This window comes from Amycolatopsis sp. NPDC021455 (genome assembly GCF_040640995.1).
Taxonomy (GTDB): domain Bacteria; phylum Actinomycetota; class Actinomycetes; order Mycobacteriales; family Pseudonocardiaceae; genus Amycolatopsis.
Genome location: NZ_JBFACT010000015.1, coordinates 115,344 through 166,995 on the forward strand (window position 1 = coordinate 115,344; position 51,652 = coordinate 166,995).

62 protein-coding genes and 1 pseudogene (1 of these 63 running past the window's edge) are annotated in these 51,652 nt (G+C 71.7%); 28 read left to right on the forward strand and 35 right to left on the reverse strand.

The window, feature by feature from the left end:
- The 3 genes in view from lnt to AB0G28_RS20060 are tightly spaced (at most 30 nt apart) and all read left to right on the forward strand, a layout consistent with a single transcriptional unit that may run on beyond the window.
- Positions 1-1,583, forward strand: the 3' portion of a protein-coding gene (lnt, locus tag AB0G28_RS20050; protein WP_361090602.1) for an apolipoprotein N-acyltransferase. It extends 31 nt beyond the left edge of the window; 1,583 of the gene's 1,614 nt are visible here — the last part of the coding sequence; its start codon lies beyond the left edge, outside the window; it ends in the stop codon at positions 1,581-1,583.
- A gap of 26 nt (positions 1,584-1,609) precedes the next feature.
- The gene (locus AB0G28_RS20055) at positions 1,610-2,377 is read left to right on the forward strand and encodes a polyprenol monophosphomannose synthase (RefSeq protein ID WP_361090605.1); all 768 of its coding nucleotides are present in this window, start codon (positions 1,610-1,612) and stop codon (positions 2,375-2,377) included.
- A 30-nt stretch (positions 2,378-2,407) separates the two neighbouring features.
- The gene (locus AB0G28_RS20060; protein ID WP_361090608.1) at positions 2,408-3,148 is read left to right on the forward strand and encodes a PIG-L family deacetylase; all 741 of its coding nucleotides are present in this window, start codon (positions 2,408-2,410) and stop codon (positions 3,146-3,148) included.
- On the opposite strand, the gene AB0G28_RS20065 is transcribed toward AB0G28_RS20060, so the two are convergent.
- Positions 3,135-3,890: a DeoR/GlpR family DNA-binding transcription regulator gene (locus AB0G28_RS20065; RefSeq protein ID WP_361090611.1), complete on the reverse strand. Its 756-nt coding sequence runs from the start codon at positions 3,888-3,890 to the stop codon at positions 3,135-3,137. The genes AB0G28_RS20060 and AB0G28_RS20065 overlap by 14 nt on opposite strands.
- Positions 3,891-3,938: 48 nt before the next feature.
- Between AB0G28_RS20065 and AB0G28_RS20070 the strand changes: the two genes are divergently transcribed.
- Positions 3,939-4,565, forward strand: a complete 627-nt coding sequence (locus AB0G28_RS20070) for an NUDIX domain-containing protein (protein ID WP_361090614.1) — start codon at positions 3,939-3,941, stop codon at positions 4,563-4,565.
- 146 nt (positions 4,566-4,711) lie between these two features.
- On the opposite strand, the gene AB0G28_RS20075 is transcribed toward AB0G28_RS20070, so the two are convergent.
- The 3 genes from AB0G28_RS20075 to AB0G28_RS20085 form a co-directional block, all read right to left on the reverse strand.
- Positions 4,712-5,059 carry an RNA polymerase-binding protein RbpA gene (locus tag AB0G28_RS20075; protein WP_003081521.1) on the reverse strand — a complete coding sequence of 116 codons (348 nt, stop codon included), beginning with the start codon at positions 5,057-5,059 and terminating at the stop codon, positions 4,712-4,714.
- Positions 5,060-5,285: 226 nt separating this feature from the next.
- Positions 5,286-6,050, reverse strand: a complete 765-nt coding sequence (locus AB0G28_RS20080) for a thymidine kinase (protein ID WP_361090617.1) — start codon at positions 6,048-6,050, stop codon at positions 5,286-5,288.
- A 22-nt stretch (positions 6,051-6,072) separates the two neighbouring features.
- Complete coding sequence (locus AB0G28_RS20085; RefSeq protein WP_361090620.1) at positions 6,073-7,473, reverse strand: MFS transporter; 1,401 nt, start codon at positions 7,471-7,473, stop codon at positions 6,073-6,075.
- Positions 7,474-7,706: 233 nt separating this feature from the next.
- Between AB0G28_RS20085 and AB0G28_RS20090 the strand changes: the two genes are divergently transcribed.
- Entirely contained in the window at positions 7,707-8,375 is a 669-nt protein-coding gene (locus tag AB0G28_RS20090; protein WP_361090623.1) for a transglycosylase family protein, read from the forward strand.
- Between the two features lie 6 nt (positions 8,376-8,381).
- Here AB0G28_RS20090 and AB0G28_RS20095 read toward each other — a convergent pair whose 3' ends face one another.
- On the reverse strand, positions 8,382-9,173 hold the full coding sequence (locus AB0G28_RS20095; RefSeq protein ID WP_361090626.1) for a glycerophosphodiester phosphodiesterase: 792 nt from the start codon (positions 9,171-9,173) through the stop codon (positions 8,382-8,384).
- Between the two features lie 66 nt (positions 9,174-9,239).
- Between AB0G28_RS20095 and AB0G28_RS20100 the strand changes: the two genes are divergently transcribed.
- Positions 9,240-9,620, forward strand: a complete 381-nt coding sequence (locus AB0G28_RS20100) for a hypothetical protein (RefSeq protein WP_361090629.1) — start codon at positions 9,240-9,242, stop codon at positions 9,618-9,620.
- A 15-nt stretch (positions 9,621-9,635) separates the two neighbouring features.
- Here the strand turns inward: AB0G28_RS20100 and AB0G28_RS20105 are convergent, their stop codons facing one another.
- The 5 genes from AB0G28_RS20105 to AB0G28_RS20125 form a co-directional block, all read right to left on the reverse strand.
- Positions 9,636-10,616 (reverse strand): tyrosine-type recombinase/integrase, encoded by a 981-nt coding sequence (locus tag AB0G28_RS20105; protein ID WP_361090632.1) that lies wholly within the window; start codon positions 10,614-10,616, stop codon positions 9,636-9,638.
- 542 nt (positions 10,617-11,158) lie between these two features.
- Positions 11,159-11,599, reverse strand: coding sequence for an SRPBCC domain-containing protein (locus AB0G28_RS20110; RefSeq protein WP_361090635.1), 441 nt, complete (start codon positions 11,597-11,599; stop codon positions 11,159-11,161).
- 2 nt (positions 11,600-11,601) lie between these two features.
- Positions 11,602-11,934 (reverse strand): metalloregulator ArsR/SmtB family transcription factor, encoded by a 333-nt coding sequence (locus AB0G28_RS20115; protein WP_361090638.1) that lies wholly within the window; start codon positions 11,932-11,934, stop codon positions 11,602-11,604.
- Positions 11,931-12,380, reverse strand: coding sequence for an SRPBCC domain-containing protein (locus AB0G28_RS20120; RefSeq protein ID WP_361090641.1), 450 nt, complete (start codon positions 12,378-12,380; stop codon positions 11,931-11,933). The genes AB0G28_RS20115 and AB0G28_RS20120 overlap by 4 nt, the downstream gene beginning before the upstream one ends.
- A 32-nt stretch (positions 12,381-12,412) precedes the next feature.
- On the reverse strand, positions 12,413-12,928 hold the full coding sequence (locus AB0G28_RS20125; protein WP_361090644.1) for an N-acetyltransferase family protein: 516 nt from the start codon (positions 12,926-12,928) through the stop codon (positions 12,413-12,415).
- Positions 12,929-12,970: 42 nt separating this feature from the next.
- Between AB0G28_RS20125 and AB0G28_RS20130 the strand changes: the two genes are divergently transcribed.
- Positions 12,971-13,534: a helix-turn-helix domain-containing protein gene (locus AB0G28_RS20130; protein WP_361090646.1), complete on the forward strand. Its 564-nt coding sequence runs from the start codon at positions 12,971-12,973 to the stop codon at positions 13,532-13,534.
- Here AB0G28_RS20130 and AB0G28_RS20135 read toward each other — a convergent pair.
- Positions 13,527-14,153 (reverse strand): TetR/AcrR family transcriptional regulator, encoded by a 627-nt coding sequence (locus AB0G28_RS20135; protein WP_361090649.1) that lies wholly within the window; start codon positions 14,151-14,153, stop codon positions 13,527-13,529. The two genes, AB0G28_RS20130 and AB0G28_RS20135, sit on opposite strands and share 8 nt — an antisense overlap.
- A 22-nt stretch (positions 14,154-14,175) precedes the next feature.
- Between AB0G28_RS20135 and AB0G28_RS20140 the strand changes: the two genes are divergently transcribed.
- The 3 genes from AB0G28_RS20140 to AB0G28_RS20150 are packed head-to-tail and all read left to right on the forward strand — an operon-like array spanning position 14,176 to position 16,876.
- Entirely contained in the window at positions 14,176-14,631 is a 456-nt protein-coding gene (locus AB0G28_RS20140) for an SRPBCC family protein (RefSeq protein WP_361090652.1), read from the forward strand.
- Between the two features lie 33 nt (positions 14,632-14,664).
- Complete coding sequence (locus AB0G28_RS20145; protein WP_361090655.1) at positions 14,665-15,270, forward strand: TetR/AcrR family transcriptional regulator; 606 nt, start codon at positions 14,665-14,667, stop codon at positions 15,268-15,270.
- Positions 15,254-16,876: an acyl-CoA dehydrogenase family protein gene (locus AB0G28_RS20150; protein WP_361090658.1), complete on the forward strand. Its 1,623-nt coding sequence runs from the start codon at positions 15,254-15,256 to the stop codon at positions 16,874-16,876. Before AB0G28_RS20145 ends, AB0G28_RS20150 begins: the two co-directional genes overlap by 17 nt.
- Here the strand turns inward: AB0G28_RS20150 and AB0G28_RS20155 are convergent.
- Both AB0G28_RS20155 and AB0G28_RS20160 read right to left on the reverse strand, forming a co-directional pair.
- Positions 16,873-17,364 (reverse strand): pyridoxamine 5'-phosphate oxidase family protein, encoded by a 492-nt coding sequence (locus AB0G28_RS20155; RefSeq protein ID WP_361090660.1) that lies wholly within the window; start codon positions 17,362-17,364, stop codon positions 16,873-16,875. The genes AB0G28_RS20150 and AB0G28_RS20155 overlap by 4 nt on opposite strands.
- Positions 17,365-17,447: 83 nt before the next feature.
- Entirely contained in the window at positions 17,448-17,981 is a 534-nt protein-coding gene (locus AB0G28_RS20160) for a helix-turn-helix domain-containing protein (RefSeq protein ID WP_361090662.1), read from the reverse strand.
- A 77-nt stretch (positions 17,982-18,058) separates the two neighbouring features.
- Here AB0G28_RS20160 and AB0G28_RS20165 point away from each other — a divergent pair, with 77 nt between their 5' ends.
- Positions 18,059-19,270, forward strand: coding sequence for an FAD-dependent monooxygenase (locus AB0G28_RS20165; protein ID WP_361090665.1), 1,212 nt, complete (start codon positions 18,059-18,061; stop codon positions 19,268-19,270).
- On the opposite strand, the gene AB0G28_RS20170 is transcribed toward AB0G28_RS20165, so the two are convergent.
- From AB0G28_RS20170 to AB0G28_RS20190, 5 genes are all read right to left on the reverse strand, one after another.
- Positions 19,254-19,841, reverse strand: a complete 588-nt coding sequence (locus tag AB0G28_RS20170; protein WP_361090668.1) for a DinB family protein — start codon at positions 19,839-19,841, stop codon at positions 19,254-19,256. The genes AB0G28_RS20165 and AB0G28_RS20170 overlap by 17 nt on opposite strands.
- 236 nt (positions 19,842-20,077) lie before the next feature.
- On the reverse strand, positions 20,078-21,175 hold the full coding sequence (locus tag AB0G28_RS20175) for an SWIM zinc finger family protein (RefSeq protein ID WP_361090670.1): 1,098 nt from the start codon (positions 21,173-21,175) through the stop codon (positions 20,078-20,080).
- Entirely contained in the window at positions 21,172-23,646 is a 2,475-nt protein-coding gene (locus tag AB0G28_RS20180) for a DEAD/DEAH box helicase (RefSeq protein WP_361090673.1), read from the reverse strand. Before AB0G28_RS20180 ends, AB0G28_RS20175 begins: the two co-directional genes overlap by 4 nt.
- Positions 23,647-23,717: 71 nt before the next feature.
- Positions 23,718-24,500, reverse strand: a complete 783-nt coding sequence (locus AB0G28_RS20185; protein WP_361090675.1) for an ABC transporter permease — start codon at positions 24,498-24,500, stop codon at positions 23,718-23,720.
- On the reverse strand, positions 24,497-25,426 hold the full coding sequence (locus AB0G28_RS20190) for an ATP-binding cassette domain-containing protein (protein WP_361090677.1): 930 nt from the start codon (positions 25,424-25,426) through the stop codon (positions 24,497-24,499). The genes AB0G28_RS20185 and AB0G28_RS20190 overlap by 4 nt, the downstream gene beginning before the upstream one ends.
- 79 nt (positions 25,427-25,505) lie before the next feature.
- On the opposite strand from AB0G28_RS20190, the gene AB0G28_RS20195 reads away from it, so the two are divergent.
- A complete protein-coding gene (locus AB0G28_RS20195; RefSeq protein ID WP_361090679.1) occupies positions 25,506-26,282 on the forward strand; it encodes a TetR/AcrR family transcriptional regulator in 777 nt (258 codons plus the stop codon).
- Here AB0G28_RS20195 and AB0G28_RS20200 read toward each other — a convergent pair.
- Positions 26,265-27,440: a cytochrome P450 gene (locus AB0G28_RS20200; RefSeq protein WP_361090682.1), complete on the reverse strand. Its 1,176-nt coding sequence runs from the start codon at positions 27,438-27,440 to the stop codon at positions 26,265-26,267. The genes AB0G28_RS20195 and AB0G28_RS20200 overlap by 18 nt on opposite strands.
- 86 nt (positions 27,441-27,526) lie before the next feature.
- Here AB0G28_RS20200 and AB0G28_RS20205 point away from each other — a divergent pair, with 86 nt between their 5' ends.
- Genes AB0G28_RS20205 through AB0G28_RS20220 form a run of 4 tightly spaced genes read left to right on the forward strand, consistent with a single transcriptional unit; the run spans position 27,527 to position 30,667 of the window.
- Positions 27,527-28,597: a TetR/AcrR family transcriptional regulator gene (locus AB0G28_RS20205; protein ID WP_361090684.1), complete on the forward strand. Its 1,071-nt coding sequence runs from the start codon at positions 27,527-27,529 to the stop codon at positions 28,595-28,597.
- A 19-nt stretch (positions 28,598-28,616) separates the two neighbouring features.
- Positions 28,617-29,843 carry an RNA polymerase sigma factor gene (locus tag AB0G28_RS20210; RefSeq protein ID WP_361090687.1) on the forward strand — a complete coding sequence of 409 codons (1,227 nt, stop codon included), beginning with the start codon at positions 28,617-28,619 and terminating at the stop codon, positions 29,841-29,843.
- 3 nt (positions 29,844-29,846) lie between these two features.
- The gene (locus tag AB0G28_RS20215; RefSeq protein ID WP_361090690.1) at positions 29,847-30,182 is read left to right on the forward strand and encodes a YciI family protein; all 336 of its coding nucleotides are present in this window, start codon (positions 29,847-29,849) and stop codon (positions 30,180-30,182) included.
- Entirely contained in the window at positions 30,182-30,667 is a 486-nt protein-coding gene (locus AB0G28_RS20220; RefSeq protein WP_361090693.1) for a GyrI-like domain-containing protein, read from the forward strand. The genes AB0G28_RS20215 and AB0G28_RS20220 overlap by 1 nt, the downstream gene beginning before the upstream one ends.
- Before the next feature lie 3 nt (positions 30,668-30,670).
- On the opposite strand, the gene AB0G28_RS20225 is transcribed toward AB0G28_RS20220, so the two are convergent.
- Together AB0G28_RS20225 and AB0G28_RS20230 are read right to left on the reverse strand one after the other, a co-directional pair.
- Positions 30,671-31,123 (reverse strand): anthrone oxygenase family protein, encoded by a 453-nt coding sequence (locus AB0G28_RS20225; protein WP_361090695.1) that lies wholly within the window; start codon positions 31,121-31,123, stop codon positions 30,671-30,673.
- Positions 31,124-31,140: 17 nt separating this feature from the next.
- Positions 31,141-31,263, reverse strand: coding sequence for a hypothetical protein (locus tag AB0G28_RS20230; RefSeq protein WP_361090698.1), 123 nt, complete (start codon positions 31,261-31,263; stop codon positions 31,141-31,143).
- Between the two features lie 82 nt (positions 31,264-31,345).
- Here AB0G28_RS20230 and AB0G28_RS20235 point away from each other — a divergent pair, with 82 nt between their 5' ends.
- The 4 genes from AB0G28_RS20235 (at position 31,346) to AB0G28_RS20250 (ending at position 34,295) form a co-directional block, all read left to right on the forward strand.
- Positions 31,346-32,278, forward strand: coding sequence for an AraC family transcriptional regulator (locus AB0G28_RS20235; RefSeq protein ID WP_361090701.1), 933 nt, complete (start codon positions 31,346-31,348; stop codon positions 32,276-32,278).
- 63 nt (positions 32,279-32,341) lie between these two features.
- On the forward strand, positions 32,342-32,935 hold the full coding sequence (locus AB0G28_RS20240) for a TetR/AcrR family transcriptional regulator (RefSeq protein WP_361090704.1): 594 nt from the start codon (positions 32,342-32,344) through the stop codon (positions 32,933-32,935).
- A complete protein-coding gene (locus AB0G28_RS20245) occupies positions 32,932-33,570 on the forward strand; it encodes a VC0807 family protein (RefSeq protein WP_361090707.1) in 639 nt (212 codons plus the stop codon). The genes AB0G28_RS20240 and AB0G28_RS20245 overlap by 4 nt, the downstream gene beginning before the upstream one ends.
- Positions 33,567-34,295, forward strand: coding sequence for an SDR family oxidoreductase (locus tag AB0G28_RS20250; protein ID WP_361090710.1), 729 nt, complete (start codon positions 33,567-33,569; stop codon positions 34,293-34,295). The genes AB0G28_RS20245 and AB0G28_RS20250 overlap by 4 nt, the downstream gene beginning before the upstream one ends.
- Positions 34,296-34,299: 4 nt before the next feature.
- Here the strand turns inward: AB0G28_RS20250 and AB0G28_RS20255 are convergent, their stop codons facing one another.
- Genes AB0G28_RS20255 through AB0G28_RS20265 form a run of 3 tightly spaced genes read right to left on the reverse strand, consistent with a single transcriptional unit; the run spans position 34,300 to position 36,210 of the window.
- On the reverse strand, positions 34,300-34,734 hold the full coding sequence (locus AB0G28_RS20255; RefSeq protein ID WP_361090713.1) for an SRPBCC domain-containing protein: 435 nt from the start codon (positions 34,732-34,734) through the stop codon (positions 34,300-34,302).
- Complete coding sequence (locus AB0G28_RS20260; protein ID WP_361090716.1) at positions 34,731-35,078, reverse strand: metalloregulator ArsR/SmtB family transcription factor; 348 nt, start codon at positions 35,076-35,078, stop codon at positions 34,731-34,733. Before AB0G28_RS20260 ends, AB0G28_RS20255 begins: the two co-directional genes overlap by 4 nt.
- 40 nt (positions 35,079-35,118) lie before the next feature.
- A complete protein-coding gene (locus AB0G28_RS20265; RefSeq protein ID WP_361090719.1) occupies positions 35,119-36,210 on the reverse strand; it encodes a hypothetical protein in 1,092 nt (363 codons plus the stop codon).
- A 197-nt stretch (positions 36,211-36,407) separates the two neighbouring features.
- Here AB0G28_RS20265 and AB0G28_RS20270 point away from each other — a divergent pair, with 197 nt between their 5' ends.
- Entirely contained in the window at positions 36,408-37,199 is a 792-nt protein-coding gene (locus AB0G28_RS20270) for an alpha/beta fold hydrolase (RefSeq protein WP_361090721.1), read from the forward strand.
- Positions 37,200-37,209: 10 nt separating this feature from the next.
- Positions 37,210-38,253, forward strand: coding sequence for a tyrosine-type recombinase/integrase (locus AB0G28_RS20275; protein ID WP_361090724.1), 1,044 nt, complete (start codon positions 37,210-37,212; stop codon positions 38,251-38,253).
- Position 38,254: 1 nt separating this feature from the next.
- Here the strand turns inward: AB0G28_RS20275 and AB0G28_RS20280 are convergent, their stop codons facing one another.
- Positions 38,255-38,416, reverse strand: a complete 162-nt coding sequence (locus AB0G28_RS20280) for a hypothetical protein (RefSeq protein ID WP_361090727.1) — start codon at positions 38,414-38,416, stop codon at positions 38,255-38,257.
- A 25-nt stretch (positions 38,417-38,441) separates the two neighbouring features.
- Between AB0G28_RS20280 and AB0G28_RS20285 the strand changes: the two genes are divergently transcribed.
- Complete coding sequence (locus AB0G28_RS20285) at positions 38,442-38,951, forward strand: CGNR zinc finger domain-containing protein (RefSeq protein WP_361090729.1); 510 nt, start codon at positions 38,442-38,444, stop codon at positions 38,949-38,951.
- On the opposite strand, the gene AB0G28_RS20290 is transcribed toward AB0G28_RS20285, so the two are convergent.
- Positions 38,948-39,652 carry an SRPBCC domain-containing protein gene (locus AB0G28_RS20290; protein ID WP_361090732.1) on the reverse strand — a complete coding sequence of 235 codons (705 nt, stop codon included), beginning with the start codon at positions 39,650-39,652 and terminating at the stop codon, positions 38,948-38,950. The genes AB0G28_RS20285 and AB0G28_RS20290 overlap by 4 nt on opposite strands.
- A gap of 331 nt (positions 39,653-39,983) precedes the next feature.
- Positions 39,984-40,310 (reverse strand): annotated as a pseudogene (locus AB0G28_RS20295) (methyltransferase domain-containing protein); the annotation flags it as partial.
- A 221-nt stretch (positions 40,311-40,531) separates the two neighbouring features.
- On the opposite strand from AB0G28_RS20295, the gene vanH reads away from it, so the two are divergent.
- The 4 genes from vanH to AB0G28_RS20315 all read left to right on the forward strand — a co-directional run bounded on the left by vanH (position 40,532) and on the right by AB0G28_RS20315 (position 44,089).
- Positions 40,532-41,572, forward strand: a complete 1,041-nt coding sequence (gene vanH, locus AB0G28_RS20300) for a D-lactate dehydrogenase VanH (RefSeq protein ID WP_361090735.1) — start codon at positions 40,532-40,534, stop codon at positions 41,570-41,572.
- Positions 41,565-42,608 (forward strand): D-alanine--(R)-lactate ligase, encoded by a 1,044-nt coding sequence (vanA, locus tag AB0G28_RS20305; protein WP_361090738.1) that lies wholly within the window; start codon positions 41,565-41,567, stop codon positions 42,606-42,608. Before vanH ends, vanA begins: the two co-directional genes overlap by 8 nt.
- Positions 42,608-43,216: a D-Ala-D-Ala dipeptidase VanX gene (vanX, locus tag AB0G28_RS20310; protein WP_361090770.1), complete on the forward strand. Its 609-nt coding sequence runs from the start codon at positions 42,608-42,610 to the stop codon at positions 43,214-43,216. The genes vanA and vanX overlap by 1 nt, the downstream gene beginning before the upstream one ends.
- 93 nt (positions 43,217-43,309) lie before the next feature.
- Positions 43,310-44,089 carry an SGNH/GDSL hydrolase family protein gene (locus AB0G28_RS20315; protein WP_361090741.1) on the forward strand — a complete coding sequence of 260 codons (780 nt, stop codon included), beginning with the start codon at positions 43,310-43,312 and terminating at the stop codon, positions 44,087-44,089.
- Here AB0G28_RS20315 and AB0G28_RS20320 read toward each other — a convergent pair.
- The 8 genes from AB0G28_RS20320 to AB0G28_RS20355 all read right to left on the reverse strand — a co-directional run bounded on the left by AB0G28_RS20320 (position 44,069) and on the right by AB0G28_RS20355 (position 50,037).
- The gene (locus AB0G28_RS20320) at positions 44,069-44,680 is read right to left on the reverse strand and encodes a helix-turn-helix domain-containing protein (RefSeq protein ID WP_361090743.1); all 612 of its coding nucleotides are present in this window, start codon (positions 44,678-44,680) and stop codon (positions 44,069-44,071) included. The genes AB0G28_RS20315 and AB0G28_RS20320 overlap by 21 nt on opposite strands.
- A gap of 9 nt (positions 44,681-44,689) precedes the next feature.
- A complete protein-coding gene (locus AB0G28_RS20325) occupies positions 44,690-45,127 on the reverse strand; it encodes an SRPBCC domain-containing protein (protein ID WP_361090746.1) in 438 nt (145 codons plus the stop codon).
- Entirely contained in the window at positions 45,124-45,444 is a 321-nt protein-coding gene (locus tag AB0G28_RS20330; RefSeq protein ID WP_361090749.1) for a metalloregulator ArsR/SmtB family transcription factor, read from the reverse strand. Before AB0G28_RS20330 ends, AB0G28_RS20325 begins: the two co-directional genes overlap by 4 nt.
- Positions 45,444-45,830, reverse strand: coding sequence for a VOC family protein (locus tag AB0G28_RS20335; RefSeq protein WP_361090752.1), 387 nt, complete (start codon positions 45,828-45,830; stop codon positions 45,444-45,446). Before AB0G28_RS20335 ends, AB0G28_RS20330 begins: the two co-directional genes overlap by 1 nt.
- Before the next feature lie 26 nt (positions 45,831-45,856).
- A complete protein-coding gene (locus AB0G28_RS20340) occupies positions 45,857-47,377 on the reverse strand; it encodes an FAD-dependent monooxygenase (protein ID WP_361090755.1) in 1,521 nt (506 codons plus the stop codon).
- Between the two features lie 85 nt (positions 47,378-47,462).
- A complete protein-coding gene (locus tag AB0G28_RS20345; RefSeq protein WP_361090758.1) occupies positions 47,463-48,086 on the reverse strand; it encodes a TetR family transcriptional regulator in 624 nt (207 codons plus the stop codon).
- Between the two features lie 59 nt (positions 48,087-48,145).
- A complete protein-coding gene (locus AB0G28_RS20350; protein ID WP_361090761.1) occupies positions 48,146-48,922 on the reverse strand; it encodes a MerR family transcriptional regulator in 777 nt (258 codons plus the stop codon).
- On the reverse strand, positions 48,919-50,037 hold the full coding sequence (locus AB0G28_RS20355; protein ID WP_361090764.1) for a serine hydrolase domain-containing protein: 1,119 nt from the start codon (positions 50,035-50,037) through the stop codon (positions 48,919-48,921). Before AB0G28_RS20355 ends, AB0G28_RS20350 begins: the two co-directional genes overlap by 4 nt.
- Positions 50,038-50,224: 187 nt before the next feature.
- Here AB0G28_RS20355 and AB0G28_RS20360 point away from each other — a divergent pair, with 187 nt between their 5' ends.
- A complete protein-coding gene (locus AB0G28_RS20360; protein ID WP_361090767.1) occupies positions 50,225-51,583 on the forward strand; it encodes an MFS transporter in 1,359 nt (452 codons plus the stop codon).
- Positions 51,584-51,652 lie beyond the last annotated feature (69 nt).

A 51,652-nucleotide genomic window follows, 5' to 3' on the forward strand; every position in this document is an offset into this window, starting at 1 on the left:
GCGCCCCGCAGCTCCCCGCGCGCACCAGGCGCTTCCCCCGTGCCTGGCTGCTGCGCCTGGCCGTGGCACTGGCGTCCGGGTTCGCGTACTACCTGAGCTTCGCGCCGCGCCCGCTGTGGTGGCTCGCGCCCCTGGCGTTCGCGGGGTTCGCCCTCGTGCTCCGCGGACGGCGCTTCCGCGGCGGGTTCGGCTACGGCTTCGCGTTCGGCTTCGTGTTCTTCCTGCCGCTGCTGACGTGGCTGCTGGACTTCCTGGGCCCCGACTTCGGCCCGTGGCCGTGGCTGGGCCTGTCGTTCGCGCTGGCGCTGTACTACGGCCTGGCGGGCGGCCTCATCACGCTCGTGTGGCGCCTGCCCGCCGGGCCGCTGTGGGCGGCGCTGGTGTTCATCGCGCTGGAGACGCCGCGCGCGTGGTTCCCCTTCGGCGGCTTCCCCTGGGGCCGGGTCGCGTTCAGCCAGCCCGAGGGCGCGTTCCTGCCGCTCGCCTCGATCGGTGGCGCCCCGCTGGTCGGCCTCGCCGTCGTCCTCACCGGGTTCTGCCTGGCCGCGTTCGCCGGCCGCCTCTGGGACGCGCGCAGGTTCACCCGGCCCACTGTCCTCGCCGCCGTCGGCACGCTCGTGCCGGTCGTGGCCGGCCTGGCGCTGTGGCCGACGATCGGGACCGGCGCGCAGGACGGCGAACTCACCGTCGCGACCGTGCAGGGCAACGCCCCCGACATCGGGCTCGCCCTGCAGGGCGAGCGTGCCCTGCTGCGCCGCAACACCATCGCCGAGAGCCAGCGGCTGCTGGACGCCGTCCACGCCGGGAAGGTCGCGAAGCCCGACCTGCTGGTCTGGCCGGAGAGCGCCACGACCGTGAACGGCCCGGACCCGCAGGTCGACCAGCTCGTCGCGAGCTTCGGCGTGCCCGCGCTGATCGGGGCCCTCTACGAGCTGCCGGACGGGCACATCCAGAACTCCGTGATCGCCTGGGACCCGCGCACCGGGCCGGGGCAGCGCTACGCGAAGCAACAGTTGGTGCCCTTCGGCGAGTACGTGCCCGCCCGCAAGGTCGCCGAGCTGGTCACGCCGTTCCTCGACCAGGAGACGGTCGACATGCTCCCCGGCGACGGCTCGAACTCCGCGCTGGCCGTCGCGGGCACGAAGGTCGGCGTGTTCGTCTGCTACGAGACGGCGTTCGACTACCCGGCCCGCGACGCCGCCCGTGCGGGCGCCGAGCTGCTGGTCGTCCCGACCAACAACGCCTGGTACGGGCCGGGCGAGATGAGCCGGCAGCAGCTGGCGATGTCGCGGCTGCGCGCGGTCGAGCACGGCCGGGCCGTCGTCGTCTCCGCGGTGTCCGGGGTGAGCGCGATCGTCGCGCCCGACGGGTCCGTGACCAGCTCAACCGGCCTTTTCACGGCGGAGTCCCTGGTCGGGCGCGTCCCGTTGCGGACGCAGACTACGCTGTCGGATCAACTAGGTGCGTGGACGGAGTACGGGCTGCTGGCACTGGCGATCGCCGGGGTGGCCGGCGGGCTCGTACTCCGTTTTCGCACCCGGCGCGGCAGCGCCGGCACGGCAGCAGGGGAAGCGGCGGACTGAGACGCCGCGGATTCGGAGGAAGACGGATGTCGCAGGCGCCGCGGGGGGCCCGGGAAATCGAGCCGGTCCTGGTGGTGATCCCGACCTACAACGAGCGGGAGAACCTCGGCCCGATCCTGGACCGCCTGCACAAGGCACTCCCGGACGTGCACGTGCTGGTGGTGGACGACGGCAGCCCGGACGGCACCGGTGAGCTCGCCGACGAGCGGGCCGCCGCGAACGAGCGCGTCCACGTGCTGCACCGGACCGAGAAGGCCGGCCTGGGCGCCGCCTACATCGCCGGGTTCCGCTGGGGCCTGGCGCGGGAGTACAACACGATCGTCGAGATGGACGCCGACGGCTCGCACGCGCCCGAGGACCTGCCCCGCCTGCTGGACGCGGTCGGCGACGCCGACCTGGCGATCGGGTCGCGCTACGTGCCCGGCGGCAGCGTGGTGAACTGGCCGGTGAAGCGCCAGGTCCTCTCCCGCGGCGCGAACCTCTACTCGCAGCTCGCGCTGGGCATGCGGACCCGGGACATCACGGCGGGCTTCCGCGCCTACCGCCGTCCGGTGCTGGAGAAGCTCGCCCTGGACGAGGTCAACTCCCACGGCTACTGCTTCCAGATCGACCTGACCATCCGCACCGCCGACGCCGGGTTCGAGATCGTCGAGGTGCCGATCACCTTCACCGAGCGCGAGATCGGCGAGTCGAAGATGAACGGCTCGATCATCCGCGAGGCGTTCCTGCGGGTGGCGAAGTGGGGCGCCGAGCGCCGCTGGAACCAGCTCCGGGGTCTTTTCGGCTCCCGCTGACTATGGTGCTGATCGGGCATCATGGGGCCGATGAGCACCATCGTCGCCTTCCACGCCCACGCTGACGACCCCGTGCTGCTCAGCGGCGGCACCCTGGCGCGCGCCACGGCCGACGGGCACCGGGTGGTGGTCGTCGTGGCCACCGACGGCATGGACGCCGAGTGCCCGACACCGCGGTGGGCCGAGCTGCGCGCCGCGGCCGCCATCCTCGGGGTGCACCGCGTCGTGCACCTGGGGTACGCCGAGAGCGGGCACGGGCCCGTGCTCTACGCCGACCCGCCGGGGCGGCAGCGGTTCGTCCGGGCGGACACCGAGGAGGCCGCGCACCGGCTGGCGGCCGTGCTGCACGAGGAACGCGCCGACCTGCTGCTCGGTTACGACTCCAACGGCGGCTACGGCCATCCCGACCACGTGAAGGTGCACGAGGTGGCCCGCCGGGCGGCGCGGCTGACCGGGACGCGGCTGCTGGAGGCCACGATGCCCCGCGACGTCGTCGTGCGGCTCACCCGGATCGTCCGGGCGTTGCGGATCCCGTTCCGGTACGACACCGACGCCCTGGGCCGCGGCTACAGCCCGGCCTCGGCCATCACCCACCGCTTCGACGTCCGGCGCTTCGCCGCGCGCAAGCAGGCGGCGCTCGCCGCGCACGTGTCGGACGTGCGCGGCACCGGACGGCTGGCGCCCGTCCTGCGGGTGCTGGTGTGGCTGCCGGCGCCGGTGTTCGCGCTGGTGGCCGGCCGCGAGTGGTACGTCGACGTCACGCGGCAGTAACCGCGACACCCATCGCTGCAAGTTTCTGCACGTTCTGGTCGTCCTCGCCGGCGTCGGTGATGACGCCCGCGATGTCGGCGAAGGGCAGGACGGTGAACCGTGACGCCGCGCCGAGCTTCTCGGCGCTCGCCAGGACGTAGGTGTCCGCCGCGCGGCGGGCCAGGGTCCGTTTCATCGCGGCTTCGTCGGCGTCGCCGGTGGTCAGCCCGGCTTCGGGGTGGACTCCGGTGACACCGAGCAGGAAGACGTCGGCGCTGATCGCCTGAGCGGCTTCGGCGGCGGCCGCGCCGCAGGTGACCGCGGAGTGCCGGAACAGCCGGCCGCCGAGCAGGAAGACCTCGATGCCGTGGTGGTCCAGCAGCGCGGCGGCCACGGTCGGGCTGTGGGTCACGACGGTCGCCGCCAGGTCACGGGGCAGGGCCCGGGTGACGGCCAGCGTGGTGGTGCCGCCGTCGAGGATGACCGTGGAGCCGGGCCGGACCAGGCCGGCGGCGGCCGCGGCGACCCGGTCCTTGCCGTCGACGGCGATGGACCCGCGGCGGGCGTAGTCGGCGACGGCGGGGGAGGCGGGCAGCGCCCCGCCGTAGACGCGCTGGCAGAGCCCGGCCGCCGCCAGGTCGCGCAGGTCCCGGCGGATGCTGTCCTCGGAGACCCCCAACTCGGCTGCGACGTCCTTCGCCAGCACCTTGCCGTCGGCCGCGAGCCGGGCGAGCAGGAGTTCGCGGCGTTCCCCGACCAGCATGCACGGTCCTCCTTGTTTCTTCCGAGTCATGCACATTATGGTCGGGGCATGACCTCTTCGACAAGCGTCCCCGGTCTGGACCGCAACCCGCGTGTCCGGATCACGAACGTCGAGCTGCTGGCGTCGGCCTGGCACGTCCTGCGCCGCACGACGTTCGACTACCGGCACGGCGACGGTCACTGGACGACCGAGCAGCGCGAGACCTACGACCGCGGCAACGGGGCCACCGTGCTGCTCTACGACCCCGTGGGCGGCACGGTGCTGCTGACCCGCCAGTTCCGCTACCCGGTCTACGTCAACGGCCACCCGGACGGCATGCTGCTGGAGACGGCGGCCGGCCAGCTGGACGAAGACGACGCGGAGACGGCGATCCGCCGTGAAGCCGAGGAGGAAGCCGGCGTCCGCATCGGCGAGCTGCAGCACGTGTTCGACGCCTTCACGAGCCCGGGCTCGGTGACCGAGCGCGTGCACTGCTACGCGGCACCCTACGACCCGGCCGACCGCGGCGAGGGCGGCGGCCTCGCCGAGGAAGGCGAGGACATCGAGGTGGTCGAGCTCCCGTTCCCGGCGGCGCTGAAGATGATCGAAACGGGCGAGATCGCGGACGCCAAGACGATCATGCTGCTCCAGTGGGCCGCACTTCGGGGCCCGTTCCGCACCGCACCAGACGCCTAGCACGTACCTGGACGGTCGGCTCGCGTACCTGGAGGGTCGGTTCGCTGGCCGACCCTCCAGGTACGCGAAAGGCCCCCGCGGGGGGAGGTCGCGGGGGCCTTTCCGTTGTGGAGGGAGCTCGGGCTACAAGGCCGAGGCTCGCGGGGTCACGCGGACCGGGAGGTCCGGCGGCCCTTCAGCTCGGCGAGACGTTCGTTGAGCAGGTCCTCGAGCTCGGGGATGGTGCGCCGTTCGAGCAGCATGTCCCAGTGCGTGCGCGGCGGCTTGACCTTCTTCTGCTCGGGCTGCCCGCCATCGACGATCTCCGATTCGCTCCCGTGCAGGCGGCACTCCCAGACCGTCGGGATCTCGGCGTCGTCGGAGAACGGCACCTCGAACTCGTGGTTCTTCGGGCAGGCGTAGCGCACGGTGCGGCGTGGGGCGAGGTCGTGGTTGCGGTCGGTCTCGTAGCTGACCGCTCCCAGCCGGCTTCCACGAAGAACACGGTCGGCCATGATGGGGTCCTTTCAGTCAGCTCCGGGGTGGAGCCAGGGTGGTGCTCACCCTATGCAACGACTCGGCGGCCCCGAGGATTCCCGGGATGCCATGTCGTTGCTCACGATGAGCTGTGTCACCCGCCGGCATCAGCTTCCACTAGTAGGAGGCATTTCGCGCTCCGGCGTGACGTCAATACGGCCTTCTTAGTGCGGATATCCCCCGGATGGGCTACTCGCGTCTCGCTCAGGTCAACCGTAACTGACCGTGATGAGCGGTAACCGGCCCCAAGTCACCCGATCGAAAGTGGCGACGGCACAATACCTGATAACGCACCGTAGCGAAATCGGCCTCAAAACGTGCTGAAGCTGAAGTTTCAACTACGGATTGTTCGGTATCTGCCACCACGACGGTGTCGCCCTCGCGCACCACCTCGCCGTCGACCACCCGCGCGTTGAACCGCCCGGGCAGCCCGCACCAGCACAGCACCTCCACCTGAACCGGCTGCAGCTCGTCCGCCAGCTCGAACAGACGAGCGGCCCCCGGGAAGAGCATGCTCCGGAAGTCCGTCGCGATCCCGAAGCAGTAGACGTCGATCTCGACCTCGTCGGCCAGCTCCGCCAGCTGATCGACCTGCGCGGGGGAGAGGAACTGCGCCTCGTCCACCACGATGTAGTCCACGTGCTGCCCGCGCGCCCACTCCTGCCGCACCAGCTCCCGCACGTCGGTGTCCTCACCGACCTCCACCGCCTGCCGGGTCAGCCCGATCCGGCTGGAGATCTGCGGCGCGCCCGAGCGGTCGTGACGCACCAGCACCAGGCCCCGGCGGCCCTGCCGCGCGTGGTTGTGGTCGATCTGCAACGCCAGGGTCGACTTCCCGCAGTCCATCGGCCCGTAGCAGAACTTCAGCCTGCCCACCGGCGGCGTCCCGCGGCGGGAACCGGCCGCGGGGACCGACGACAGGGCGTCCGTGGGATCGAGGCCGTCGGCTTGGTCGTTGAGCAAGGTCACGACGCGCGACCCTATCGGGTGCTCACAGCACGCTCGGCGGGGTGTTGCCCGCCGCCACGATCGCGCGCCGCACCGGCACCAGCCAGACCAGCACCAGCCCCGCCGCGAAGAAGACCACCAGCGCCACGATGGCCAGCCGGAACGAGCCCGTCGCCTGCCCGACACCGGCGAACACCAGCGGCCCCAGCCACGACGTCCCGCGCTCGCCCACGACGTAGAGCGAGTAGTACTGGGCGTCCTTGCCCGCCGGGATCATCTGGCTGAACAGCGACCGCGACAACGCGTTCGTCCCGCCCAGCACCAGCCCGATCCCGACCGCCACCGCCAGGAACTGCACCAGCTGCTTCGGCTGCACGAAGTACGCCCCGCCCAGCACGACGATCCACACCACCAGGCTGCCCAGGATCGTCCGCTTCGCCCCGATCCGCCGCGCCACCAGCCCGTGCAGCGTGCCACCCAGGTACGCCACGAACTGGATCACCAGGATCGTCATGATCAGCACGTTGTTGCCGAACCCCAGCTCGTCCTTGCCGTACTGCGCCGACACCGTCACCACCGTGTTGATGCCGTCGGTGAAGACCAGGTAGCTGCCCAGGAACGCCAGCGTCAGCGGGAACGCCTTCGCCGCCACGAGCGTCTGCCGCAGCTCCGTGAACCCCGCCCGCAGCACCGAACGCCCGGGCGCGACGTCGACCGGCACATGGCGGCGGGGGAGCGCCCGCACCGCCGGGAAGGTGAACGCCGCCCACCACAGCCCCGAGGTCAGGAAGCAGATCTGCACGGCCAGGCCCTCGCTCACCCCGAACGCGTCACGCCCGAGGAAGAAGCCCAGCTGCAACGCCAGCGCCAGCCCGCCGCCCAGGTACCCGAACGCCCAGCCCTTCGCCGAGATGCCGTCCCGCTCGTCCGGCCCGCCGATGTCGACCAGGAACGAGTAGTACACGACCAGCGAACCGCCGTAGCCGATGTTGGCCACGATGAACAGCGCCGCACCCAGCTGCCAGTCCGAACCCGCCAGGAAGAACATCGCCGCCGCGGCCGCCGCCCCCAGGAACGCGAACCCGCCCAGGATCCGCCGCTTGTTGTGGCTGCGGTCGGCCACCGCGCCGGCGATCGGCAGCACCAGCACCTGCACCACCGTCGCCACCGACAGCAGGTAGCCCCACACCGAGCCGGCGGGGAAGTGCAGCCCGAACAACGTCACGTCGCAGTGCTGCAACGTGTCCGCGTGACCGGCCGCATCGACACACGGACGGTCACCGTTGAGGGTGAAGTTCCGCTTCGCGTCCTCAGCCGCGATCGAGCTCATCGACAGCGCGCCGAACACCGTCGTCGTCGACGAATAGAACGGCGAATTCGCCCAGTCGTAGAAGTACCAGCCCCAGCGCTCGCGCTTGGTCGAGCGCGTCCCGGCCAGCGTCATCCACGGCTCCTTCACCTCGGGAACTTCCAGGTCAGCGCGGAGACTACGGGCACACGGCGCGCCCGGTGACCACACCGCCGAAACCGTGTCCGGTTTGTCGCTTGGTGATCATCCGCACCCCCGCGCGAGACCGTGCCCGCGTGTCGCTGACAAACGTGAACCCTGTTCCATGTGAGACTGGAGAGCACAGTGTGTCTGTTGTGGTCACCGGGACACGCTCTTACTGTGCTCCCATGATCCAGAACCGCCGACGCACCGTGGCGAGACTCCTGCTCCTCGCCATCGCCGCCACGGGTCTGCCGCTCACCCTCCCCGCCGTCGCCTCCGCCGACCCCGCGGCGACGGCCTGGGCCAAGCTCCGCATGTGCGAATCGAGCGGCCGCTACGCCACCAACACCGGCAACGGCTACTACGGCGCCTACCAGTTCGACCTCACCACCTGGCGCAGCGTCGGCGGCCAAGGCCGCCCCGACCAGGCCGCCCCCGCCGAACAGGACTACCGCGCCCTCTACCTCTACCGCATGCGCGGCTGGCAACCCTGGCAGTGCGCCGGCATGCTCAAACTCGCCGGCGACGCCGACGCCCGCAGCAAACGCGTCCCCACCTACGCCGAAGCCGCCTACATCGGCGGCGAAGGCCTGCCCACCCCGCCCCCGAGCCCCGGCGGCCCCAAACCCGCCTGGCCCGGCGTCGTCTACTCTTACGGCGACTGCGCCGCCCCGCTCAAGACGTTCCAGCTCCGCATGAACGCCTTCGGCTACGGCTTCACCGGCACCGGCTGCTACCTCGAAAAGACCCGCACCGCCGTCCTCGACCTCCAACGCGCCAACGGCATCAAGGACAGCGGCCTCCTCGGCCCCAAAACCTGGGAAGCCGCCTGGACCGGCAAACCACCCCGCTGACGATGCTCACGACTCCTGCGACTGCCGCCACGCACCCCGCTCGATCAGCACCTCACGCAGGAGGTCCGGCCGGTCCGTCACGATCCCGTGCACCCCCAGGTCCAGCAGCATCCGCATCTCCGCCGGATCGTCGATCGTCCACGTGTGCACCTCGATCCCGCAGCGGCCCGCCATCTTCAGGAACGCCTTGTCCACCACCCGCAGCGCCCCCTGCCGCACCGGCACCTGCGCCATCGCGCCCGGCACCAGCCGCCGCAACGGCAGCAACGGAAACCGGCCGCAGCTCCACAACACGAACGCCGACCGCGGCCCCATCGCCGTCGCCAGCTTCGGCCCCGCCAGCCTCCGCAACCGCACCAGCCGTGCGTCGGAGAACGCGGCCGCCGCCACCCGGTCGTGAGCCTTCGCCCGCTCCAGGACCTCGACGAACGGCTCGACCGCCTGATCGGCCTTCACATCGACGTTGAACCGCGCGTCCGGCAGCTCCTCCAGCACGTCCTCAAGCCGAGACAGCGGAGCCTTCCCCCCGATCTTGACCTTCTTCAGCTGCGCCCACGTCTGCGTCGCGATCGGCCCCGACCCGTCCGTCGTCCGGTCGAGGTTCGCGTCGTGATGCACCACCACCACACCGTCCGCCGTCGCGTGCACATCCGTCTCCAGGTACCGGTACCCCTCGGCACACGCCCGCTTGAACGCCGGCAGCGAATTCTCCAAACCGTCCAGTTCGTCGAGGTGCCAGCCCCGGTGCGCGAACGCGCGGGGAACCGGATCGGCAAGATACGGAAACAACGGTCGCATCCCTCAAGTGTGCACTTCCGCCATGACCCCGGCATGAGCAAACCATGGCCAGCTAGGGTCTCCCGGGTGAGGGAAACCGCCGAACTGCCCCAGCCCGCCCCCGCCGAACTCGTCCCGGGCCGCCGCGGCGCGCCCCGGCACTGCGGCTGGTGCGGACGGCGCCTCCCCGAAGGCGGCAACGTCGGCCGCCGCCGCCGCTACTGCGGCCAGTCCTGCCGCCAGCGCGCCTACGAACGCCGCACCGCCCTCCAGCGCAGCGGACTCCCCGAAGACGCCGTCGTGCTCTCCGACACCGAAGTCGCCGCCCTCCAGGACCGCCTCTTCCAGCTCCGCTGCGCCGCCGAAGACATCGTCACCGCCGCCGAAGACGGCGCCGACGCCCGCGAACTGCACGCCCTCGCCCTCGAAGTCGCCCGAGCCGCCAAAGACCTCGAACAACTCCGCTGAACCCGGGGGAGAGCCTCACCCCAAACCCTCCAGGGCCCGGTACGTCCGGTTGCTCGCCGCCGCCGCTCGCTGCTCCCGGCCCGTCGCCTCGATGTAGTTCTGGCTCGTCGCCAAGCTCGCGTGTCCCAGCAACGCCATGATCTCCGACGCCGTCGCCCCGTCCTCCGCCAGCCGCGTCGCGAACGTGTGCCGCAACGCGTGCAGATTCGCCCCCGCCGGCACCCGGTCGTGCAACCCCGCACCCCGGTAACACGACTTCACCAGGTACTCCAGCGCACCCCGCCCGATCGGCTCACCCACCCGATCCAGCAACAACGGCGAACCAGGGGAGAAGCGCACGTTCGGGAACCGCACCCGGCACGACTCCCGGTACCGCTCGATCAGCTCCGCCAGCACCGGCTGCACCGGGATCGACCGGTCCCGGCTGCCCTTCCCCTTCACGTGCAACCGCAGCTCACCGGCGCGCCCCACCAGCGACCGCGACGTCAGCGCCCGCATCTCCGCCGCCCGCAACCCCGCCACCAGCCCCAGCGCGATCACCAGCACGTCCCGCTCCGGCCACGGGTCCCGCGCGCGCCGCGAACCCGCGGCCGCCGCCGACAGCAGCTGCTCCGGGGTTTCCTCACCCCGCAACGGTTTCGGCGTCAACGCCGGCGTCCGCGGCCGCGCCACGGCACCCATCGGGTTGCCCGCCAGCAGCCCGTCGGCCACGCAGAACGTGAGGAACTGGTTCCACGTCGACCACGCCCGCAGCACCGAGCTCTTCGCGTGGCCGTCCGCGAACGCCCCGAACGCCGACCGCAGCGCGGGCCCGGTGAGGTCGGCGACCTCGAGGTCCTCGGCCGGGCGGCCGAGTTCCGAAACCAGGAGAGTGGTGATCCCGGCCAGGTCCCGGCGGTAGGCGTCGGTGGTGTGCGGGGAGTCCTTGCGGGGGCGGCGGGCGGCGAAGAAGGCTTGCTGCGCCTCGGAAACCTTCATGTGGATCTTGTACCGCACACCACCGACAGTTTCCGCGACCGGCCCCGAACCCGGCATTTCATGCATAATGGCAATTATGCATGAAATGCCGGGTTCACCGAGGATCTTCCCTCCGGGGGACACGGATCTCCCCGAAGATCGTTCTCAGGCCTTCCGGCACGCCTTGCGTCCCACTGCGGGGCATGCGCACACATGTTCGACGCCGACTCGCGTGCGCGCGGCGGCCTCTGGTGGTCCGGCGAAGCTGATCGAGTGTCGTCAACCGCGCCACGCAGCCGTCTTGGCCGACCCGAAACACTCAATCATTTCGTCACCGTGACGTTTTGAGGTCGGGTGACCGGACCTCGAGTCCGCGGCTCCCAGGGGATGCTCTCGAGCCTCTACAGGCCTTCGCGTGGCCAGTAGTCCTGGTTGGGCTCCCGTCAAACCCTCAGAGGATCCGCCCTGGCGAACTGAGCCCGCTCGCAAACCAGGCGGTCCGGATCAGGCTCTTCCGCCCCTCCCGGCCTTCCGGGCAGCATGTCGGCAAGTGCCGATAATGTACATTATGTCAAGTAACGTCAGTGCCAGTCGCTGATCTGCACGTCCCGTGGGCTCGGGGCACCTTCCCCGGTCTCGACGAGCTGCTTGAGGCTCATCAGGTAGATCGCCCACTTCGTGCTGCAGTGGTGCATGAACTCACCCGCCTCGCGCCAGTCTTCGTGCTTGAACAGGACGATCGTGTAGTCCTCGCGCTGCTCGAGGTCCCACCGGATCGTCGTGCCGATCCACTCCGGCGGTCCGTCGACGACTTCCCAGCGCACGAGCTTGCCGGGGTCGAGTTCGAGCACCTTCATGTCGAAGCCGCCCGGGATGAAGCGGAACGCGATGACGCCGCCGAGGCCGGTCTCCCCTTCGGTCTTCTCGGTCCACCAGCCGGCCAGGCCGTCGATGGTGGTGATCGCGTCGTAGACCTTCTCCGGCGTGGTGTTCCGGATGCCGATGCGGTGCAGGATGTCCATGGCTAACGGTTCCTTTCGATGGTTTCGGCGATCTGCTTGATGCGGCGGAGCCGGGCGTCCCAGGCGTTGCCGACGTCGGTGAGCTGGGCGACGGCGCGGGCGAGCTGGGCTTCGTCGACGCGGTAGTGCTTTTCGCGTCCGGCGCTGCGCGCGTGGACGAGGCCGGCGCGGTCGAGGACGGCGAGGTGTTTGGCGACGGCCTGCCTGGTGACGGGGAGGTGGTCGCTGAGGCTGGTCGCGGTTCCGCTCCCCTCGTTCAGGAGCAGGTCGAGCATGCGGCGGCGGGTCGGGTCGCCGATGGCCGACCAGAGGTCGTCGTCGACGGCGGTGCTCACGGGGTGGCTCCGGCGACCTTGGCGGCGTAGGCGGGCAGCCTGGACAGGAAGTGGTCCCAGCCGCTGGCGTGGTCGTCGTACTCGGCGATGAGCTTGGCTTCTTCCCAGCCGCGTTCGCGGAAGCCGGTTTCGGTCATCCGCAGGCGGGTTCCGGTGCCGGCGGGTTCGAGTTCGAAGACGACGAGGAACGAGTTGCCGCGTGCGGCGGTCTCCCCCTCGGCGTGGGCCCAGCGGAAGGAGAAGCGTTTCGGGGGGACGGCGTCGACGACGGTGAACTGGACCCAGCTGCTGCCGAAGCGGATGCGTCCCGCTCCCCCGGGTTCTGCCGGGTACTGCGCTTCGTCGGGCCACCATTCGCGGACGTGTTCGGGGTTGCTCACGACGTCGAAGACGACTTCGGGTGCGGCGTCGATGTGGATTTCGCGGTCGAGTGTTCCGTGGTCCATGCCGGCTCCTTCGTGCAACGTTTGGTTGCGTATTACGTTAGCTCGCCCGGCGGACATGTGCAACCTTCAGTTGCGCATAGGTCCTTCTGGAACCAGGCGACGTCGCGCCAGGCGCCGTGCTTCCAGCCGACGCGGCGGTACACCCCTGCCGGTTCGAAGCCGAGTGCGTGGTGCAGCCCGGTGCTGGCGTCGTTCGGCAGTGTCACGCCGGCGAAGGCGCGGTGGTAGCCGCGTTGGCGCACGTCTTCCAGCAACGTTTCGTACAGCGTGCGTCCCGCGCCGGTGCGGCGGCGGCCTTGTTCGAGGTAGATGGTCGTTTCGCAGGACCACCGGTAGGCGGCGCGTTCGGCGAAGCGGTGGGCGTAGGCGAAGCCGGCGATGCGCCCTTGGTCTTCGAGGACGAGCCAGGTGTGGGCGTCGGCGATGCGGCGGGCCATTTCGGTGGCGCCGGGTGGTTCGGCTTCGAAGGAGATGACGGTGTCGGTGACGTAGGGCGCGTAGACGGCGAGGCAGGCGTCGGCGTCGTTCGGGGTGGCTTCTCGGATCATGGCTCATATGGTAGCCAGATTGAGTCAGATAGTATCCAGGTTATGACCGACCCTTTGAGTGCTCGCTTGGCCGTCACCGTGCATGCGGCGCGGACGTCGCAAGGTCTTTCGGTGGCTCTGCTCGCGGAGCGGTCGGGGGTTTCGCGGGCGATGATCGGCAAGATCGAGCGGGGTGACGTGCAGCCGACGGCGGCGTTGCTGGCGAAGCTGTCGGCCGCGCTGGGCATGACGCTGTCGGAGCTGATCGCGCGCGCGGAGGGTGACGAGCGGCGGCTGGTGCGTGCGGCGGAGCAGCCGGTGTGGGTGGATCCGGAGACGGGGTACCGGCGGCGGTCGGTCTCCCCCGCGGCCGGTCATCCGCTGGAGCTGGTGGAGGTCGAGTTGCCGGCCGGGGCGGAGGTGGCGCTGGCGTCGGGGACGTATGCGTTCCTGCACCAGCAGATCTGGGTGCTGGCGGGGCGGCTGCGGTTCCACGAAGGGGCGCAGGTGCACGAGCTGGACGACGGGGACTGCCTGCAGCTGGGACCGGCGGCGGACTGCGTGTTCGCGAACCCGGGGTCGGAGCCGTGCCGGTACCTGGTGGCGCTGGTGAAGCGGGCTACCTGATCGGTCCTCGGTCACGCAGGTCCAGGGCCGCCACGGAGGAGTCGAGCCAGGCGGCGAGGAAGCGGTCCGGGGCGAGGTCGCCGGGGGTGTGTCCGATGAGGACGTCGAGGATCGGGTAGTAGGTCAGTGACGCGACGAGCACCGCGGCGGTGGCTTCCGGGTCGGTCACCGGGGTTCTCCCCTGGTCCCGCAGCGTGGTGATCCATTCGGTCCCGCGGCGGTAGACGGTGGCGACGACGCCTTGCCACATCCGCTCGAAGAGTTCGGGGAAGCCGGTGAATTCGCGGATCATCAGGCGGATGAGGTCGCGGTCGGCGGCCATGAAGGTCCAGACGACGTCGGCGAGGACGCGCAGGGCTTCGCGGGGGTCGTCCGGGAGGTGGGGGTCGGCGGTTTCGGCTGTGTGGGTGGTCAGGCGCGTGAGGTTGTCGTGCACGGCCGCTTCGAGGAGGGCGGCTTTGGACGGGAAGTGCTTGTAGAGCGCGCCGCTGCCGGGGTTGAGGCCGCAGGCGGCCTGGATGTCGGCGACGGAGGTGGCGTCGTAGCCGCGGGTGGCGAAGAGGTGGACGGCTTCGTCGAGGATGCGGCGGCGGGTGACGCCGGGGGTGGTTCTAGCCATAGTGAGAAACTACTCTCTTTCTATGGTGGAAGTGACCGTGGAAGAGACCGTGTCGTGCTCACCGGAGGCCTTTCTGGGCCTGGTCATGGATCCCCGGCGGTACGCGGAGATCGATCGCAAGCTGGGCCGCATCGACTGGGTGCGCCGGGACGGCGATGTCACGGAGTTTCGGTTCCGCTCGGCGCTGCCCGGGCTGGGGCCGGGGCCGAAGGTGGTGTCGCGGATGACGCTGACGCCGGGTGAGCGGGTCGACGTTCGGCTCCCCGAGCGGCCGGAGAATCGCCTGGCCCGCCGGTTTTCGACGTTCGAAGCGCACTTCGAGTGTGTGCCGGTGGACGGCGGGATCCGGGTGCGGCGGCGGATCGTGTTCGGGTTCGCCGCTCCCCTGCGCTGGCTCGTCGAGCCGGTCCTGCGGCGGAAGCTGCGGGCTGACGTCGAGCGGGAGGTGCGGGGCGCGAAGCGGCTGCTGGAGCGTTGACTGAAGCAATGAATCGGTGCTTCACTTCTTGACGTGCCCTACCGCCGTACCCCGAAGGTGCAGGAACGCCTGGACGCCCAGCGCGACACGATCGTCGCCGCCGCGACGCGGCAGCTGGCCGAGCACGGCTACGGCGGGTGTTCCGTCGCCGCGGTCGCCGAACGCGCCGGCGTGGCCGTGGGCAGCGTCTACCGCCACTTCCCCACCAAGGCCGACCTGGTGGTGCACGTGTTCCGGCAGGTCGTGACGCGGGAGGTCGAGGCGGTCCGGGCGGCCTCCGCGGCGCCGGGTGACCCCGCCGAGCGCGTGCTGGCCGTGTTCGAGACGTTCGCCCAGCGCGCGTTGAAGGCTCCGAAGCAGGCCTATGCGCTGCTCGCCGAGCCGGTCGACGCGCTGATCGACGCCGAGCGGCTGAAGTTCCGCCGGGCGTTCACCGAGGTCATCGCCGAGCACGTCGTCACGGGTGTGCAGCAGGGCACGCTGCCGGCGCAGGACGGCCGGCTCACCGCCGCGGCGCTGGTCGGGGCCGCCGCCGAGGTGCTGATCGGCCCGTTGACCAGCGGCAACGCCACCGACGTCGCCGAGCTTCGCACGTTCGTCATCCGCGCTTTGGGAGGTTCCGATGCCCGCTACGCATGAGGTCACCAACCAGGTCCCGCCGCTGGCGGGCCACGACGTCGCGGACGACCCGGCGTTGCTGGCCGGGCTGGAGCGGGCGGGCGCCGGCTGGGCCACCGGCGAACTGCACGAGCTGGGCCGGCTGGCCGGGAGCGAGCAGGTGCAGGAGTGGGCGCGGCTGGTCAACGAGAACGAGCCGGTGCTGCGCACGCACGACCGGTACGGGCACCGGATCGACGAGGTCGAGTTCCACCCGTACTGGCACGAGCTGATGACGGTCGCGGTGTCGCACGGGATGCACGGCACACCGTGGCGGGATTCGCGCGACGGCGCGCACGCGGCGCGGGCGGCGAAGTTCTACGTGTGGAGCCAGGCCGAAGCCGGGCACAGCTGCCCGATTTCGATGACGTACGCGGCGATTCCGGCGTTGCGGGCGAACCCGGAGCTGGCGGCGCGGTACGAGCCGTTGCTGGCGGCGACCGAGTACGACTTCGGCCTGCGCGAGCCGGGCGGCAAGCGCGGCCTGATCGCGGGCATGTCGATGACCGAGAAGCAGGGCGGCTCCGACGTCCGCACGAACACGACCACGGCGACGCCGTCCTCCGATGGCAGCTACACCCTCGTCGGGCACAAGTGGTTCACCTCGGCGCCGATGTCGGACATGTTCCTGACGCTGGCCCAGGCGCCAGGCGGCTTGTCGTGCTTCCTGCTCCCCCGCGTCCTGCCGGACGGCTCGCGCAACCCGATCCGGCTGCAGCGGCTGAAGGACAAGCTGGGCAACTGCTCGAACGCGTCGTCGGAGATCGAGTACGACAACGCGGTGGGCTGGCTGGTCGGCGAGGAGGGCCGCGGGGTCCGCACGATCATCGAGATGGTCAACAACACCCGCCTGGACTGCGCGCTGGGCAGTGCGTCCGGGATGCGGCTGGGCGCGGTGCGGGCGGTGCACCACGCGACCCACCGGCACGCGTTCGGCAAGGCGCTGGTGGACCAGCCGCTGATGGCCAACGTCCTGGCCGACCTGGTGATCGAGTCCGAAGCGGCGACGACGGTGGCGATGCGGCTGGCCGCGGCGGGCGACCGGCGGGACGACGCGCAGGAGCAGGCGTTCCGGCGGCTGGGGCTGGCGGTGACGAAGTACTGGGTGTGCAAGCGGGCGCCGGCGCACGCGGCGGAGGCGCTGGAGTGCTTCGGCGGCAACGGGTACGTCGAGGAGTCGGGCATGCCGCGGCTCTACCGCGAGGCGCCGCTGTCGTCGATCTGGGAAGGCTCGGGCAACGTGGCCGCGCTGGACGCGTTGCGCGCGATGGGCCGGCAGCCGGAGTCGGTGGCGGCGTTCTTCGCCGAGGTCGAGCAGGCGACCGGCGGCGACGCCCGGCTGGACGACGCCGTCGACCGCGTCCGCAAGGAGCTGACCGACCTCGGCGGGATCGAGTACCGGGCGCGGCGGCTGGTCGAGGCGATGGCGCTGGTGCTGCAGGGATCGCTGCTGGTGCGCCACGGCCATCCGGCGGTCGCCGACGCCTTCTGCGCGTCCCGCTTCGGCGGCGACTGGGGCATCGCGTTCGGCACGCTCCCGGCCGGGGTCGACACGGGAGCGATCATCGAGCGTGCCACGGTCCGCTAGCCGCGTGCGGCCCGCTGCTTGGCCAGCTCTTCGACGGCACTGGGCAGGGTCGTTTCGAAGTCGATGAGCTTCGCCCAGGTCGGGGTGACGACGATCCGGACCATGCCGTCGTAGAGCGAGCGCACTTCGCGTTCCCACTCGACCCGCTGTTCGGCGGTCATCTCGTAGGAGCCGTTCATCCGCAGGTACTCCTCGGGGATGCCGTCGACGACGTCGAGCTCGGCGCGGCCGCGGATGAGCAGGATCTTGGGCGGGTGCACCTCGGTGTCGATGGTCAGGGCGACCGCCGGGTTGGCGCGCAGGGACGGCAGCTTCGGGGAGTTCTTCGTCGTGCACAGGACGATCTCCGTGCCGTTCCAGGTGAACGCGATCGGGATGCCGCGCGGGGTGCCGTCCTTGGCGACGTAGGCGAGCCGGGCGATGTCCCGGCCCAGCAGCTCCTGGCTGAGCGGCTTGGCGAGCACCTCGGTGATCTCGTTCTGCTGCACGGTCGTCTCCTTCACCGGAAGTGGTCTTGCTGTCCCGGGGACGGAGCCGGTGACGCGTTCTCGACACGCGCCGCCGAAAAGTTTCAGCGGCCGAGCGCGTCGAGGGCCGCGGCTACCGCGGCGGCCCTGAGCTCCTCGACCGGGGCGTCGGGGAACTGCATGCAGACGTCCTGCAGACCGCCCAGGGCGAGGACCGCGCGGGCGGACTGCTCCAGCGTCGGCTCCGGGCCGCAGATCAGCTCGGTCAGCCGGGCGCGCCAGCCCAGGACCCGGTCGATGAGCCCGAGGTCGGCCAGCGTCGGCATCTCGGCCAGCAGCATGATGACCGGCGCGCGGTGGCGGTGGTTGAAGTCGAAGAAGCCCTCGATCAGCTCCCGCGCCGAAGCGTCACCGCGGGCCTCCTGGGCGAGGAGGAACTCTTCGCCGTCGTCGAGCAGCGGCTGGAGGATGCTGCGCACCAGCTCCTCCCGCGACGGGAAGTGGTAGTAGAGCGCGGGTTTGGTGATGCCCAGCCGGTCGGCGATGTCCTGGAGGCTGGTGCGCTGCACTCCCTGCGTCGTGAACAGCTCGCGGGCGACGTCGAGGATGCGCTGCTTGGTGTCGGAGGGTTTCGGCACGGCCCCAGCATAACTGACTTAACGATAGGTAAGGAGTTGTGGTACAACTTACCTACCGTTAAGTCAGGGAGGTACTCATGCGGATTCTCGTCTCCGGCGCCAGCATCGCGGGTCCGGTGCTGGCGTACTGGCTCACCCGGTACGGCTTCGACGTCACCGTCGTCGAGCGCGCCCCGGCGCTGCGCAAGACCGGCGGGCACGCCGTCGACCTGTTCCGGCCGGCCATGGAGATCACCGAGCGGATGGGCGTGCTGCCGCGCGTCGAAGCCCTCGCCACCGGCACGACCCGGATGACGCTGTACCGGGAGGGTGCCCGCCGTCCCGTGCGGGTGGACCTGGCGAAGATCTTCCAGGCCACCTCCGACCGGCACGTCGAGGTCATGCGCGACGACCTCAGCGAGATCTACTACGACGCCGGCCGCGACGACGTCGAGTACCTCTTCGGCGACTCCGTCACCGCCATCTCCCCCGACGGCGAGGTCACCTTCGAACACGCGCCGCCACGCCGGTTCGACGTCGTCGTCGGCGCCGACGGGCTGCACTCGAACGTGCGGCGGCTGGTGTTCGGGGAAGAGGCGGGGCTGACGAAGTTCATCGGCGCGTACCTGGCCGTGCTGTCCCTGCCCGACCCCCTCGGCCTCGACGGCGAGACCGTCATGCACCTCGGGCCCGGGCGCACCACGGGCATCTACAGCGCCCGGCACCTGGACGAGGCCCGGGCGGTGTTCCTGTTCCGCCGCGACCAGGAGCTCGACTACCACCACCGGGACGTCCCGCGGCAGAAGCAGCTGCTCCGGGCAGCTTTTGCCGGCCTGCACCCGCAGGTCGACGGCTGGCTGGCCGAGCTGGACGGGCCGGGCCCGTTCTACTTCGACTCGATCACCCAGCTGCGGCTCGACACCTGGTCACGCGGCCGCGTCACGCTCGTCGGCGACGCGGGCTACTGCCCCGGCCCGGCGGTCGGCGGGAGCACGAGCCTCGCCGTGCTCGGCGCGTACGTCCTGGCCGGCGAGCTGGCCGCGGCGGGCGGGGATCACGAGCGCGCCTTCGCCGCCTACGAACGGGAAATGGGCGAGCTGGTGCGGCAGAGCCGCGCCTTCGCCGCCGGCGCGGCCCGGAGCCTGATCCCCGCCTCCCGGATGGGGGTGTGGGCACTGGCCCGCGGCGGCCAGCTCGTCACCGCGCTACCGGCGGGGGTGAGCCGGGCGCTCGCGAAGCTGAACACCGGCGGCGTCCGGATGCACGACTCCATGCGGGTCAAGGACTACGCGGTCACGCCCGTGGGCTGACTCGGCGATGCTGCTCGGCGGCTCCCCGGATGCGCTCCACGTACGCCTCCCACCACGCGGCGTCGCCGATGTCGTCGTGGTCGGCGCCCGCGCGGCCGTCGATCAGCTCTCGGACGATGTCGGCGTGGCCGGCGTGGTGTGCCGTCTCGGTGGTCACCCGTACCAGCAGCGAGCCGAACGTGGTGGTCCGCCGCTGCGCCGGCCACCACGCCACCGACGCCGGCGCGTCCAGCGGCAGCTGCTCGATCGACTCGTCCGAGTGCTTCCACGCCGTCCGGTACAGCTCGATCAGCTCTTCGCGGGTCTGCTCCGCCGTGGCCCACATGTCCGCGCTGTCCCAGACCGAACCGTCCTCGAACCACGGCAGCTTCACCGGAGCCGGGCGGCCCACGCAGTCGCCGAGGTAGCCGAACTCGCCCCCGGCGACGTGCTTGATCAGGCCCAGCAGGTTCGTCCCGGTCGGGGTCATCGGGCGCCGGATGTCGTATTCGCTCAGCCCGGAGAGGCTGTTCACCAGGGTCTCGCGCGACTCCTGGAGGTACCGGCGCAGGTCGGTGGCAAGGGTGTCCATGGGCGCACGCTAGCGGCGGGCACCGACAAAACCGCGTCCGAAGCTGGAGGGGACCGCCGCGCGGGAGCCCCTCCAGCCCGACAGCGGAGGTCCGCGGAAATCCGGTCACCGGCGGAAACCGGGCGGGCGCGCGGAGGAACCCCCGCGCGCCCGCACCCCCAGTGGCCCGACGGAACCCGCCGTCGGGGAACAGGAGACAACGAGGAGCGCACGGGATACCGGGATCTCCGGCGGATTCAGCCCAGCAGCAGGCCCGGATCGCTCTCCGGCGCGCCCGACGGCCACCACGAGCCGCCGTCGAACCGGTACGGGTGCCAGCGGCCCGCGCGGTCCAGCCGCAGCTGTACCTCGCCGACCGTGCAGTGGTTGCGGTCGAAGACCGGTTCGGCGTCCGTGACGTCGGCGAGCGCCGCCCGCGCGGCCGCCAGTGCCGCTTTCGGCGGTGTCCACGGCGTGTCGAGGACGTCCAGGCCGGCACGGCCGCCGTGGGTCCAGGCCACGACCGCCCGCGCGAAGTCCGCGCCTGAACCGAGCCGGCCGGCCGCCGCCGGGAACTCCGCGGCCAGGCGGACCGTGTCGGGCCGCCGTCCCGGCCACGGCTCCCCCGCCAGCAACGCCTTCGCCCGCCCCGCGGCGTTGGCGGCCAGCAGCGCGAAGGTCTCGGCGGGCACCCCGGGCGCGGCGGGGATCGACGGCGCGCCCGCGGGCCGGAACTCCGCGAGATCCGGCAGCTCTCCCGGCGTCCGGTCCACGTCGAGGGGGTCCGCCCGCGGTGCGGTGCGGGTTTCCAGGGCCTCGCGGATCTCGCGCTCGCCCTTGCCCCGCATCAGCAGCAGCACGAACGGGTCGACGTCCAGCAGCCACGACGCCTGGAACGACAACGCGGCCGCGTGCCGGCACGGCAGCTCCCAGCCCGGGCAGTCGCACTCGGGATCGAGGTCGCCGATGCCGGGCAGCAGGTGGACGCCGGCGTCGTCGGCCGCCTCGACCAGGTCGTGCGGCATGTCCCGGTCCAGCAGCGCCGCCAGGTGCCCGGCCCGCGAGGCGACCCGGTCCAGGAACCGCGTCCAATCCGCGTCGGACAGCTCCGCCAGCCGCAGCTCGGTCCGGTACGGGCCGCCGTCGACGTCGTCGACCACCGCCGCGATCCGGCCCGGGCTGACCGTGATCGGCCCGACCAGCCCGGCCGCGGCGTACTTGCGGCCGGCCTTGAGCTGCCGCAGGTCCAGCGCGGTGTCCTCCATCGCGCGCACCCACGCCCGGCCCCACCACGAGCGGGCGAGCCGCCCGGCCGCGCCGAACGCCGGGAAGCCGCGTACCCGGTCGTCACTCATCCGCGGCTCCTCAGTTCCACGAGCTCCGCCAGCTCCGTGTCGGACAGTTCCGTCAGGGCCGCTTCGCCGCCGGCCAGGACGGCGTCGGCCAGCGCCCGTTTCTCCCGCAGCATCGTCGCGATCCGGTCCTCGACCGTGCCTTCGGCGACGAGCCGGTGCACCTGCACCGGCCGGGTCTGCCCGATCCGGTACGCCCGGTCGGTCGCCTGGTCCTCCACCGCCGGGTTCCACCAGCGGTCGAAGTGCACGACGTGGTCGGCGCGGGTCAGGTTCAGCCCGGTGCCCGCCGCTTTCAGCGACAGCAGGAACACCGGGACCGCACCGGCCTGGAACCGCGCCACGAGGTCTTCCCGGCGGGCCACCGGCGTGCCGCCGTGCAGCAGCTGCGTGGGAATCCCGCGCGCGGCCAGGTGCTTCTCCAGCAGCCGCGCCATGGCGACGTACTGGGTGAACACCAGCACCGCGCCGCCCTCGGCGAGGATCGTGTCCAGCAGTTCGTCGAGCAGCTCGAGCTTGCCCGAACGGCCGCCGGGCTCTTTGAGGTACTGGGCCGGGTGGTTGCAGATCTGCTTGAGCGCGGTGAGCAGCTTGACGATCCGGCCGCGGCGGGCCATGCCGTCACTGGCGGCGATCTCGGCCATCATCTCCCGCACGACCGCCTCGTACAGCGCCACCTGGTCGGAGCTGAGCGCCACCGGCCGGTCGGTCTCGGTCTTCGCCGGCAGCTCCGGCGCGATCCCGGGATCGGACTTGCGGCGCCGCAGCAGGAACGGCCGCAGCAACCGGCTCAAGCGCTCGGCCGCGCCCGCGTCCCCGGCCTCGATCGGTTTCGCCCAGCGCGTCCGGAACTCGCTCAGCGACCCGAGCAGCCCGGGCGCGGTCCAGTCAAGAATCGCCCACAGCTCGGACAGCGTGTTCTCCACCGGCGTGCCGGTCAGCGCCACCCGCGCGGCCGCCGGCACCAGCCGCAGCGCCTTCGCCGTGCCCGAACGGTGGTTCTTGACGTGCTGGGCCTCGTCGGCGACCACCAAATCCCAGCGGACCCCGGCCAGCGGCGCGGGATCGGTGCGCAGGGTGCCGTAGGTGGTGAGGACGAACCCGTCGAGATCGTCGAGCGAACGCGCGCTGCCGTGGAAGCGCCGCACCGGCACGCCGGGAGCGAACCGGCGGATCTCGCGTTCCCAGTTGCCCAGCAACGACGCCGGGCACACCACCAGGGTCGCCCCCGAAGCCCGGTGCAGGTGCAGTGCGATCAGCGTGACCGTCTTGCCCAGGCCCATGTCGTCGGCCAGGCAGCCGCCGAGCCCGAGCCCGGTGACCGTGGCCAGCCACTGCAGCCCGCGCAGCTGGTAGTCCCGCAACGTCGCGGCCAGCCCGGCCGGCGGGGCTTGGGGTTGCGGTGGCTCGGACAGCCGTTCCCGCAGCCGCGCCAGCCAGCCGTCGGTCACGACCTCGACGACCTCGCCGTCGACCTCGGCCGTGCCGGACAGCACCGCGCCGAGCGCGTCGACCGGGTTCAGCGGCTTCAGCGTCCGCTCCCGCGCCTTCGCCGCCAGCGCCGGATCGACCAGCACCCACTTCTCCCGCAGCCGCACGACCGGACGGCGGGCCTCGGCGAGGGCGTCCAGCTCCGCCTCGGTCAGCACCTCACCACCCAGGGCGAGCTGCCAGTCGAACGCCAGGGCCCGCCCGCCGCCGAAGAACGACGGCAGGTCACCCGGGGTGTCGCCGGCGCGGACGACCGCACGGGCGGACAGCGACCCGGCCAGCTCGGCCGGCCAGTGCACGTCGATCCCGGCCGCCGCCAGCCGCGGCGCCGCTGACGCGAGCAGCTCGGTCACGTCGTCCTCACCGAGTGCCAGTTCGTGCGGGACCGCCGAAGTCAGCAGCGGGCCCAGCGCCGGCCACACCTGCGCGGCCCGGCGCAAGGCCAGCACGACGTCGATGCGGGCGCGCGGCCCGAACCGCCCGGTCTCCCACAGCTCGGCGGCGTCGGCGACCTGCCCGGGGCCGGCGAGGCTGTGCACCTGCACCACGGCGTGGAAGCGCCCGGTGTCGAACCCGTCCGGCGCCTCCACCCGCAGCGACACCCGGATGCCCGAATCCAGGCCGGCGGCCAGCTCGTCCGCCCAGTCACGCAGCGAATCCGCACGCTGCGGCGCCACCGCGGCGAACAACCGCGTCCCGGCCGCCCTCGCCGCGGCGGGCGTGCGCGGCAGCGTGTCGGCGACGGCGTCGAGGAACGCCCGCAGCAGCGGCCCCGGCGCGCGGTCGCCCGGGGGCATCGCCGCGGCGAGGTCCCGCAGCCACGCGGCCTCCGCCGGTTCGAGCGGACCGACGCGCCAGGCGTCGTGCCCGGCCTCGGTGACCCCCGGCAGCAGCCGTCCCGCCGCCCCCAGCCGCAACGCGGCCTTCGCGGCGGTCGCCCAGAACGCGTCGGCGCCGCTCAGCAGCTCCGGCAGACCGTCCACAAGGGAGAGATCACGGCCGTCGACGACCAGCCGTCCCGCCCGCGGTGGTTCCCCCGGTTCGAAGTGGACGTTCAGTTCCCCAGCCTCCCGTATCGGCGTACGGACAACGGCACGAACACCGCGAGCAGCACCAGCGGCCAGACCACCGCCATGAGCACCGGGTGCGCGCTCACCCAGGACGTCCCCGCCGCACCCGGGTTGCCGAACAGCACCCGCGCCGCCGTCACCGTGGAGGACAACGGGTTCCACTCCGCCACGGTTCCCAGCCACGCCGGCATCGTCGAGGTCGCCACGAAGGCGCTGGAGAGGAACCCGAACGGGAACTCCAGCGTCTGCGCGAGCGTCACCATCGACGGATCCGACGTCAGCAGGCCCAGGTAGATCCCGGCCCACACCAGCGCCGTCCGCAGCAGGAGCAGCAGTCCCAGCGCCGCGAGGGTTTCGCCGAGGCTGCCGTGGGGACGCCACCCGACGACGTATCCGCAGCCCACCAGCACCGCCAAGGCGAGCACCGCGTTCAGCAGATCCGCGGCGACCCGCCCGGTCAGCACCGCCGACGGCGCCATCGGCAGCGACCGGAACCGGTCGGTGACGCCCTTGGCCGCGTCGTCCAGCACCGCGATCATCGTCCCCGACAGCCCGAACGCCATCGTCATCGCGAACATCCCCGGCATCAGGAACTCGCGGTAGGACCCGCCGCCGGGCACGCTCATCCCGCCGCCGAGCAGGTAGGCGAAGATCAGCACCATCAGGATCGGGAACGCCACCACGGTGGCCAGCCGGGCCGGCCGCCGCGCCAGCTGCGCCAGATAGCGCTGGGTCAGCGTCCAGCCGTCTTCGATCGCCCACCTCATCGCGCCACCTTTCCGGTCAGCTCCAGGAAGACTTCGTCGAGCGTCGGCTGCCGTAGGGCCACGTCGGCGACCACCAGTTCGGTCGCCGCCAGTTCGCGGACGAGGTCGGTCAGCATCGACGGCTCGGCCGGTGCGCTCACCTTCAGCTCCTCGGTGACCGGCTCGGCACCGGTGACCCGGGCGAGCAACGCCGCCGCCGCGCCGAGCGCGTCCGGATCGGTCAGCGCCAGCTCGATCCGGGTCGCGTTCAAGGACCCCTTGAGCTCGGCCGGGGTGCCTTCGGCGATCACCCGTCCGTGCTCCACCAGGGAGATCCGGTCGGCCAGCTGGTCGGCCTCCTCCAGGTACTGGGTGGTGAGCAGCACGGTCGTGCCGTCGCCGACCAGCGACCGCACCGCCCGCCAGACCTCGGTGCGGCTGCGCGGGTCCAGCCCGGTCGTCGGCTCGTCCAGGAACAGCACCCGCGGCGCGGCCAGCAGCGAGGCGGCCAGGTCGAGCCGCCGCCGCATACCGCCCGAGTACGCCGAGACGGGCTTGCTCCCGGTGTCCGCGAGACCGAACCGCTCCAGGAGGTCGTCGGCGCGGCGCACGGCCTCGCGCCGGCCCAGGTGGTGCAGCCGCCCGAAGAGGATCAGGTTCTGCCGCCCGGACAGGATTTCGTCGACAGCGGCCTGCTGGCCGACCAGCCCGATCGCCGAGCGCACCTTCGCCGGCTGAGCCGCCACGTCGAACCCGGCCACCCGCGCGACGCCGCTGTCGTGACGAAGCAGCGTGGAGAGCACGCGCACCGCCGTCGTCTTGCCCGCGCCGTTGGGTCCCAGCAGGCCGCACAGGGTGCCGGCCGGAACGGAGAGATCGAACCCGTCGAGGGCGTACGCGTCGCCGTAGCGCTTGCGAAGTCCCTCGGCGTGGATCTGCGGAGTCATCCTGCCCCCAAACTCTGTACTGTGTACGAGGAAGAGGTTAACACAACTCTGTACGTTGTACGAGAAACGGGTGGGCAGAATGGCCGTCGTGACCACGCAGGACAACGGCGACGGCGACCCCCGGCGGGCGATCGAGCTGCTCTGGGGCGTCTCGCCACCCCCGCGTCGCGGCCCGAAACCCAAGCTGACCACGGCCGACGTCGTCAAGGCGGCCGTGGCACTGGCTGATGCCGACGACATCGAAGCCGTCACCATCCGCCGCGTCGCCGAGCAGCTCGGCGTCTCCCCCATGTCGCTCTACACCTACGTGCCCGGCCGGGCCGAGCTGCTGGACCTGATGATCGACCACGTCCACGGTGAGCTGCGGGCGCCCGAGGAAGGGCTCGGCTGGCGGGCGGCGCTGACCGCGATCGCCGAAGACCAGTGGGCGCTGTTCCACCGCCACCCCTGGCTGCCGCAGGTCACCACCAGCCGCTCGGCGCTGGGCCCCAACACCTTCGCCAAGTACGAGCACGAGCTGCGCGCGGTCGAGGGCATCGGTCTCGGCGACGTCGAGATGGACGCCGTGGTCACCCTCGTCACCGGCCTGGTCCGCACCACCGCGCGCAGCTCGCTCGACAACGCCCGCCTCGTCCGCGCCACCGGGATGACCGACGCCCAGTGGTGGGAACGCGCCGCGCCGGTCCTGGCCGAAATCCCGGCCGCCGACGCGGCGCACTACCCGATCTCCTCGCGGGTCGGCCAGGCCGCGGGCGAGGCCCACAACGCCGCCGAGAACCCGGCCTACGCCTTCCGCTTCGGCCTCGCCCGGGTCCTCGACGGCATCGAAGCGCTGGTGTCAGAGCGCCAGCAGTAGCCGCGCCGGGCGCCAGGTTCCGCCGTCGGGCGCCCGGGGGACGTCCTCGGCAAGAGCCAGGTCCGGGAAACGCGCGAACAGCGACGACAACGCCACCTCGGTCTGCACCCGCGAAATCGAGGCGCCCAGGCAGAAGTGCGGCCCGTGCGAGAACCCCAGCTGCGGCGCCCCCGAGCGGGTGACGTCGAAGCGGTCCGGGTCGTCGAACGCGCGCGGGTCGCGGTCGGCGGCCACCATCGCCGCCGTCACCCGCTCTCCCTTCCGGATCAGTTGCCCGCCGATTTCGACGTCCTCGCTCGCGAACCGGGGCGTGGTCAGCAGCTGCGGGCTGCACCAGCGCATCAGCTCCTCGACCGCGCCCGGCCACAACCCGGCGTCCGCGCGCAGCAGGGCCAGCTGGTCCGGGTGCCGCAGCAGCGCTTCGACGGCGTTGGCGATCAGGTTCACCGGCGTCTGCCCGCCGAGGACCAGGTGCCAGACGAGGGTGACCAGCTCGGTGTCGGTCAGCCGGTCACCGTCCTCGGCCTGGGCCCGCACCAGGTCGCCGACGAGGTCGTCACCCGGCTCGATCCGGCTGCGCGCCACCGCCTCCTTGGCCCCCTCGATGATCGCCGGGATCGCCGCGGCGAAGTCCGGGCCCATGCCGCCGGCGACGGCGGCGCCGTACTCGCGCCAGCGCGGCCGGTCGGTCGCGGGAATGCCGACCAGCTCGCAGATGACGTCGATCGGCAGCGGCCGCGCGAAGTGCGGCACCAGGTCGACGACGCCGCCTTCGGCGTGCCCGGGCAGCTCGTCGAGCAGCCGCTCGGTGATCGCCGCCAGCCGGGGCCGCAGCTGCGCGGCCCGTTTCGGCGTGAACGCCGGGGCGACCAGGCGCCGCAGCCGCCGGTGTTCCGGCCCGTCCTTCTCCGCCATCGTCTCCAGGTACCGCAGGCAGTGGTCGGGGATGCCGGGCGGGCGCAGGAAGCTGCCGGAGTTCACCTCGAACCGGGGATCGGTCAGCATCGCGCGCGCTTCGGCGTAGCGGGTCACGGCCCAGAAGGGGCCGAACCCGGGGATGACCAGCTTGGCCACCGCAGCGGCTTCCCGCGCGTGGTCGTAGGCGGTGAACGGGTCGGTGAGCACCTTCAGGTCGGTCAGGTCGATCTCGGGGGTCATCCACCACTCCAGATGTTCAAATCAGATGTTCTTATCATCTCAGTGGTCACGGTATCTTGACTCTCGATCCCGCGGCAAGGAGGACGATGGTCAGGCTCAGCAGGGCGGAGACCCAGGAACGCAACCGCGCGAAGGTGCTCACCGCCGCCCGCGACGAGTTCGCCCGCCGCGGCTTCCGCGAGGCGAAGGTCGACGTCATCGCCGAACGCGCCGAACTCACCCGCGGCGCGGTCTACTCCAACTTCCCCGGCAAACGAGCCCTGTACTTCGCCGTCCTGGCCGACCTCGCCGAACGCGCGCCCCGGCCCGCCACCCCGCCACCGGACCCGAGTGCCGCCGATGTCCTGGCCGCCTTCGCCCGCGCCTGGGTCGCCCGGCTCCCGCTGGCCACCGACAGCGACAGCGACGACGCCCGGCTGGCCCGCGACCTGCTCCCGGAGATCCTCGCCGACGACCACACCCGCCGGCCGTTCGCGCAGCTCATGCGCGTCAACGCGATCCTGCTCGGGCTCGCCCTCGAACGCCGTCACCCGGGACGGCGTCTCGTCCGGGTCGCCGAAGCCGCCTTGACCACGCTGCACGGCGCGAGCCAGCTGGCCGCCGCCGCACCCGGCTTCGGCGAGCCGTTCCACGTCGTCACCGCCTGCGCCGCGCTGCTGGATCTCGGCCTCAGCGACGAATGGCCGGCCGAACCGCCGATCACCAGTCAGGCCCGGCCCGCCGACGACCCATGGCACCCGCCGGCGGCGACCGACCTGCTGACCGGCGAGACCGCCGTTCCCGGCGACGGCGTCGTCACCGTCCTCGGCCTGCACCGCGCGTCGGCCTTCGAGGAAGCCGTGCGCGCCGGCGCGGACGTCACCGCCGTGCTCGTCACCAGCGACCCCGGCGAGCTCGCCCCACTGGCCCGGCTCGCCGTCGCCGACCTGCGCGGCTGCCTCGACCAGGCGATCGCCCCGCCGCGGCGGCCACGGCTGCGGATCGTCTGCGACGCCGCGGGCGAACTCGCCGCGGCCACGGGCGTCACCGCGGTCAGCGACGCCACCGAGACGGCCGTCCGCGTCGAAGGCGGCCGGATCGTCGCCCGCGCCGAAGGCTTCGGCGCGTGTCACGCGGCGGCTGTCGGTTCGGCCTCCGGCCGTTCGTCGGGTGGGTGAACCGGCGGGAGGAGAAGCAGTGGACGTCGAGACCGCGGTCGCCGACGCGTTCCGCGAGGAGTGGGGCCAGGTCGTGGCCACGCTCATCCGGATCACCGGCGACTGGGACCTCGCCGAGGAGTGCGCGCAGGAAGCCTTCGCCCTCGCCTTGCGCACCTGGCCTCGCGACGGCGTCCCGCGACGGCCCGGTGCGTGGCTCACCACGGCCGCCCGCAACCGTGCGACCGACCGGATCCGCCGCGAAACCCTCGGCGCCGCCAAGCTCCGGGAGGCCGCCCTCGTGCCCATCGCCGACGAACCCGAACCCGACGACAGCGGCGTCACCGACGACCGGCTGCGGCTCATCTTCACCTGCTGCCACCCCGCGCTGGCCACCGAAGCCCAGGTCGCTCTCGCCCTGCGCACGCTCGCCGGCCTCACCACCGCCGAGATCGCCCGTGCCTTCCTCGTCCCCGAAGCGACCATGTCGCAGCGGCTCGTGCGGGTGAAACGCAAGATCCGCCACGCCCGCATCCCCTACCGCGTGCCACCCGCGCACCTGCTGCCCGAACGCACCGCCGCCGTGCTCGGCGTGCTGTACCTGACGTTCAACGAGGGCTACTCCGCCAGCGCCGGACCGGACCTGCTGCGTCCCGACCTCGCCGCCGAAGCCGTCCGCCTCACCCGCGTCCTCGCCGAGCTGATGCCCGACGAGCCTGAGGTCCTCGGCCTGCTCGCCCTGGTGCTGCTGCAGCACGCCCGCCGCGCCACCCGCGTCGACGCCGCCGGCGTCCTCGTCCCGCTCGAAGAACAGGACCGCACCCGCTGGGACGCCGACGGAATCGCCGAAGGCACCCGGATCCTCGAGGCCGCGCTGCGGCGCCGCCGGCCGGGGCCGTACCAGATCCAGGCCGCCATCGCCGCCTGCCACGCCAATGCCGCGCACGCGGCCGACACCGACTGGCCCCAGATCGCCGGCCTCTACGACCAGCTGCGCAAGTTCGTCCCCAGCGCGGTCGTCGACCTCAACCGGGCCATCGCGGTCGGCATGGCCGACGGCCCCGAAGCCGGGCTCGCCCTCCTCGACGAACTGCCGCTCGAGGGCTACCACCTGCTGGCGGCCACCCGCGCGGACTTCCTGCGCCGCCTCGGCCGCCACGCCGAAGCCACGCACTGGTACGCCCGGGCTCGCGACCTCGCCGGCACCGACGCCGAGCGCACCTACCTCTCACGAAGAATCTCGGAGATCGGACCGGAAGGACGCTGACCCATGCAGTACCTGCTGATGATCTGCGGCGACGAAACCGCCGCGGAACACCGTGACGACGGCTGCGGCGGCTGGAGCGAGGAGCTGGAACGCCGGGGCAAGATCCGCGGCGGCGGCGGTCTCCACCCGCCGACCGAGGCGACGACGATCCGCGTCCGCGACGGCGAAGTCCTGCTCACCGACGGCCCGTTCACCGAGGCCAAGGAACAGATCGGCGGCTTCGTCATCCTCGACTGCGCCGACCTCGACGAAGCCCTCGAACTCGCGGCCCGCCACCCCGCCGCGACCTACGGCAGCATCGAGGTCCGCCCGATGCTCGGACCGGAGGACTTCGCGTGATGCCCGCCATCGTCGACCGCCCCGCCCAGCGGTACGTCGCGGAGCGCGCCACCCTCGGCATCCCGGACTTCCCGCGGATCGCCGACCGGCTGCCGGCCCTCATCGGTACCCTCACCGCGCACGGCGTCGCCCTGGCGGGAGCGCCGTTCTTCCGCTACCGCGTGCTCCACCCCGGCATGCGGTTCACCGTCGAAGCCGGCGTCCCCATCGCCGGCGACTTCACCCCCGGGGAGCCGGCCTTCCTCGACGAGCTCCCGGCGGGGAAGTACGTCCTCGACACCTACGTCGGCGCGCCCGACGGCCTCGCCGCCGCGACCGAGGCCGTCCTCGCCTGGGGCGCCGGCGAAGGCATCACGTGGGACCGCACCGACGGCCCGGACGGCGAGGAATGGGGCGGCCGCCTGGAAGTGCTGCGCACCAACCCCGTCGAGGTACCGGACCCGGCGCGGTGGGTCACCGACCTGCTGTTCCGCATCGCCGGCTGACCGTCAGCCGCGCCTGGTCAGCACCGCGGCCACCAGGCAGCCGAAGCCCGCGGTGCTGACCAGCGCGCGCAGGACGTTCCAGCGCACCCACACCGTTTCGAACCGGGCACGCACGGCCGCGTAGTCGTCGCCGCCCTTGTCCAGCGCGTTGTTCAGCGGGATGTTCACCGCCCCGGTGATCACGATCATCGCCACCAGGAACACGAACCCCGCGATCACCCACGGCCGCGGCCCCGGGTTCAGGAACACCGCCACGCCCGCCAGCAGCGGCGCGCCCAGGAACGTCGCCATGAACACCGGGTTGATGATCGCGACGTTGATCCCGCGCATCCCCTCGACGAACGTCCTGTCGTCGGCGCGGGCCAGCCCCGGCAGCACCGAGCAGGCGTAGGCGTAGAACAACCCGGCGATCAACCCCGCGGTGACCAGCGCGGCCACCAGAACCACCGTCGACATCGGTTTCCCCTTCCCCTTCACCGTGCCCAGATCCCGCGGTCGAACCGCGGGACCCCGCGCCGCGACACTCCCACGCCGCGTTTCCGCAGCCGCTCCGCCATGCGCCGCCCGGTCTTGCCCACCACCGATGTCGTTGTCATGCCCCCGAGTCAAGCGCGTCCCGATGAGACTCTCCATAGTTCAGAACCGCGATCGCATGTTTCAGCGTCTACACTCGGCCGCATGGACCCGCTCGCCGCCCTGCTCGACGGACCCCGCGCCCACGGCGCGTTCCTGCTCCGGTCGGTGCTGACGCCGCCGTGGTCACTGCGCATCGAGGACCGGGCACCGCTCACGGTCGTCTCCGTGGTGCGCGGCGAAGCGTGGATCGTGCCCGATGCCGGCGAAGCGGTCCTGATGCACGAAGGAGACGTGGCGATCGCGCGCGGCCCGGATCCGTACCTGGTCGCCGACCACCCTTCGACCCCGCCGCAGGCGCTCATCCTGCCCGGCCAGGAGTGCCGCACCCCCGACGGCGGGCACCTCACCGCCTACGCCCACGTCGGCGTCCGCACCTGGGGCCACGGCACCGACGGCCCGGTCGTGCTGCTCACCGGCACCTACGGCATGGAAGGCGAGCTGAGCAAGCGGCTCCTCGCGGCGCTGCCGGTGTTGATCGTCCTGCGCGCGGCCGACTGGCCGACCCCGCTCGCCGGGCTGCTCGCCACGGAGATCGGCAAGGACGTGCCCGGCCAGGAAGCCGTCCTCGACCGGCTGCTGGACCTGCTGCTGATCGCGGCCCTGCGGACCTGGTTCGACCGGCCGGACAGCAGCGCCCCCGCCTGGTACCGCGCCCACGACGACCCGGTCGTCGGCCACGCGCTGCGGCTGCTGCAGCACCAGCCGGCCGAGCCGTGGACGGTCGCCAAGCTCGCGGCCGACACCGGCGTCTCCCGCGCGGCACTGGCCCGCCGGTTCGCGGCCGCGGTCGGCGAACCCCCGATGGCCTACCTGACGGGGTGGCGCCTCGCGCTCGCCGCGGACCTGCTGCGCCAGCACCCCGACGCCACGATCGGCTCGATCGCCCACCAGGTCGGTTACGGCAGCGCCTTCGCCCTCAGTACGGCCTTCAAGCGCGAGTTCGGCGTCAGTCCCCACTACTACCGCACGGCCTGACTCTCCCCACGTACGTAATGACCATGGTAAAGTTTATCTGGTCAGATAAACTCTGGAGGGGCCATGGGGCGGACGTTCACCAACGAAGCACGGCGGGCGCAGATCATGCGGGCGGCGATCGACACGATCGCGGAGCTGGGGTACGCGAAGGCGTCCTTCGCGCGGATCACCGAGAAAGCCGGGCTGAGCGGTCCGCGGATGATCTCCTACCACTTCGCCGACAAGGACGAACTGATCCACGAGATCCTGATGCACGTCTTCACCGCCGGGGCGGCGTTCATCAACGAACGGGTCGAGGCGGCGGACACCGCCACCGCCAAGCTGCGGGCCTACCTCGAAGCGAACCTGCAGTTCCTGCGCGAACACCCCAACGACATGGCGGCGCTGACCGAGATCGGCCCCCACCTGCGCACCGCGGCCGGCCGGCCGTACACGTCGGTCAGTGCCCAGGAAGTCAGCGTGCAGAGCCTGGAAAAGCTGCTCGGCCACGGGCAGGCGAGCGGGGAGTTCCGCGACTTCGACATCCGGTCGATGGCGGTGCTGATCCGCGGCGCCGTCGACGGAGCCGCGCGGAGACTGCGTGACGAAGCCGATTTCGATTTCGACGCCTACGTCCGCGAAGCCGTCACGACGTTCACGCGGGCGGTGGCCCCGTGAAGCGGTTCAACGGCGTCCTGGTCGACGTGCTGGCGCCGCTGGCGCTGTTCTACGGGCTGCGCGCCGCGGGCGTGAACCAGCTGCTCGCCCTCCTGGCCGGGGCGGCCATCCCGGTCGTGACCGGACTGCGGGCGCTGGCCGCGCGGCAGCGGATCGGCGGCGTGCGGTGGTTCGTGCTCGGGGCCATGGCGGTGACCGTGGCCAGTTCGTTCATCACCGGCAGCCCCCGGGCGCTGCTGCTGCGCGGGGTGGTGCTGATGGCGGCGCTCGGCGTGTTCTTGCTGGTCAGCGTGTGGGCCCGGCGCCCGTTCCTCTACGAGGCGACGCTGGCCGTGCTCGACCCCGGCAAACAGGGGACCTGGCGCCGCAACTGGGACGACCACCCGCCGTTCCGCCGGCTGCTGCGCCTGTGCAGCGCCCTGTGGGCGGCCGCCTGCCTGCTCGATGCCGGACTGCGGGCGGTGCTCGTCCTGACCCTGCCCGTCGACGCGGTCCCGGCGGCCGAACTGGTGCTGCTCGTGGTGACGCTGGGCGCGCTCGTCGTCGTCCAACGCCTCTTCGGCCGGGCTTTCCTGCGCCGCAACGGATTGCGGATGCGTGGGGTCGAGATCTCCCCGACGGCGGCCGCCCGGTGACCGGCCCGGTGGTGCTGATCACCGGCGGGGCGAGCGGAATCGGCGCGGCGACCGCCCGCCGGTTCCGCCGCCGCGGCGGCTCCGTCGTGATCGCCGACCGCGACACCATCCGGGGTACGGCCGTCGCCGAGGAGGTCGGCGGGCTGTTCGTCGCCACGGACGTCGGGGAGCCCGCCGACAACACCCGAGCCGTGGAGGCCACCTTCGACACCTTCGGGCGGCTGGACGACGTCGTGCTCAACGCCGGTGTCCCCGGCCGCTGCGGCCTGCACGACTTCACCGTCGAGGACTACCGCGACACCATGCGCACCAACCTCGACGGTGTCGTCTACGGGTTGCACGCCTGCCTGCCCCGGATGCGCCGGCAGGGGCACGGATCGATCGTCGTCCTGGCCAGCATCGCCGGGCTCGGCGGCTCGCCCGACCTGTTCTACGCCACCGGCAAGCACGCGCTGGTCGGTCTGGTCCGCTCGGCCGTTCTGTCGCCGGCTGCCCACGGAATCCGGATCAACGCCCTGTGCCCGGGGCTGGTCGACACGCCCGCGCTCGCCGAGCATCGGCGGGCGCTGCGGGCCCACGGCCTGCGCCTGGCCGATCCCGGCGCGATCGCCGCCGCGGTCGAGACCGTACTGACCGATCCCGGCACCGGAGGCGTGTGGACCGTCCAAGACGGACAACCCGCGGCGCCCGTCCCGCCGCCCGAGGTGCGGCTCGCGTCCGGGTGATCGGTCAGGACTCCAGTTCCTTGCCCAGCTTCGCCAGCCAGTCGGCGGTGCCCTGCTCGCGCCAGGCCGGCTCCTCCGCGCCGTCGAGGAAGGTGTCCTGCTCGGTCAGGACCAGGCGGGTGCCTTCGCCGTCGGGGGTGAGCTCGATCGTGGTCGTGGAGACCGTGGCCAGCACGTCACCGCCGGTCAGGGCCGTGGTGTAGACGATCCGTTCGTCCCGGACTATGTCGTGGTAGGTCGAGTCCGCGGCCAAGGCCTTGCCGTCCGGGGTGTGGCCGCGGGTCACTTCACGGCCGCCGACCCGGAAGTCCAGCTCGTGTCCCTCGCCGACGCCGAACCAGCGCGCCTTCGCCGCCGGGTCCGCCCAGGCGGCGAACACCCGCTCCGGCGGCACGGGGTAGCTGCGTTCGAGGCTGAAAGTGCTGTGCAAGACGGTCATGACGTGCTCCCTTCCGAGGTCTCCGGCCCGGCGAGGAAGTCACCGAGCCGGTCGAGCCTGCCCTCCCACGTGGTGCGCTGCCGCCCCAGCCAGTGTTCGCCCGCGCGCAACGCCGCCGGCTCGATCCGGCAGGTCCGGACGCGGCCGGCCTTCTCCGACCGCACGATCCCCGCGGCCTCCAGCACCTGCAGGTGCTGCACGACCGCGGCCAGCGACATGGTCAGCGGCTCGGCCAGCTCGCTGACCGACGCCGGACCGCGCACGAGCCGCTCCACCAGCGCACGCCGCGTCCGGTCGCCCAGCGCGCGGAACACCAGGTCCAGCGACTCCTCATGGTTAAGCATGTACTTAAGTCAGCCACCGGCGGCGTGGAAAGTCAAGTAGTTACTTAAGCATTGCGGTGACGTCGTCGGGCAGCTCGATCCCGGGGATGTCCCGCAGCACGGTGAGCACCCTGCTCACCGTGCGTTCGGCGGCGTCGGCACGGGTGATGCAGGCACGGAGCTCGGCACCGAGGTTCGTGACGGTCTCGTGCATCGACCGGACCGTCTGCTCGTGCCCCGCCTGCAGCTCGGCCAGCCGCTGGTCGAAGGCGCCGCGCAACCGCTCGGTCTCCGCCCGCGCCTGGTTGAGCGCGCTTTCGTGGACCGCCGTCGCCTTGGCGAGTTCTTCGCGGGCTTCGTCGGCTCGGGCCGCGGCGGCTTGGCTGCGCCCGCGTTCCTCGTCGAGACGTTCGGCAGCGGCGTCAGCGCGAGCCTCGCCTGCTTCGGCCCGCGCGGCGGCAGCCTGCCCGCGCCCGCGTTCCTCATCGAGCGCGGCGCGGGCCGCCGCGAGTTCGGCGGTCAGGGTGGCCACCGCGGCGGCTCGCTCGCCGGCCAGCGCCGCCGCTGCTTCGGCTCGCTCGCCGACCCGGGCCAGCTCGTCGCGGACCGCGGCCAGCTGGCCTTCCGCGCGTTGCTGCTCCTGCGCGGCGGCTCGCCGGGCGGCACGCTCGGCGTCTCGTTCCCGGATCGCCGCGGCCTTCTCCTTCTCGGCGGCCGCTGCGGCTTCGGCCGCCTCGTCGGCGATCTCCCGGGCCCGGGCCGCGTCGGCCTCGGCCAGGCCACGCTGCCGGCGGTGGTCGTCGGCCTCGGCCAAAGCCGCGTCCCGCTCCCCGAGCGCTGCGGCGGTCGTCGCCTCGAGCTGGTGGCGCAGCGTCGTGAGCGTCTCCACGAGTCCCCGGGCCGGTTCGAGTACCCGGTCCACCTGGCCGGCGAGAGCCGTCACGGCCGTGTCGTCGAGCTCGGTGTCGCTCTCCCGCAGCGATTCGGCGTCCGACAGGACGGCTTCGGCGTCCCGGCAGCTGAGGTTCCGCCGGCCCCAGGTCTTCCCGTCCTGGCAGAACCGCGCCCGGCTCCCCCGGCCGACCGCGGGCGGCAGCGGCGCTCCGCACCTCCGGTACTCGCAAACCCGGATCTGACCAGCGTCTTCCGTCATGATCAGGACTCTATCAAAGCTTCTGATCAGAACCAGATCGATCTGTTCAAAATCAGAAGATTCTGTGGAGTTGTTCTGGGTTCGGATAAGGTCACATATCCGAACTCAGAACCCCTGGAGTCCGGATCGCCCCCTCGAAAACTGGGCACCCCCTCGCGGTCGCGAAATCCCGTGGACGCCGCCGGGAGGATCGAGGCATGAAGATCCCCGCGTCCGACCACGAGACGACCGTGACCGTCCGCGGCACCCGCGGACCCGCCGTGGTGCTCGTCCACTCCCTCGGCCTGGACCGGCGGATGTGGGACCCGGTGCTCGACCGCCTCGCCGAAGGCCGCCGGGTGTTCGCCTACGACGTCCGCGGGCACGGCTCCGCCGCCGGGGCGCCGCAGCCGTTCACCATGGCGGCCACCGCCGCCGACCTGCTGGCCGTGCTCGACGCGCTCGAACTGGACACCGCCCACGTCGCCGGGCTGTCGCTGGGCGGGGCGATCGCGCAGACCGCCGCCGTCGCCGCGCCCGGGCGCTTCGCTTCCCTCATCCTCATGGCCGCGCCGGACCGGCCGGTTCCCGACGCGTTCGAGGAACGCGCGCGGATCGCCGAGACCGGCGGCATGGCACCGCTGGTCGGCCCGACGCTGGAACGCTGGTTCACCCCGGAAGCCCTGGCCGCCGGCACCGACGGCGTTCGCTACGCCCTCGACTGCCTGACCTCGTTCGATCCGGCGACGTGGGCGTCGGTGTGGCGCGGCTACGCCGGCCTGGACGTCTACGAACGGCTTCGCGAGTTCCCCGCACCCGCGCTGGCGCTCGCCGGCGACGCGGATGCGTCGATCCCGGTCGAGGGCATGGCCGCCATCGCCGGCCGCATCGGCGGCGGCGCGAAGTTCGCCGTCGTGCCCGGCGCCCCGCACATCCAGACGCTGGAACAACCCGGCGCGGTGGCCGACGCCCTGGCCGGGTTCCTGCCCGCGGAGATCGACATCCCGTAACCTTCGGCGCGTGCCCGAGCTCGAACCGGTGACCGACGCCGTCCTCGCGGCGGCGAGCCCGCAGGACCGGCTCGCCCTGCTCGACGAGGCCGCCGCCCGGCACGTCGACGGGCAGCGGCCGCCGAACACGCTCAAGGCCTACGCCCAGGACTGGCAGGTCTGGCAGGACTACACCGCCGAAACCGGGATCCCGCCGCTGTCGGCGTCGATCGGCGCGCTGACCGGGTTCGTCGTGTGGCTCGAGCGGGGGCGCACCCTGCGTCCGGACGAACGCGCCGTGCCGGAGGTACCCGAACGAGCTGCCCCGGCCGCGCCGTCGACGATCGAACGGCGGCTCACCGGCGCGCTCGCCGGGTTGCGGCACCACAAGGTCGTCGTCGATCCCGAAGCGAGCCGCGCCGCCTGGCGGGCGCTGAAGGGATACCGGCAGCGGCTGGCCCGGGAGGGGATCCAGCGCGGCCGCGGCAAGGCCACCATGGTCACCCTCGCCGACCTGCGGGCGATGTCGCGCGCCTGCCCGGACACCCTCGCCGGCGCCCGCGACCGGGCGATGCTGCTCATCGGGTTCCCGATCGCCGCGCGCTGCTCGGATCTGGCGAACCTGCTGGTCACCGACGTCGAACCGGTCGACGACCGGGGCCTCGCGGTGACCGTGCGGCACGGCAAGAGCACCGGTGACATGGTCGTCCCCCGGCGCGACAGCCCCGACACCGACCCCGTGCGGGCATGGCACGCGTGGCGCTCCGGCGCCGGGATCACCGAGGGGCCCGCGTTCCGCCGCGTCGACCGGCACGGCAACGTCGGGGTGCCCGCGCTCAGCACGACCGGCGTCAACCAGATCCTCACCCGGGCCGGCGTCCGCGCGGGCCTGCCGTACCCGGTGACCGGGCACTCCCTGCGGTCCGGGTTCGCCACCGAGGCACGCCGGGCCGGCGCCGACGACCTCGCGATCGCCGACCAGGGCCGGTGGGTGCGCGGCAGCCGCGCCCTCTACGAGTACATCCGCCGGGTCGACCAGTGGAACGACAACGCGGCCGGCGTGCTCGACCTCTGAGTCAGCGTGCGCGGGTCGCGCCGACGACCTCGCCGTCGAGGCGGGCAAGCCAGCTCCCGCAGACGCAGCGCACGTAGTCGAGCCGGTGGGAGACAGGCTGCGCCGCGGACGCCGGGAGTTCGGCGAGCGGCCAGCCACAGCGGGGGCAGTGGTTCCGGTCCATGCCCCGATCGTGCTGTAATGCCTCAGTGCACTTCAACCCTTACGGCGGCCCGGCCGCGCTCGTGGCCGCCGACCTGGTGAACGCGGGGTCGGCGAGCGAGCTCCTCGACGGGATGGTCCGCAACGGCATGGCCATCCCCGCCCTCACCGGCGACGAGGCGGCGCGGATCGGCGAATGGGCGCACCGGCTGCGCCCGGTGTTCACCGCCGACGCCGGCGACCGGCCCGAGCTGGTCAACGAGCTGCTCGCGGAAGCGGCGTGCCGCCCGTACATCACCACCCACGACGGCAAGCCGCCCCACCTGCACTACTCGGCCGAAGACGCCGGCCCGGTCGGCCGGGTCCGCGCCTACACCGCGGGCGGCCTCGCCCATCTCGTGTGCGAGGCCCCCGACCGCCTCGGCATCTGCGACCGCGAAGGCTGCGAAACGGCGTACGTCGACACTTCGCGCAACGGCCGCCGCCGGTTCTGCTCGACGCGCTGCGCGACCCGCGTCCACGTCGCCGACCACCGGGCCCGGCAGATCAGCGCTTAGGCGAAGACCTCGGCGAGCCACGTCCGCCAGCCGCGCTCTTCGGCTTCGGCGTCGATCTCGGCGAAGTGGTGGCGTCCGATGCCGATGGGCCAGCCGAAAGCGTTGCGGCCGTAGAACCGGTAGAGCGCGTCCGCGGTCCGGACGCCGAGGAAGTTCGGGGTCGCGTAGTCGACGACACCTTCGGCTCCCCGGACGGTCACCCGGTCTCCGAACTGCGCGTTCACCGGCACGCCGAGCGCTTCCTTCAGCTTCGTGAAGCCGTCGGCCGACGCCGAGGACTCCGGCGCTTCGGTCATCGCGTAGGTGACGGCGCGGCCGGCGAAGTGGATCAGGTACTCGCCGAGGGAGTGGTAGTAGAAGGCGGTGTGCTGGCGGCAGGCGTCGTAGTTGGTGTCCCAGTCCTCGAGGAAGACGCCGCGGTGGGTGAACTTCAGGTGCGTGGTGTCGCCGCGGCGTTCGAAGGTGTAGTCGAGCTGGTTGAACCAGTCGCCCTCTTCACAGCGGGTCGCGAAGTGCGCACCCGGCTCCCAGGCGGTGACCACGCCGCCGTGGAAGGTCAGCCCGGTCTCCTTGCCCCCGACCCGGGGTTCGTACGAGATGGGCCAGGACCAGCCCCCGGCGTCGACGGTGATCGCCCGCCAGCAGGCCTCCGGCGTGGCGGCCAGCGTGCCCTCGAACCCGACCTCGAATTCCTTCGTCATGACTGTCTCCTTGGATGCGATCCGGCTTCTGCCAGGACGTCATCCGGGAGCGGCCGGAATCGACAAACCACGCGGAGGTTTTCCCGCCCGCCACGCGAGCACCGTGGGGAGCGGCTCGCCGGTGGGTGGCGCCGACCTTGTCCCGAAGGCCCCGGTCGGTCCATGACTCCTTCGTCCAGCCGGGTTCGCGGTAGCCGGGACGGAGCACGACGGCCCGCTCGTCGGACCGGTCGGCGAAGCCGCCGCAGAAGCACGGGTGCACGCCGACGTGCACGAACACCCCGCCGGGAGCCAGGACGCGCGCGGCCTCGCGCAGCACCGCCGGGTACGCGGGCCTGTCCGTGTGCACCATGATCGCCACGACGGCGGGCAGCGAACCGGTCGCGAACGGCAGCGCCTCGGCGTCACCTCGCACCACCGGCAGCCGGGCCGCGGCGTGGCGCAGCATTCCGGCGGAGACGTCGACGCCGACCGGGGTCCGGCCGAGCTCCCGGAGCGCGCCGCCGTGGACACCGGTGCCGCGGCCCAGCTCGAGGCCCGGCCCGGAGCCGGGGCCGAGAAGCCCCCGCAGGGCAGGCCCGATGGCCAAGGGGTCGTCGCGCTGCCCGGCGAGGAACGTCGTCTCGTACCGGCCGGCGATCGCGTCGTAGGCCGTCATGACTCCCGTGTACCGGCCGCCGGCCACGGAGAGCCAGGTATTCCGCGGCGGGCGAAGCCGGCTTGTCGAGCGGCCCGCCGCGGGGCATGATGCACAGAGCTGGGGCTCTTTCCTTCACGATCACGACTCGCGCACTCGCCGTTACCGGCCGGTAACGTGGTGTCCGGCGTATCGAAACCCGCATACGGGCCGGCATCGGCGCGCTGCCTATACTGCCCGGCATGACCTACAGCGAACCGGCACCATCAGCGGACAGCCGCGCCCGATCGCTGGCGTCGTCATCCTCCCCGGCCGTTCCTCCGACGGGAATTACCATCTATGGATGCGGTCAGGACGAGGCCGCTTTGTTCCGGGAGCTGGCGCCTCGCTACGACGTGATACCGACCATCACCGAAGCGCCGGTATCCGAAGCCAATGCCGAATTGGCCGCCGGAAACCTGTGCATCAGCATCGGTCACAAAACCCGGGTCACGAACCCCGCTCTTCAGGCGCTCGCCGAAACCGGCGTGAGGTACATCTCCACGCGAAGCATCGGATACAACCACATCGATGTGACGTACGCGGAGAGCATCGGCATCACCGTGGAAAACGTCGCGTACTCACCCGACAGCGTGGCCGACTTCACGCTGATGCAGATGCTGATGCTGATGCGCAACGCGAAAACCATCATCTCCCGCGCGGGTGTCCACGACTACCGGCTGAACGACGTCCGCGGGAAAGAACTGCGCGACCTGACCGTCGGGGTCGTCGGAACGGGCCGCATCGGCGCGGCGGTCATGGACCGGCTGCAGGGTTTCGGCTGCCGGATCCTGGCCTACGACACGCGTCCGGTCGCCGACGCCGAATACGTTTCCCTCGACGAACTGCTGCGGTTGAGCGACATCGTCACCCTGCACACCCCGCTCACTCCCGAGACGCACCACTTGCTGAACGCGGAGCGCATCGAGCAGATGAAGCAGGGCGCGTTCGTGATCAACACCGGCCGCGGGCCCCTCATCGACACCGAGGCCCTCGTCCCGGCCCTGGAAAGCGGCAGGCTGGGCGGCGCGGCACTGGACGTCCTCGAAGGCGAGGAAGGGATCTTCTACGCCGACCACCGGGACAAGCCCATCAAGAACAAATTGCTGCTGCTGTTGCAGGAACTGCCGAACGTGATCGTCAGCCCGCACACCGCCTACTACACCGACCACGCTCTGAGCGACACCGTCGAAAACTCCATCGCGAATTGCATGAAATTCGAAGGCAGGAACCAGCATGGATAGGCTGAAACTCGCAGTGATCTTCGGCGGTACGTCCGAGGAGCACCCCATCTCCGTCAAGTCCGCTCGCGAAGTCGCGAAGAGCCTCGACACCGAGAAGTACGAGCCGTACTGGATCGGGATCACGCAAAGCGGTGCTTGGGTGCTCTGCGACGGCCCCGACGGTGACTGGGAGAACGGCGCCAACAGCCGGCCGGCCGTGCTGTCGCCGGACCGGACCGTGCACGGGCTGCTCGTCCAGGGCGACGGCGGGTACGAGACCATCAGCCTCGACGTGGTGTTTCCGGTCCTGCACGGCAAGCTCGGCGAAGACGGCGCGATCCAGGGCCTGTTCGAGCTCTCCGGCGTCCCCTACGTGGGCTGCGACGTCCAGAGCTCCGCGGTCTGCATGGACAAGGCCCTCGCCTACGTCGTCACCCGCGGTGCGGGCATCGCCACGCCGGACTTCTGGATCGTCAACACCGACGACGACGTCGACACCAGCCAGTTCGAGTACCCCGTCTTCGTGAAGCCGGCCCGTTCGGGTTCGTCCTTCGGTGTCACCAAGGTCTCCAGCGAAGAAGAACTGGCCGCCGCGCTGGAAACCGCGCGCGAGTACGACACGAAGGTGCTCATCGAGGCGGCCGTGATCGGCAGCGAAATCGGCTGCGCCGTCATGGGCAACGACCCCGACCTGGTGACCGGTGAATGCGACCGGGTCGCGCTGTCCCACGGCTTCTTCCGGATCCACCAGGAAGCGACGCCGGAAACCGGTTCCGAGAACTCCTCGTTCATCGTCCCCGCCGACATCCCGGACGACAAGCGCGCGCTCGTGCAGGAGACGGCGAAGAAGATCTACCGCGCCCTCGGCTGCCGCGGCCTGGCGCGAGTGGACCTGTTCCTCAAGGAGGACGGCACGGTCGTCCTCAACGAGGTCAACACCCTGCCCGGCCTGACCTCCTACAGCCGGTACCCGCGCATGATGAACGCCGCCGGCCTGCCGCTCGGCGAGGTGATCGACCGGCTGGTGTCGCTGACCCTGACCGGGAAGCTGCAGTGATCGAAGAAGGCTTCGCCTTCGTGGACGAACTGGTCCCCGGTATTCGCTGGGACGCCAAGTACGCCACGTGGGACAACTTCGTCGGCAAACCGGTGGACGGCTACCTCGTCAACCGCATCGTCGGCACGAAGGCTTTGTGCGGTGCCCTGGAGAAAGCGCGGGACAAGGCCGAATCCCTGGGGTTCGGCCTGCTTCTCTGGGACGGTTACCGGCCCCAGCGCGCGGTGGACCACTTCATGCGCTGGTCGAAGGAACCGGAAGACGGCCGGAAGAAAGCGCGGCACTACCCGAACATCGATCGACCGCAGATGTTCGAAATGGGTTACGTCGCCGCCAAGTCGGGCCACAGCCGGGGCAGCACCGTCGACCTGACGATCTTCCACCTCGACACCGGGGAACTCGCCCTCATGGGCGGCGACCACGATGTGATGGACCCGATCTCGCACCACGGGGCCGAGGGAATCACGGCCGAGGAAACGCGCAACCGTGCCCACCTCTGTTCCATCATGGAGGATTCCGGGTTCAGCCGGTACGACAGCGAGTGGTGGCACTACACGCTGAAAGACGAGCCGCACCCCGACACCTATTTCGATTTCCCGATCGAATAACCGCCGGACCCGCGCTGGGCTCGTCGGTGAACCGCTGAGGTTCGCCGACGAGCCCAGCGGCTCGTTCGGCGGCGCGGTGGTTATGATCGGGCCATGGAAAGCAAGCGCTTAGTCAGCCTGGGTGACTCGTTCACCGAAGGCGTGGGGGACGACGACCCGGCCGCCCCGAACGGCGTGCGTGGCTGGGCCGACCGCGTCGCCGAGCAGCTCGCCGCCCGCGAGCCGGACTTCCGCTACGCCAACCTCGCGATCCGCGGCAAGCTGATGGGCCAGGTGCTGGCCGAGCAGCTCGAGCCGGCCCTGGCGATGGCGCCCGACCTCGTCACGCTCTACGCCGGCGGCAACGACCTGATGCGGCCCAAGGTCGACATCGACGCGCTGATGGCCGACTACGAAGTGGCCGTCGAGAAGATCCGCGCGACCGGTGCCCGCCTGGTGCTCTTCACCGGCGTCGACGGCGTCGAGGACGCGCTGTTCCGCAAGATGCGCGGCCGGGTCGCGATCTACAACGAGTTCGTCCGCGCCATCGCCGTGCGCCACGGCGCGCTGCTGGTGGACATGTGGGCCATGCGGCAGCTGCGTGACCGGCGGTTCTGGGCGCCGGACCGCCTGCACCTCAACGCGCTCGGGCACGCGGAGATCGCCATCGCGGTTCTCACCGCGCTCGGCGTCGACCACCCGCTGACGGCGACCGAGCTGGGCCCGCGTGACGTCTTGAGCCCGGCGCAGCGCCGGGCAGAGAACCTCCGGTGGGCGCAGGAGCACGCACTGCCGTGGGTCCGGCGCCGGCTGCGCGGCGAGTCGTCCGGTGACACGCTGGCCCCGAAGCGGCCGGCGCTCGAGCCGGTGAGCTCAGCGCCCCTCCCCCGCTGACGCGGCCGGGCGGAGCCCGTCGAACAGGATTTCCACGGCCCGGTCGCGCAGGCGCGCGTCCGGGGCGGCGTATTCGGCGGCCCGCGCGACCCCGATGATCACCGGGATCAGCTCGCCGACGACGAGGTCCTTCCGGACCGCGCCCGCCCCCTGCGCGCGCGAGAGCAGCACGCCCAGCGACTCGATGAGCCGGGCACCGGCGTCGGACTTCATCATCGGCACGGTGACGCCGGCCGCGGTGAGCGCCTCGAAGTAGGCGTTCTTCGCGCTCGACATCTCGATCCAGCTGGTGAGGAACGTGAAGAACGCGCCGCCCGGGTCGGCGGAGTCCGCGGCGACGGCGGCCTCGGCCTCGTCGACGAACCGGCGCAGCCGGGCGAACAGCACCGCTTCGAGCAGCGCCTCCTTCGTCGGGAAGTGCCGGAACACCGTGCCGATGCCCACCCCGGCGGCGCGGGCGACCTCCTCGGTGGGTGCCCCGGTGCCCTTGGCGGCGAACACGCTCTCGGCCGCCTCCAGCACACGCGCCCGGTTGCGCCGGGCGTCGGCGCGCAGGGGTTTCGGCTCGGCGGGGTCAGCGGCTCGGGTCACCACCTGATCCTAGTCCGGCAGCGTGTCGAGCAAGCGGGCCAGCGCCCGCGGCACGTGGGAGCGCCAGCCGCCGCCCATGATCCGCCGCGAGACACGCTGGAACTCGTCGTCCGGGTCGAACCCCTCGTGGCTGAGGAAGAGCCGGGTGCCGGTGCCCTCCAGTTCCAGCCGCCAGGTGACCGTCCACTGCGGACCCCAGCGGATGCTGAGCTTGCGCTCGGGCTCGACCTCGAGGACCTCGCACGCGACCGGGCCGCCGGCGAACCCGGCGGCGGGCACCGGCTGGGCCAGCAGCTCGAACCGGTGGCCCACCACGGGCTTGATGTCGTTGGGCATGCCGAGCCACCGTTCGAGCAGGTCCGGTTCGGTCAGCGCACGCCACACCTTGCGGGCCGGGTGGGCGAGGAACTGGTCGACGTGCACGGCGGTCGGATCGTCGCCGGTCACCGGTCGTCCTCCTCGTCGAGCAGGTCACGCAGGGAGGTGAGCTTGGTCCGCCAGAACCGCTCGTACGGCGTGAGCCAGTCCGCGACCTCTTCGAGCGGGGCCGCGTCCAGCCGGTAGACGCGGTTGCGGCCTTCCCGCCGCTCGCTGACCAGGCCCGCCTCCCGGAGCACCCGGAGGTGTTCCGAGAGACTGGGCCGGGCCATCGAAAACCGGTCCGCGATGGCACCGGCGGCCATCGGGCCGTCGAGCAGCAGCCGCAGGACTTCGCGGCGAGCCGGGCTGGCGAGGGCGGCGAAGACGTCGTCGTTGACCGGCATCAGCGCGGGACGTTGCCGAAGTCCGACGGCTCCAGCAAGCCGAGGGTGTGGCCGTCGAGGTCCTTGAACGAGGTGGCGCGGCCCCACGGCCGTTCCTCGGGCTCGGCGACCTCGACGCCGGCCGCCCGCAGGGCGGCGACGTCGGCGTCGAGGTCGGTGGTCTGCAGCTGGAAGTGCTGTGTCCCGCCGCCGATGCCGGTGACCTGCTGATCGGTCAGCACCACGCCGGTCTTCGCGCCCTTGGGGGCCACCATCACGAAGTGGCCGCCTTCGGGTGTGCGGCGGTCGACGAGGGCTTCGAACCCGAGCTTGCCGACGTAGAAGTCCCGCGCGCGGGCGTGGTCGGCGACGGGCAGGGTCAGGAACTGCACGTGGGTGATCGTCATGCCCGCCACCTTACGTAGGAGATTTCCTACATGTCAACGGGGCTGCCGAACCACCGCTCCAGTGCCGCTCGCAGGGCCTTGCGCTCGGTGTCGTCGGGCTCCGCCGAACTGGACGCCCAGGCGACGTAGCAGTCCGGGCGCAGCAGCATCGCCGTCACCTCACCTTCGGCGCGCCCGGCGATGAGATCGACTCGGTCGGTCCACCCGCGCAGGTCGTCACCCAGTGAGCCGGTGAAGTCCAGCAGCAGGGGCCGCGCCGTGCGGGTCAGCTCGGCGAGCCGGGTTCCGTCGTCCAGGGCGAGGTCCGGGGCCCACCGGCCGTCGAGCGGGTGCTCGGTGGCCGGCTCGTACCGGATGTCGGCGCCGGACATCAGGTCGGCGATGTGCCGCACGGTCCCCGGCAGCCGGAGCAGCTCGCCGAACAGCTCGCGCAGCGCGGTGATTTGACTGCCCGGCCCGATGAGCGCGGACTGGGCCTGGGTGTGCATGACGACCCGCTCGGCGGCCGGGCGGCGCTCGGCCTCGTAGGTGTCGAGCAGCCCCGGCGGCGCCCAGCCGTGGATCTCGGCCGCGAGCTTCCAGCCGAGGCCGATCGCGTCCTGCATGCCGAGGTTGAGCCCGGGCCCGCCGATCGCGGAGTGGACGTGGGCGGCGTCGCCGACCAGCAGCACGCGACCTTCCCGGAACCGGTCGGCCAGCCGGGTGTTGCGCCCGTGGAGCCGCCGTCCCAGGTGCGGGCCCTCGCCTTCGGGCGGCCCAAGAGGGACGTCGGCGCCGAGGACGCGGCGGACGCTCTCGCGCAGCTCGGCCACGGTCATGGCCTTGTCGTCGCCGGTGTCGTCCGCGACCCACTCGATGGTCGTCACGGACGTGCCGTCCTGGAGCGGCGCGTAGATGAACAGCCCGGTTTCCGTGCGGTAGTGGGAAACCGCCGGGATGACGCCGTGGCCCGGAACCCGCAGGCCGCCGGTGGCGGGGTCGAGGATTTCCTGCGGGACGGTGACGTGCGCCGACCGGGAGACGCTGCGGTCCTCGGTGACGCCGGGAAAACCGATGCCGGCCAGTTTCCGGGTGGCGCTGCGGCCGCCGTCCGCGCCGACGAGGTAACGGGTTTCGAGGGTGTACGGGCCGTCCGGGCCGGTGATCTGGAGGGTGACGCTGCCGGCGTCCTGGTCGAGGCCGGTGAGCTCGTGGCCGCGGCGGATCTCGACGCCGAGTTCGGTGGCGCGCTCGCTGAGCATCGCCGCGATCCGCCGTTGCGGGACGGGCAGGATGTGGAACGGAATGTCCGGGACCAGGGTGAGGTCGAGTGGCATCGCGCCGAAGACGAACCGGGGCGTGGGCGGGCCGAGCGGTCCGGCGAGCCGGTCGTGCAGGCCGCGGCGGTCGAGCATCCGGACGACCTGGCCGACCATGCCGTTGGCGCGGTGCTCGGTGGTCGGTTCGGGCAGCCGTTCGAGGACCAGCGGCCGGACCCCGGCGAGGCTGAGCTCACAGGCGAGCATGAGGCCGTTCGGGCCGGCTCCGGCGATGACGACGTCGTGCATGACGGAACTCCTTGGTGGGTGGTCGCGAAAAGGGCAGGACGAATCCGCCCGGCGGGTGCCGGGCGCCCTCGGTGATCGATCGAAATCAGTGCGGTGCGGGCAGTCCGGCGGCGAGCCGGCCGAAGACGTCGCGCAGGAGGTCGGCCATCGAGCCCGGCGGTTCGGTGTCGAGCCACTGCCCGATGACCACGTTGAACGCGGCGACCACGGTGGCCGCCATCAGCCGCGGGTAGAGATCCTTGGCGGCATCGGTACCGGTGCGCTCGGCGATCGCGGCCGCGAACTCGGCTTCCGCCGCGGCACCGGCTTTCGCGAACTCGCTCTGCAGTGCGGGTTCGGCGACCATCAGGCGGATCCCGCTGAGCCACTGCTCGTCGGGGAAGAGCTTTTCGGGCGTACCGTCGCCGAGGGCGAACCCGGTCAGGGCCGCCTCGGTGACGGCGGTCCAGATCGGTTCGTCGGCAGGGCGCTGCCGCAGCTGCTCGGCGATCGAGCGGGCCCGCTCGAAGTGCCGGGCCGCGATGGCCTCGCCCTTGGTGGCGAAGTAGTTGCTGAAGGTTCGGGTGGACACCCCGGCCTCGGCGGCGATGTCCTCGATCCGGACGTTGTCCAGCCCGCGTTCCACCACGAGCCGGATGGTGGCCCAGCTCAGCGCGATGCGCGTTTCCCGCTTCTTGCGCTCCCGCAGCCCGCCGCCGTCGATGTCCATGACTCCACCGTACCGAACTTTGCAGACTCTGCAAAGTTGCAGAGTCTGCAAAGTTTGGGTCAGCGGGAGTTCGGCCTGGGGAGGGCGACCCCGGCGGCGCGGAGCTTGGTCTCGACGAGCGTGAGCAGCCGGGAACCCGGCTCTTCGCCGTGGTGGGCGATCAGTTCGTACCGGGTCGCCGCCTCGGTGCCGGCCTGCAGGCCGGTGACGATCTTCAGCCGCCCGGGGTTGGCGAGGTAGTGGTCGACCACGGCGGTGGTGAGCTCGTCGATCCGGGGGTCGTCCGGCGCCCAGCTCGCGGCTTCGGCGCCGCGTTGGATCAAGGCGACGTACTCGGGATCGTCGAGAGCCTGCTCGACGTCGGCCAGGTAGGCGTCGAAGCCCTCGGGAACCAGGGCCTTGGCCAGCACCCAGCCCTCGCGGGTGGCCGCCACCTCCTCGGCCGGGAAGCCGAGGCCGGGCATCCGCTCCAGCAGGGCCACCGCGCGGTCGGGCAGCAGAGCGCGGTCGCCGTCGGCGAGCCGGCGCAGCGTTTCGCGCCGGGCGGTCAGCTCGTCGATCCGTTCGGTGAGCTGCCGCTCGACGCCGGCGATCGCGGTGGGGAACTCCGCGGCGTCGCTTTCGAGCAGGGGGCCGACCTCGGCCAGCGGGACCCCGGCCGCGGCCAGCGTCCGGACCCGCACCAGCCGCAGCAGCTCGGCCGAGCCGTAGCGGCGGTAGCCGGAGCTGTCGCGCTCCGGCTCCTCGACCAGGCCGAGCTTGTGGTAGTGCCGCACCGTCTTCACGGTGACGCCGACGAACGCCGCCGCCTGCCCGATCGTGACCCCTGTCCTCATCGGCCCAGCTTGCCGCAGAACACCGCGTCGACGAGCTTCCGCTGGGCGTCCTGGAACGCCGCCGCGACGGACAGGCCGGCATCGTCCACACAGGTCAGTGCCGCGGTCAGCGTCTTGCCGCCGTCGGGAGTGCTGTACATGAGCGCCGCGAAGCCCGCCATGGCGCCGTTGTGGGTGATCACGGTGCCGCCGTCGGTCTCCTGCACGAACACCCCGAGGCCGTAGCCCGTGTTCGGGATGCCTGTCGGGCGCGGGGTGCGCATCTCGGCCAGCAGCCCGGGCGGCAGGAGCTTGCCGCTGTTCAGCGCGGCGATGAAGGTGTGCAGGTCCCGGGTGGTCGAGATCAGGTCGCCGCCGGTGGAGATCCAGGAGGGGTTCTGGCGGGTGATGTCGATCGTGGCGTCGCCGGCGCGGTAGTAGGCGTGGGCGTGCGGCTCGGGGATCTCCGGGGAGGACTCGGGCACCACCGTCCCCGTCAGCCCGAGCGGTCGGAGGATCCGCCGGCGCATCTCGTCGGCGAACGAGTGGCCGGTGATCTTTTCGATCAGCAGCCGGGCGAGCACGTAGTTGGTGTTCGAATAGCTCCAGCCCGTCCCCGGCTCGAACCGGGCCGGCTTGGCCAGCGCCAGGCGCACGAGCTCCTCGGGCCGGTAGGTGCGGAACCGGTCTTCGGCCCACTCCCGACCGGCTGGGCCGTAGGGCATGGGGATGCCCGGCTCGAGCGTGCCGTCGCCGGAGACCTCGCCGGTGAAGTTGAAGACGCCGCTGGTGTGCTGCAGCAGCATCCGCACCGTGATGCGCTCGTCCAGCCCGGACTCCGGCAGGAAGCCGGCGGCGGGCGTGTCCAGGGCGATCCGGCCCTCGGCCACCAGCTGGAGCACCAGGGCCGCGGTGAAGGTCTTGGTGTTGCTGCCGATCCGGACGTGGCCGTCGATCGGCGGCGCGGCGGTTCCGCCGAGCTCGGCCACCCCGGCACTGCCGGCCCACTCGCCGTGTTCGTCGTGGACACGCACGGTGATCCCGGTGAACCCGGATTCGACGATCTCCGCGAGGAGCTCGCGCAGCGCGGACCGGTCCTGCGCGGCGGTGGTCTGGTCGGAAAGGGTGCTGGGCATGGGGTTGGCTCCTCGGGTCCGTGGTCTTCGCGGTCTGGAGCGAGCGTTCACCCTGACCCGAGGTCAACCTCAACCGTGACCTGGCTCACGGCGGCGTCCGACCGGACGATCTTCCGGTCATCGATCGCCGAAACCGTCGGCGGGCGTCACACTGTTGTGTGACGTCAGTCACCGGAGGTGTTGCAGGATGGTTTTGGGAGACGGCGGTGTCACTCACAAGGTGGCATCGGACAGCAAGTCAGGACGAGTCCAGGTACGGCGTGCGGCGCTGGCGAGCGCGATCGGCACGACCATCGAGTGGTATGACTTCTTCCTCTACAACACCGCGGCGGCCTTGGTCTTCCCGCACCTGTTCTTCCCCGCGTCCAGCGCCTACGCCGGCGCCATGCAGTCGTTCGCGACCTACGCCGTCGGGTTCGCCGCGCGCCCGGTCGGCGCCGCCATCTTCGGGCACTGGGGTGACCGGATCGGCCGGAAGGCGACGCTGATCGTCACCCTCCTGCTGATGGGCGTCTCCTCCGGCATCGTCGGGATCCTGCCCGGGACGTCGGCGATCGGCGTCGCCGCGCCGCTCATCCTGGTCCTGCTGCGGCTGGTGCAGGGCATCGCGATCGGCGGCGAGTGGAGCGGCTCGGTGCTGCTCGCGATGGAGTGGGGCAACCAGCGCAAACGCGGCCTGCTGGGCAGTTTCGCGCAGATCGGCGTCCCGGTCGGGCTGGTGCTCGGCACCGGCGGCATGACGCTGCTGTCGGCGACCCTCTCCCCCGACGCGTTCAACTCCTGGGGCTGGCGGATCCCGTTCCTGGCCAGCCTGGTTCTCGTCGCGGTCGGCCTGGTGATCCGGCTGAAGATCCTCGAGACGCCGATGTTCGCGAAGCTCGTCGAGAACCGGCAGACCGCGCGTACGCCGGTGCTCGACGCGATCCGGCACCACTGGCGGGAGATCCTGCTCTCGGCCGGCGTCCGGTTCAGCGAGCAGATGCCGTTCTACCTGTTCACCAGCTACGTGCTGATCTACGTCGTCGCGCGACACGACTTCAGCAAGACGTTCGTGCTCAACGCGGTCCTCGTCGGGGCTGCGTGCGAGCTGGCGATGATCCCGCTGTTCTCGGCGCTTTCGGACCGCTTCGGCCGCAAGCGCGTGTACCTGTGCGGGGCGGTGCTGACCGGTGTGATCGCGTTCCCGTACTTCACGGTGCTGAGCCACGGCGGGCACGTGCTGGTGTTCGTCGCCGTCGTGGTGTCGTTCATCCCGCACGCGCTGCAGTACGGCCCGCAGGCCGCGCTCATCGGCGAAAGCTTCCCGACGCACCTGCGGTACGGCGGCGCCGGGCTCGGCTACCAGCTGGCGTCGGTGTTCGCCGGCGGGCCGGCGCCGCTGCTGGCGACGTGGCTGTTGCACACGACCGGGACGCCGTACTCGATCTCGGGCTACATCGTCGTCGCGGCGGTGGTCACCGTCCTGTGCGTCGTCGCCTTGAAGGACCGTTCGAAGGCCGACATCGACGACGCCGCGGTCTACCACCGCGCGGCACGCACCGGGTGAAAGCCGTGAAGGCCTCCTTCCCGGCCTTTAAGGCCGGGAAGGAGGCCTTCACGGACAAACGAGGGTCAG

Coding starts and splice junctions, on each gene's coding strand:
- AB0G28_RS20230 (WP_361090698.1), bottom strand. CDS start 31,263: ATGACAACGACATCGGTGGTGGGCAAGACCGGGCGGCGCATGGCGGAG.
- AB0G28_RS20225 (WP_361090695.1), bottom strand. CDS start 31,123: ATGTCGACGGTGGTTCTGGTGGCCGCGCTGGTCACCGCGGGGTTGATC.
- AB0G28_RS20340 (WP_361090755.1), bottom strand. CDS start 47,377: ATGCACGACGTCGTCATCGCCGGAGCCGGCCCGAACGGCCTCATGCTC.
- AB0G28_RS20200 (WP_361090682.1), bottom strand. CDS start 27,440: ATGACCCCCGAGATCGACCTGACCGACCTGAAGGTGCTCACCGACCCG.
- AB0G28_RS20135 (WP_361090649.1), bottom strand. CDS start 14,153: ATGGCTAGAACCACCCCCGGCGTCACCCGCCGCCGCATCCTCGACGAA.
- vanH (WP_361090735.1), top strand. CDS start 40,532: ATGACCTACAGCGAACCGGCACCATCAGCGGACAGCCGCGCCCGATCG.
- AB0G28_RS20170 (WP_361090668.1), bottom strand. CDS start 19,841: ATGGACACCCTTGCCACCGACCTGCGCCGGTACCTCCAGGAGTCGCGC.
- AB0G28_RS20185 (WP_361090675.1), bottom strand. CDS start 24,500: ATGAGGTGGGCGATCGAAGACGGCTGGACGCTGACCCAGCGCTATCTG.
- AB0G28_RS20215 (WP_361090690.1), top strand. CDS start 29,847: ATGCAGTACCTGCTGATGATCTGCGGCGACGAAACCGCCGCGGAACAC.
- AB0G28_RS20110 (WP_361090635.1), bottom strand. CDS start 11,599: ATGGACATCCTGCACCGCATCGGCATCCGGAACACCACGCCGGAGAAG.
- AB0G28_RS20090 (WP_361090623.1), top strand. CDS start 7,707: ATGATCCAGAACCGCCGACGCACCGTGGCGAGACTCCTGCTCCTCGCC.
- AB0G28_RS20355 (WP_361090764.1), bottom strand. CDS start 50,037: ATGCCCAGCACCCTTTCCGACCAGACCACCGCCGCGCAGGACCGGTCC.
- AB0G28_RS20195 (WP_361090679.1), top strand. CDS start 25,506: ATGGCCGTCGTGACCACGCAGGACAACGGCGACGGCGACCCCCGGCGG.
- AB0G28_RS20130 (WP_361090646.1), top strand. CDS start 12,971: ATGACCGACCCTTTGAGTGCTCGCTTGGCCGTCACCGTGCATGCGGCG.
- AB0G28_RS20265 (WP_361090719.1), bottom strand. CDS start 36,210: ATGACGGAAGACGCTGGTCAGATCCGGGTTTGCGAGTACCGGAGGTGC.
- AB0G28_RS20205 (WP_361090684.1), top strand. CDS start 27,527: ATGGTCAGGCTCAGCAGGGCGGAGACCCAGGAACGCAACCGCGCGAAG.
- AB0G28_RS20120 (WP_361090641.1), bottom strand. CDS start 12,380: ATGGACCACGGAACACTCGACCGCGAAATCCACATCGACGCCGCACCC.
- AB0G28_RS20260 (WP_361090716.1), bottom strand. CDS start 35,078: ATGCTTAACCATGAGGAGTCGCTGGACCTGGTGTTCCGCGCGCTGGGC.
- AB0G28_RS20270 (WP_361090721.1), top strand. CDS start 36,408: ATGAAGATCCCCGCGTCCGACCACGAGACGACCGTGACCGTCCGCGGC.
- vanA (WP_361090738.1), top strand. CDS start 41,565: ATGGATAGGCTGAAACTCGCAGTGATCTTCGGCGGTACGTCCGAGGAG.
- AB0G28_RS20330 (WP_361090749.1), bottom strand. CDS start 45,444: ATGCCGGTCAACGACGACGTCTTCGCCGCCCTCGCCAGCCCGGCTCGC.
- AB0G28_RS20175 (WP_361090670.1), bottom strand. CDS start 21,175: ATGAGTGACGACCGGGTACGCGGCTTCCCGGCGTTCGGCGCGGCCGGG.
- AB0G28_RS20220 (WP_361090693.1), top strand. CDS start 30,182: ATGCCCGCCATCGTCGACCGCCCCGCCCAGCGGTACGTCGCGGAGCGC.
- AB0G28_RS20055 (WP_361090605.1), top strand. CDS start 1,610: ATGTCGCAGGCGCCGCGGGGGGCCCGGGAAATCGAGCCGGTCCTGGTG.
- AB0G28_RS20290 (WP_361090732.1), bottom strand. CDS start 39,652: ATGACGAAGGAATTCGAGGTCGGGTTCGAGGGCACGCTGGCCGCCACG.
- AB0G28_RS20065 (WP_361090611.1), bottom strand. CDS start 3,890: ATGCTGGTCGGGGAACGCCGCGAACTCCTGCTCGCCCGGCTCGCGGCC.
- AB0G28_RS20335 (WP_361090752.1), bottom strand. CDS start 45,830: ATGACGATCACCCACGTGCAGTTCCTGACCCTGCCCGTCGCCGACCAC.
- AB0G28_RS20165 (WP_361090665.1), top strand. CDS start 18,059: ATGCGGATTCTCGTCTCCGGCGCCAGCATCGCGGGTCCGGTGCTGGCG.
- AB0G28_RS20315 (WP_361090741.1), top strand. CDS start 43,310: ATGGAAAGCAAGCGCTTAGTCAGCCTGGGTGACTCGTTCACCGAAGGC.
- AB0G28_RS20150 (WP_361090658.1), top strand. CDS start 15,254: ATGCCCGCTACGCATGAGGTCACCAACCAGGTCCCGCCGCTGGCGGGC.
- AB0G28_RS20240 (WP_361090704.1), top strand. CDS start 32,342: ATGGGGCGGACGTTCACCAACGAAGCACGGCGGGCGCAGATCATGCGG.
- AB0G28_RS20085 (WP_361090620.1), bottom strand. CDS start 7,473: ATGACGCTGGCCGGGACGCGCTCGACCAAGCGCGAGCGCTGGGGCTGG.
- AB0G28_RS20075 (WP_003081521.1), bottom strand. CDS start 5,059: ATGGCCGACCGTGTTCTTCGTGGAAGCCGGCTGGGAGCGGTCAGCTAC.
- AB0G28_RS20280 (WP_361090727.1), bottom strand. CDS start 38,416: ATGGACCGGAACCACTGCCCCCGCTGTGGCTGGCCGCTCGCCGAACTC.
- AB0G28_RS20360 (WP_361090767.1), top strand. CDS start 50,225: ATGGTTTTGGGAGACGGCGGTGTCACTCACAAGGTGGCATCGGACAGC.
- AB0G28_RS20095 (WP_361090626.1), bottom strand. CDS start 9,173: ATGCGACCGTTGTTTCCGTATCTTGCCGATCCGGTTCCCCGCGCGTTC.
- AB0G28_RS20345 (WP_361090758.1), bottom strand. CDS start 48,086: ATGGACATCGACGGCGGCGGGCTGCGGGAGCGCAAGAAGCGGGAAACG.
- AB0G28_RS20140 (WP_361090652.1), top strand. CDS start 14,176: ATGGTGGAAGTGACCGTGGAAGAGACCGTGTCGTGCTCACCGGAGGCC.
- AB0G28_RS20350 (WP_361090761.1), bottom strand. CDS start 48,922: ATGAGGACAGGGGTCACGATCGGGCAGGCGGCGGCGTTCGTCGGCGTC.
- AB0G28_RS20255 (WP_361090713.1), bottom strand. CDS start 34,734: ATGACCGTCTTGCACAGCACTTTCAGCCTCGAACGCAGCTACCCCGTG.
- AB0G28_RS20125 (WP_361090644.1), bottom strand. CDS start 12,928: ATGATCCGAGAAGCCACCCCGAACGACGCCGACGCCTGCCTCGCCGTC.
- AB0G28_RS20190 (WP_361090677.1), bottom strand. CDS start 25,426: ATGACTCCGCAGATCCACGCCGAGGGACTTCGCAAGCGCTACGGCGAC.
- AB0G28_RS20235 (WP_361090701.1), top strand. CDS start 31,346: ATGGACCCGCTCGCCGCCCTGCTCGACGGACCCCGCGCCCACGGCGCG.
- AB0G28_RS20070 (WP_361090614.1), top strand. CDS start 3,939: ATGACCTCTTCGACAAGCGTCCCCGGTCTGGACCGCAACCCGCGTGTC.
- AB0G28_RS20060 (WP_361090608.1), top strand. CDS start 2,408: ATGAGCACCATCGTCGCCTTCCACGCCCACGCTGACGACCCCGTGCTG.